56 protein-coding genes (2 of these 56 cut by a window edge) are annotated in these 57,671 nt (G+C 52.7%); 25 read left to right on the forward strand and 31 right to left on the reverse strand.

Annotation, left to right across the window (positions count from 1 at the left end):
• Both glmS and K3T83_RS57210 read left to right on the forward strand, forming a co-directional pair.
• Nucleotides 1-174, forward strand: partial view of a glutamine--fructose-6-phosphate transaminase (isomerizing) gene (glmS, locus tag K3T83_RS13425; RefSeq protein ID WP_220203476.1) — the 3' end only. Its footprint begins 1,716 nt before the window's first position; 174 of the gene's 1,890 nt are visible here — the last part of the coding sequence; the start codon falls outside the window, past its left edge; the stop codon is at nt 172-174.
• A 200-nt stretch (nt 175-374) separates the two neighbouring features.
• Nucleotides 375-503 (forward strand): hypothetical protein, encoded by a 129-nt coding sequence (locus tag K3T83_RS57210; protein WP_268963459.1) that lies wholly within the window; start codon nt 375-377, stop codon nt 501-503.
• 223 nt (nt 504-726) lie between these two features.
• Here the strand turns inward: K3T83_RS57210 and K3T83_RS13430 are convergent, their stop codons facing one another.
• From K3T83_RS13430 to K3T83_RS13440, 3 genes are all read right to left on the reverse strand, one after another.
• Complete coding sequence (locus tag K3T83_RS13430; RefSeq protein WP_220203477.1) at nt 727-1,032, reverse strand: hypothetical protein; 306 nt, start codon at nt 1,030-1,032, stop codon at nt 727-729.
• Between the two features lie 134 nt (nt 1,033-1,166).
• Complete coding sequence (locus K3T83_RS13435) at nt 1,167-1,982, reverse strand: alpha/beta fold hydrolase (RefSeq protein ID WP_220203478.1); 816 nt, start codon at nt 1,980-1,982, stop codon at nt 1,167-1,169.
• A 116-nt stretch (nt 1,983-2,098) separates the two neighbouring features.
• Nucleotides 2,099-2,557, reverse strand: a complete 459-nt coding sequence (locus K3T83_RS13440; protein ID WP_220203479.1) for an MGMT family protein — start codon at nt 2,555-2,557, stop codon at nt 2,099-2,101.
• A 330-nt stretch (nt 2,558-2,887) separates the two neighbouring features.
• Between K3T83_RS13440 and K3T83_RS13445 the strand changes: the two genes are divergently transcribed.
• Nucleotides 2,888-3,925, forward strand: a complete 1,038-nt coding sequence (locus K3T83_RS13445) for a KamA family radical SAM protein (protein ID WP_220203480.1) — start codon at nt 2,888-2,890, stop codon at nt 3,923-3,925.
• Between the two features lie 33 nt (nt 3,926-3,958).
• Here K3T83_RS13445 and K3T83_RS13450 read toward each other — a convergent pair whose 3' ends face one another.
• On the reverse strand, nt 3,959-7,543 hold the full coding sequence (locus tag K3T83_RS13450; RefSeq protein ID WP_220203481.1) for a WD40 domain-containing protein: 3,585 nt from the start codon (nt 7,541-7,543) through the stop codon (nt 3,959-3,961).
• A gap of 524 nt (nt 7,544-8,067) precedes the next feature.
• Here K3T83_RS13450 and K3T83_RS13455 point away from each other — a divergent pair.
• On the forward strand, nt 8,068-8,568 hold the full coding sequence (locus K3T83_RS13455) for a GNAT family N-acetyltransferase (protein ID WP_220203482.1): 501 nt from the start codon (nt 8,068-8,070) through the stop codon (nt 8,566-8,568).
• Between the two features lie 171 nt (nt 8,569-8,739).
• Nucleotides 8,740-9,705 (forward strand): aromatic ring-hydroxylating dioxygenase subunit alpha, encoded by a 966-nt coding sequence (locus K3T83_RS13460; protein ID WP_220203483.1) that lies wholly within the window; start codon nt 8,740-8,742, stop codon nt 9,703-9,705.
• A gap of 57 nt (nt 9,706-9,762) precedes the next feature.
• On the opposite strand, the gene K3T83_RS13465 is transcribed toward K3T83_RS13460, so the two are convergent.
• On the reverse strand, nt 9,763-10,119 hold the full coding sequence (locus tag K3T83_RS13465) for a winged helix-turn-helix transcriptional regulator (protein WP_220203484.1): 357 nt from the start codon (nt 10,117-10,119) through the stop codon (nt 9,763-9,765).
• 213 nt (nt 10,120-10,332) lie between these two features.
• On the opposite strand from K3T83_RS13465, the gene K3T83_RS13470 reads away from it, so the two are divergent.
• Nucleotides 10,333-11,130: an alpha/beta fold hydrolase gene (locus K3T83_RS13470; RefSeq protein ID WP_220203485.1), complete on the forward strand. Its 798-nt coding sequence runs from the start codon at nt 10,333-10,335 to the stop codon at nt 11,128-11,130.
• A gap of 95 nt (nt 11,131-11,225) precedes the next feature.
• Here the strand turns inward: K3T83_RS13470 and K3T83_RS13475 are convergent, their stop codons facing one another.
• The gene (locus K3T83_RS13475) at nt 11,226-14,876 is read right to left on the reverse strand and encodes a WD40 domain-containing protein (protein ID WP_308441681.1); all 3,651 of its coding nucleotides are present in this window, start codon (nt 14,874-14,876) and stop codon (nt 11,226-11,228) included.
• A gap of 246 nt (nt 14,877-15,122) precedes the next feature.
• Here K3T83_RS13475 and K3T83_RS13480 point away from each other — a divergent pair, with 246 nt between their 5' ends.
• Nucleotides 15,123-15,767 (forward strand): RNA polymerase sigma factor, encoded by a 645-nt coding sequence (locus K3T83_RS13480; RefSeq protein ID WP_220203487.1) that lies wholly within the window; start codon nt 15,123-15,125, stop codon nt 15,765-15,767.
• 82 nt (nt 15,768-15,849) lie between these two features.
• Nucleotides 15,850-17,169: a hypothetical protein gene (locus K3T83_RS13485; protein WP_220203488.1), complete on the forward strand. Its 1,320-nt coding sequence runs from the start codon at nt 15,850-15,852 to the stop codon at nt 17,167-17,169.
• 614 nt (nt 17,170-17,783) lie between these two features.
• Here the strand turns inward: K3T83_RS13485 and K3T83_RS13490 are convergent.
• Nucleotides 17,784-18,284, reverse strand: a complete 501-nt coding sequence (locus tag K3T83_RS13490; RefSeq protein WP_220203489.1) for a peroxiredoxin — start codon at nt 18,282-18,284, stop codon at nt 17,784-17,786.
• 148 nt (nt 18,285-18,432) lie between these two features.
• On the opposite strand from K3T83_RS13490, the gene K3T83_RS13495 reads away from it, so the two are divergent.
• The 3 genes from K3T83_RS13495 to K3T83_RS13505 are packed head-to-tail and all read left to right on the forward strand — an operon-like array spanning nt 18,433 to nt 19,420.
• Nucleotides 18,433-18,588 carry a hypothetical protein gene (locus K3T83_RS13495; protein ID WP_220203490.1) on the forward strand — a complete coding sequence of 52 codons (156 nt, stop codon included), beginning with the start codon at nt 18,433-18,435 and terminating at the stop codon, nt 18,586-18,588.
• Nucleotides 18,581-18,817: a hypothetical protein gene (locus tag K3T83_RS13500; RefSeq protein WP_220203491.1), complete on the forward strand. Its 237-nt coding sequence runs from the start codon at nt 18,581-18,583 to the stop codon at nt 18,815-18,817. The genes K3T83_RS13495 and K3T83_RS13500 overlap by 8 nt, the downstream gene beginning before the upstream one ends.
• Before the next feature lie 18 nt (nt 18,818-18,835).
• Complete coding sequence (locus tag K3T83_RS13505) at nt 18,836-19,420, forward strand: hypothetical protein (protein WP_220203492.1); 585 nt, start codon at nt 18,836-18,838, stop codon at nt 19,418-19,420.
• Between the two features lie 44 nt (nt 19,421-19,464).
• Here the strand turns inward: K3T83_RS13505 and K3T83_RS13510 are convergent, their stop codons facing one another.
• From K3T83_RS13510 to K3T83_RS13525, 4 genes are all read right to left on the reverse strand, one after another.
• Entirely contained in the window at nt 19,465-19,719 is a 255-nt protein-coding gene (locus K3T83_RS13510; protein WP_220203493.1) for a MerR family transcriptional regulator, read from the reverse strand.
• 114 nt (nt 19,720-19,833) lie between these two features.
• Nucleotides 19,834-20,757: an SDR family oxidoreductase gene (locus tag K3T83_RS13515; protein ID WP_220203494.1), complete on the reverse strand. Its 924-nt coding sequence runs from the start codon at nt 20,755-20,757 to the stop codon at nt 19,834-19,836.
• Nucleotides 20,758-20,902: 145 nt separating this feature from the next.
• A complete protein-coding gene (locus K3T83_RS13520; RefSeq protein WP_220203495.1) occupies nt 20,903-21,937 on the reverse strand; it encodes a YncE family protein in 1,035 nt (344 codons plus the stop codon).
• A 570-nt stretch (nt 21,938-22,507) separates the two neighbouring features.
• Nucleotides 22,508-23,155 carry a cytochrome P450 family protein gene (locus K3T83_RS13525; RefSeq protein WP_220203496.1) on the reverse strand — a complete coding sequence of 216 codons (648 nt, stop codon included), beginning with the start codon at nt 23,153-23,155 and terminating at the stop codon, nt 22,508-22,510.
• A gap of 133 nt (nt 23,156-23,288) precedes the next feature.
• On the opposite strand from K3T83_RS13525, the gene K3T83_RS13530 reads away from it, so the two are divergent.
• From K3T83_RS13530 to K3T83_RS13550, 5 genes are read left to right on the forward strand one after another with little or no spacing between them, the layout of a single operon-like run.
• Nucleotides 23,289-24,959, forward strand: a complete 1,671-nt coding sequence (locus K3T83_RS13530) for a TnsB C-terminal domain-containing protein (RefSeq protein ID WP_236064890.1) — start codon at nt 23,289-23,291, stop codon at nt 24,957-24,959.
• Nucleotides 24,935-25,549 carry a hypothetical protein gene (locus tag K3T83_RS13535; RefSeq protein ID WP_220203497.1) on the forward strand — a complete coding sequence of 205 codons (615 nt, stop codon included), beginning with the start codon at nt 24,935-24,937 and terminating at the stop codon, nt 25,547-25,549. The genes K3T83_RS13530 and K3T83_RS13535 overlap by 25 nt, the downstream gene beginning before the upstream one ends.
• A 19-nt stretch (nt 25,550-25,568) precedes the next feature.
• Nucleotides 25,569-27,200, forward strand: coding sequence for a TIGR01777 family oxidoreductase (locus K3T83_RS13540; RefSeq protein ID WP_220203498.1), 1,632 nt, complete (start codon nt 25,569-25,571; stop codon nt 27,198-27,200).
• Nucleotides 27,197-27,631: a hypothetical protein gene (locus tag K3T83_RS13545; RefSeq protein ID WP_220203499.1), complete on the forward strand. Its 435-nt coding sequence runs from the start codon at nt 27,197-27,199 to the stop codon at nt 27,629-27,631. Before K3T83_RS13540 ends, K3T83_RS13545 begins: the two co-directional genes overlap by 4 nt.
• Before the next feature lie 45 nt (nt 27,632-27,676).
• A complete protein-coding gene (locus K3T83_RS13550; protein WP_220203500.1) occupies nt 27,677-27,826 on the forward strand; it encodes a hypothetical protein in 150 nt (49 codons plus the stop codon).
• Nucleotides 27,827-27,897: 71 nt separating this feature from the next.
• Here the strand turns inward: K3T83_RS13550 and K3T83_RS13555 are convergent, their stop codons facing one another.
• Nucleotides 27,898-28,647 carry an SDR family oxidoreductase gene (locus K3T83_RS13555; protein WP_220203501.1) on the reverse strand — a complete coding sequence of 250 codons (750 nt, stop codon included), beginning with the start codon at nt 28,645-28,647 and terminating at the stop codon, nt 27,898-27,900.
• 67 nt (nt 28,648-28,714) lie between these two features.
• Complete coding sequence (locus tag K3T83_RS13560; RefSeq protein ID WP_220203502.1) at nt 28,715-29,968, reverse strand: MFS transporter; 1,254 nt, start codon at nt 29,966-29,968, stop codon at nt 28,715-28,717.
• A 372-nt stretch (nt 29,969-30,340) separates the two neighbouring features.
• On the opposite strand from K3T83_RS13560, the gene K3T83_RS13565 reads away from it, so the two are divergent.
• Complete coding sequence (locus K3T83_RS13565; RefSeq protein ID WP_220203503.1) at nt 30,341-30,595, forward strand: hypothetical protein; 255 nt, start codon at nt 30,341-30,343, stop codon at nt 30,593-30,595.
• 85 nt (nt 30,596-30,680) lie between these two features.
• Here the strand turns inward: K3T83_RS13565 and K3T83_RS13570 are convergent, their stop codons facing one another.
• Both K3T83_RS13570 and K3T83_RS13575 read right to left on the reverse strand, forming a co-directional pair.
• The gene (locus tag K3T83_RS13570; RefSeq protein ID WP_220203504.1) at nt 30,681-30,929 is read right to left on the reverse strand and encodes a hypothetical protein; all 249 of its coding nucleotides are present in this window, start codon (nt 30,927-30,929) and stop codon (nt 30,681-30,683) included.
• Between the two features lie 38 nt (nt 30,930-30,967).
• The gene (locus K3T83_RS13575) at nt 30,968-31,414 is read right to left on the reverse strand and encodes a MarR family winged helix-turn-helix transcriptional regulator (protein WP_220203505.1); all 447 of its coding nucleotides are present in this window, start codon (nt 31,412-31,414) and stop codon (nt 30,968-30,970) included.
• Between the two features lie 144 nt (nt 31,415-31,558).
• Here K3T83_RS13575 and K3T83_RS13580 point away from each other — a divergent pair, with 144 nt between their 5' ends.
• The 3 genes from K3T83_RS13580 to K3T83_RS13590 all read left to right on the forward strand — a co-directional run bounded on the left by K3T83_RS13580 (nt 31,559) and on the right by K3T83_RS13590 (nt 33,424).
• Nucleotides 31,559-31,924 (forward strand): VOC family protein, encoded by a 366-nt coding sequence (locus tag K3T83_RS13580; protein WP_220203506.1) that lies wholly within the window; start codon nt 31,559-31,561, stop codon nt 31,922-31,924.
• Nucleotides 31,925-32,087: 163 nt separating this feature from the next.
• Nucleotides 32,088-32,255 carry a hypothetical protein gene (locus tag K3T83_RS13585; RefSeq protein ID WP_220203507.1) on the forward strand — a complete coding sequence of 56 codons (168 nt, stop codon included), beginning with the start codon at nt 32,088-32,090 and terminating at the stop codon, nt 32,253-32,255.
• 245 nt (nt 32,256-32,500) lie between these two features.
• Entirely contained in the window at nt 32,501-33,424 is a 924-nt protein-coding gene (locus K3T83_RS13590) for an LLM class flavin-dependent oxidoreductase (RefSeq protein WP_220203508.1), read from the forward strand.
• A 742-nt stretch (nt 33,425-34,166) separates the two neighbouring features.
• Here the strand turns inward: K3T83_RS13590 and K3T83_RS13595 are convergent.
• The 4 genes from K3T83_RS13595 to K3T83_RS13610 form a co-directional block, all read right to left on the reverse strand.
• Nucleotides 34,167-35,507 (reverse strand): PLL family lectin, encoded by a 1,341-nt coding sequence (locus tag K3T83_RS13595; RefSeq protein ID WP_220203509.1) that lies wholly within the window; start codon nt 35,505-35,507, stop codon nt 34,167-34,169.
• 280 nt (nt 35,508-35,787) lie between these two features.
• A complete protein-coding gene (locus K3T83_RS56235; protein ID WP_236064891.1) occupies nt 35,788-36,108 on the reverse strand; it encodes a hypothetical protein in 321 nt (106 codons plus the stop codon).
• A gap of 45 nt (nt 36,109-36,153) precedes the next feature.
• Nucleotides 36,154-37,092, reverse strand: coding sequence for a TIGR01777 family oxidoreductase (locus K3T83_RS13605; protein ID WP_220203510.1), 939 nt, complete (start codon nt 37,090-37,092; stop codon nt 36,154-36,156).
• Nucleotides 37,083-38,105: a YndJ family protein gene (locus K3T83_RS13610; protein WP_220203511.1), complete on the reverse strand. Its 1,023-nt coding sequence runs from the start codon at nt 38,103-38,105 to the stop codon at nt 37,083-37,085. Before K3T83_RS13610 ends, K3T83_RS13605 begins: the two co-directional genes overlap by 10 nt.
• Before the next feature lie 185 nt (nt 38,106-38,290).
• Between K3T83_RS13610 and K3T83_RS13615 the strand changes: the two genes are divergently transcribed.
• The gene (locus K3T83_RS13615; protein WP_220203512.1) at nt 38,291-39,016 is read left to right on the forward strand and encodes a TetR/AcrR family transcriptional regulator; all 726 of its coding nucleotides are present in this window, start codon (nt 38,291-38,293) and stop codon (nt 39,014-39,016) included.
• 309 nt (nt 39,017-39,325) lie between these two features.
• Here the strand turns inward: K3T83_RS13615 and K3T83_RS13620 are convergent, their stop codons facing one another.
• The 4 genes from K3T83_RS13620 to K3T83_RS13635 form a co-directional block, all read right to left on the reverse strand.
• Nucleotides 39,326-40,735 carry a hypothetical protein gene (locus K3T83_RS13620; protein ID WP_220203513.1) on the reverse strand — a complete coding sequence of 470 codons (1,410 nt, stop codon included), beginning with the start codon at nt 40,733-40,735 and terminating at the stop codon, nt 39,326-39,328.
• A gap of 398 nt (nt 40,736-41,133) precedes the next feature.
• Nucleotides 41,134-41,919: a CoA-transferase subunit beta gene (locus K3T83_RS13625; protein ID WP_220203514.1), complete on the reverse strand. Its 786-nt coding sequence runs from the start codon at nt 41,917-41,919 to the stop codon at nt 41,134-41,136.
• An 18-nt stretch (nt 41,920-41,937) separates the two neighbouring features.
• A complete protein-coding gene (locus K3T83_RS13630; RefSeq protein ID WP_220203515.1) occupies nt 41,938-42,852 on the reverse strand; it encodes a CoA transferase subunit A in 915 nt (304 codons plus the stop codon).
• A 47-nt stretch (nt 42,853-42,899) separates the two neighbouring features.
• Nucleotides 42,900-43,733, reverse strand: a complete 834-nt coding sequence (locus tag K3T83_RS13635; RefSeq protein WP_220203516.1) for an AraC family transcriptional regulator — start codon at nt 43,731-43,733, stop codon at nt 42,900-42,902.
• A 194-nt stretch (nt 43,734-43,927) separates the two neighbouring features.
• On the opposite strand from K3T83_RS13635, the gene K3T83_RS13640 reads away from it, so the two are divergent.
• Both K3T83_RS13640 and K3T83_RS13645 read left to right on the forward strand, forming a co-directional pair.
• On the forward strand, nt 43,928-44,218 hold the full coding sequence (locus tag K3T83_RS13640; protein ID WP_220203517.1) for a hypothetical protein: 291 nt from the start codon (nt 43,928-43,930) through the stop codon (nt 44,216-44,218).
• On the forward strand, nt 44,211-45,002 hold the full coding sequence (locus K3T83_RS13645) for a phytanoyl-CoA dioxygenase family protein (protein ID WP_220203518.1): 792 nt from the start codon (nt 44,211-44,213) through the stop codon (nt 45,000-45,002). Before K3T83_RS13640 ends, K3T83_RS13645 begins: the two co-directional genes overlap by 8 nt.
• Before the next feature lie 59 nt (nt 45,003-45,061).
• Here the strand turns inward: K3T83_RS13645 and K3T83_RS13650 are convergent, their stop codons facing one another.
• The 5 genes from K3T83_RS13650 to K3T83_RS13670 all read right to left on the reverse strand — a co-directional run bounded on the left by K3T83_RS13650 (nt 45,062) and on the right by K3T83_RS13670 (nt 49,918).
• Nucleotides 45,062-45,697, reverse strand: coding sequence for a DUF4937 domain-containing protein (locus K3T83_RS13650; protein ID WP_220203519.1), 636 nt, complete (start codon nt 45,695-45,697; stop codon nt 45,062-45,064).
• Nucleotides 45,698-45,757: 60 nt separating this feature from the next.
• Nucleotides 45,758-46,744: an LLM class flavin-dependent oxidoreductase gene (locus K3T83_RS13655; protein ID WP_220203520.1), complete on the reverse strand. Its 987-nt coding sequence runs from the start codon at nt 46,742-46,744 to the stop codon at nt 45,758-45,760.
• Between the two features lie 24 nt (nt 46,745-46,768).
• Nucleotides 46,769-47,764: an NADP-dependent oxidoreductase gene (locus K3T83_RS13660; RefSeq protein ID WP_220203521.1), complete on the reverse strand. Its 996-nt coding sequence runs from the start codon at nt 47,762-47,764 to the stop codon at nt 46,769-46,771.
• Nucleotides 47,765-47,981: 217 nt separating this feature from the next.
• Nucleotides 47,982-48,932, reverse strand: a complete 951-nt coding sequence (locus K3T83_RS13665) for a threonine/serine dehydratase (RefSeq protein ID WP_220203522.1) — start codon at nt 48,930-48,932, stop codon at nt 47,982-47,984.
• Nucleotides 48,933-48,958: 26 nt separating this feature from the next.
• Complete coding sequence (locus K3T83_RS13670; RefSeq protein WP_220203523.1) at nt 48,959-49,918, reverse strand: NHL repeat-containing protein; 960 nt, start codon at nt 49,916-49,918, stop codon at nt 48,959-48,961.
• A gap of 106 nt (nt 49,919-50,024) precedes the next feature.
• On the opposite strand from K3T83_RS13670, the gene K3T83_RS13675 reads away from it, so the two are divergent.
• Entirely contained in the window at nt 50,025-51,530 is a 1,506-nt protein-coding gene (locus K3T83_RS13675) for an MFS transporter (RefSeq protein ID WP_220203524.1), read from the forward strand.
• Here the strand turns inward: K3T83_RS13675 and K3T83_RS13680 are convergent.
• Nucleotides 51,527-52,366 (reverse strand): XdhC family protein, encoded by an 840-nt coding sequence (locus tag K3T83_RS13680; protein WP_220203525.1) that lies wholly within the window; start codon nt 52,364-52,366, stop codon nt 51,527-51,529. The two genes, K3T83_RS13675 and K3T83_RS13680, sit on opposite strands and share 4 nt — an antisense overlap.
• A 452-nt stretch (nt 52,367-52,818) precedes the next feature.
• Between K3T83_RS13680 and K3T83_RS13685 the strand changes: the two genes are divergently transcribed.
• Nucleotides 52,819-54,972, forward strand: a complete 2,154-nt coding sequence (locus tag K3T83_RS13685; RefSeq protein ID WP_220203526.1) for an alpha-galactosidase — start codon at nt 52,819-52,821, stop codon at nt 54,970-54,972.
• Nucleotides 54,973-55,948: 976 nt separating this feature from the next.
• Here K3T83_RS13685 and K3T83_RS13690 read toward each other — a convergent pair.
• Both K3T83_RS13690 and K3T83_RS13695 read right to left on the reverse strand, forming a co-directional pair.
• Nucleotides 55,949-56,923 (reverse strand): aldo/keto reductase, encoded by a 975-nt coding sequence (locus K3T83_RS13690; protein WP_220203527.1) that lies wholly within the window; start codon nt 56,921-56,923, stop codon nt 55,949-55,951.
• A gap of 146 nt (nt 56,924-57,069) precedes the next feature.
• Nucleotides 57,070-57,671 carry the 3' portion of an AraC family transcriptional regulator gene (locus K3T83_RS13695; protein WP_220203528.1) on the reverse strand. The gene runs 160 nt beyond the window's last position, so only the last 602 of its 762 coding nucleotides appear in the window; its start codon lies off the right edge, out of view; the stop codon is at nt 57,070-57,072.

Genomic DNA, 57,671 nt, shown 5'->3' on the forward strand with positions numbered 1-57,671 from the left:
GAGAAGATCAAGCAGCATGCCGATCACGTCCTCTACGTGCCAGACACGCAGGAGATCCTCAGCCCGCTTCTGGCCTCTATTCCCCTGCAACTCTTCGCCTACTACGTAGCAGTTGCACGCGGTTGCAACGTAGACCAGCCGCGCAACCTGGCGAAATCTGTAACAGTGGAATAGATTACAAAACGAGTTTTCTCGCTTATATACATACATAATGCACATGTATTACTGGTCCTCTGAACTCGGTTCAGAGGACCACTTCTTTTTTCCCTCAGTTTGCTTCCTCATGGGGCTTGCAAATAAGCCGAAGTAATGTTACACTCGTAGTATAGATGTAATTACGATGCGCTTCACAAAATGCAGAAAGGAGATGCACAGTGAACAAAGACAGAACAACGCACAATATCATCTGGCTCGGCTGTGCATTGTCCGCCTCGGCCATACTCACCTCCCTCTATCCACGCTGTTGTGGTGAAGAGCAACCTTCGTTTAGTGATCATTTGTAGACGCTAACGAAACGGTATGCCAACGCGATAATCGAACCTCTTAGTGTATCCAGACTGTACGAAAACATGCATATTCATCGCATGCACGCATGTATTCAAACGACCGACGCTCTTTCTTGTAGCTGACCAGCATCATTGATGAGTACAACCTGTCATCATGATGATAGATAGGTTTTGTGTTTTTTTCACACTTTTTTTGTAACGCTTGTGACAGCCATTTTTCTTAAAAAGACAGAAAATTACCACATCGAAGCTCAAGAAAAAGAATAGCTATGTAGGCAAGTAGTGGTCCTTTCCAGCAATCAAGGAGGTGTTTCAAATGCAGATCTTCTTCTTCTTCTGTCTCTTTGCTATCGCTCTCATCTGTTTGATTCAGGGCCTCCGAAAGTCTTCTTTCACCCGCGCCCAGGATGCCAAACAGCACTGCGCGATCTGTGGATGGACAAGCGAAAAAGTCCAGCTTTGCCGCTTTGAACAGCACCACAAAACGATGGTCGCTCCATTGTGCTTTGATTGCACCATCAAACACGACGCTTTGCTCCTCCGAGCCAGCTCAGTTGATGGAGTTCACGTTGCTCACGCGTAGATAAAAACTCGTAGGTAGAAATAGCGATGGCCCTGTTTGCATGTCAACAGGGCCATCGCTATTTCACGGCTTAACAGCTAGCTCAAAAAGTCATTGACCACTTGCATAAAGGCATCAAACTTACTGCGATGCACGTTATGGGTCGCGCCATCAATCTGGACAGCGCGGCTCTGTGCCGGGAGAAATTGTTTTGCACGCTCCCAGGCGGCTTCATTGAGCGTTGTTCCCAGAGCAGCATCGGCCCGAACCAGGAGCGTGGGAGCAGTAATATCAGCAAGCAAGGGCAATATATCTCCGGCCTGTCCTGCATCAGCAAAGACGCCCAACACAGCTTCTCGCGTCACTTTTTGCAACGCATCGATCTTGCCCTCGATATCAGCTTCGGTCCAGCCTGGACTGGTCGCCGCTATCTCGACACATAACTCCTCGGCAGGTCGTCCAATATCTTTGGTGTAGTACTCAGGATGACCAAGACGGAAATTGCAGGCCGGATCTTCAAGGATCACACTGGAAAAAGTGGGAACAGGTGCCTGCGTCCAGGCTCCACTAGCCAGGACAATTGCCGTTGCCCCACCCCAGGAATGACCGACCAGAAGCGGATGCTGCAAATGCAACGCATCAATAAAAGCAAGCGCATCATCGGCGGTGTGACGCAAACTATATGTACCGGGCGCTGATTTGACACTATCGCCATGCCCGCGCATATCCAGCGCATAGATGCGGTAGCGATCTGCCAGACCCGGCCCAACGCGCACCCAGCTCAGAGCAGAACTCGTGATACCATGCAGCAATAATGCAGCAGGCAGATCAGTGCGTTCGGCTCCCCAACTCAAATAATGAAAGCGGCCAGTGGACAGATCGATGATATGAGAGGTTTCATTCAGCGTATCCATATCTCTTCCTTGTCGTGCTTCGGGGACAAACAATCTCTATTATGCCACAACCAGCAGCAGAGATAGTATTTGCCCCAAACACAATCAGAAGAAAGAGGCGATGACGTTTGTTGGTGCTACGATTTCAGAGGCGAGGCGGGATCATCTCGCAGGAGTCCCAGGACGCGCGGACTGATCTCATAGTGCAGCGTGCTTGCCCGCTCTAAGATGTTTTTTAGCTCCTCTTCGCTCAGGTCTTGCGAGGGATTCCAGCCATAGCGTTTGAGGTCAACCCGGCCATCCTCTGTAAAGGTGACGCCCTCGGCCTCTAACAACTGACGCATCCTGCCTTTTTGTCCAAAGGCCCAACTCCCCGATAGTTCACCCTTGCTGTTGATGACTCGCTGTGCTGGCACGTCCTGCGGCGTCTCATGCATGATCCAGCCAATCATACGCGCCCCACGTGGATAGCCAACGGCTTTCGCTATCCAACCATATGTGGTAACGCGGCCAACAGGACAGGCCTGCACCAATGCAAAAACTCGTGCTGAGAGCGCCGATGCCTCTTCAGTAGTAGGAGATGTGTCGTTATCCATTGCGTTTGCCTTCTCCTGTGTTGCAAAAAGAACAATAATTGATATGGTTCCTTATCTATGCCATTATAACCCACGTTGTCACGCGCTAAACAACGAAACTGTACACCTGTAATCTTTCATCACATTCCTACACATCCTTCTTGACAGAAAGTACTTCCTTCCTACTCTTTTGCTTTCACAAAACATTGCTCTATAATGGTACTGCACTACATTTCTCTTGTATAATTAAATAATCGTGTTCTTTATGCAAGAATGCAAATCAAATATACAGAGCGGAGAAGCCATTGCAGGCTTCGCGCTCGCTTGTTTTATTGTGGAGGGAGATTTGTCGTGGAGGTTGTGATAACCCCCCCAAAGACGCTGGCAATACTTGCTCAAAAAGCGGGAAAATCAGTTGACGAGTTGGTGAAAACGGTTGATACCTACCCCTTTGCTCTCACTCATTTTCTGCGCCAGCGCGTGGAAGAAGGAACATACTCATTGCCAGCATTGCGGCAATTTTTGCCCGATGCTCAAGAATTACAGGATGTGGCAGGGTTTAGCCCCGATCCAGCGGGAGAGAGCGGGAAGCATCCAATTCCTGCAATCTTGCAAGCATATGATAATCGACTGGTGATTCTTCTATCGTATCAATGTCTGGTCTATTGTCGTTTCTGTGTGAGAAAAGCGCTTGTTGGCATGCCCGAATATACCATTACGCACGAGCAAATTGAACAGGCTCTCGCTTTTGTAAGAACACATCCCGAAATCGAAGATGTTGTGCTCTCGGGCGGCGACCCGCTGGCCGTCCCTAATCGTCGCCTGCTCCCATTTTTGCGGCAACTGCTGGCAATCTCTCATGTTCGGGCAATTCGGATCGATAGCCGCGCGCTTTCAACGATGCCAAAGCGAATCGATGACGAACTGCTCGACGTGCTAAAAACAGATGATCGCTTCTGGTATCATGCGCATATGAACCACCCGGACGACCTGCATCATCCCGACGTGCTGGCGGCTGCCCGGCGGCTGCGCATGGCCGGAGTGCCAGTGCTGAATCAGAGCGTCATTCTGGCGGGAGTGAACGACGATCCTGCGGTCATGGCACGGCTGATGAGCGAATGCTACTACCATAAGATTCTTCCGTACAATCTCTACGTGCTGGATCGAGTGAAAGGAGGAGTCCACTTTGAGGTTGCAGAAGAGCGCATCGTAGAGATCTGCGAGACGCTCTCACACCTGCCGGGGCCGGCACAGCCAGTCCTCATTTTCGTTGATGGGGAGAGCCGCAAGCATCGAGCAGTCTATGATCCTGTTACCGATCTCCATGCTTTTCTAGGGGCGCGTAATGCTGCTCATAGACCGATGGAAAACGTTTCGGCACTGCGATAAACAGGAGGCAGGGTCACTCTCCAGTGATCCTGCTTAGTGTGGCAAATCAACGATCGACTGCTCAATGGCACCCAGCTCTTTGAGCATCGTTTTCTGTACATTCGTTAATCCGGTGACGCCGAGGATATTCATACCTTCATAGGGACGGGGGCCGCGCAACACGCGTAGATAGGCCAGGTTAGGCGCACTCCAGAGCTTGACGGTGCCATCATGCCCACCGCTTGCCACAATCGAGGTCTGCGGGCTGAAGGTCACATATTGCAGCCAGCTGCTATGGCCGGGTAAGATATTAAGGCATTCACCGGTATCAACTCTCCACACCCGAATCGTTTGATCCTCGCTCCCGCTCACCAGCAAATCACCCTCTTGATTAAAGATGGCAGACCAGACCCAGTGACGATGGCCCTGCAAGACCTGCACGCACTCACCAGTCTGCACGTCCCAGATGCGGATAGTGTGATCGCCGCTTCCGCTCGCTAGCAGCTTCCCATCGCTGCTAAATGCGACCGAATAGACGATATCGTGATGACCTTGCAAAACCTGAAGGCATTCCCCCGTCCGCACACTCCAGATCCGAACCATATGATCGTCGCTGCCACTTGCCAGCAACGCTCCATCGGGACAAAACGCTACAGAGCGCACCCAGTTATCATGTCCCTGCAAAACGCTGACCTGCTCGCCGCTCTCGACCTGCCAGAAGCGCACCGTATGATCGTCAATGCCCGTCGCCAGCAGCGTGCTGTCCGGGCTAAACGCTACCGAACGTACCCAGTTATCATGTCCCTGCAACGTCTTCACGCATATGCCTGTATGCACATTCCAGATGCGAATCGTGCGGTCGCTATCATCCTCACCAGCCAGCAGTCGCCCATCGGGACTGAACGCCAGAGAATAACGCCACGTGCTGTAGCCCTGAAATGTTCTCAGACATTGGCCGGTCTTCACCTGCCAGAGCCGAATAGCCCTATCGTCGCTCCCACTCGCCAGCAGTTCGCCATCCGCACTAAACGCAATCGAATACACGCGGTTGCTATAGCCCTGCAACGTCCTGACGCAGACGCCCCGACTCAGTTCCCACAATCGGCTTGTCTGATCTTCGCTAGCGCTATAGAGCCACTCGCCATCCCGACTCAGGACGATGGCCGTGATACCGCCCTGATGCCCCTGCAATGTTCGCAGGCAATCGGTGCTCTTCACCTGCCAGAGCCGAATGGTATGATCGCTACTACCGCTTATCAACAGTTCTCCATCAGAGCTTATAGCAAGCGTCTGGACACCACCAGTATGCCCCCAGAGCACATTACGGCACGTTCCAACGCGCGTTCCGTCGCTTATATCGGTATCCCATAACCTGACGCTCTGATCCTCGCTGCCACTTGCCAGTAAAGAGCCATCAGCATTGAATGCCAACGTATAGATCCTGCCCTCATGTCCCTGAAGCGTTTTCAGGCAGTCGCCAGTCTGCGCGTCCCAGAGGCAAATCGCCTGATCTTCACCGCCACTCGCCAGTAGCGTTCCATCCGGGCTAAATGTCAAGGTATAAATACGGCTCTCGTGCCCCTGGAGTATCCTGACACAACGACCCGTTGCCACGCTCCATAAACGAATCGTCTGATCGTCGCTCCCACTCGCCAGTAGCGTTCCATCTGGGCTAAATGCGACCGAGCGAATCCAATCCGTATGCGTGCTAAACACATCGAGCATCTCGCCGCTACTTACGCGCCATAGACGAACAGTTTTATCGTCGCTCCCACTCGCCAGTAGCTCACCATCGGGACTGAACGCAACGGAAGTTACCCAATCAGTATGCCCCTGACAGATTAAATAGGGTACTCCGCTAATAGCATGCCAGAGTCGAATTTCTCCATTTGCAGTTCCTGCTGCGAGAAGCTGGTTATCGCAGCTCAAAGCCAGCGAAAGGATACTGCCAAATGCGCCTGTAAAGACTGAATTTGTCAGGTCGGCATAGGCGAAATTGACGCCTGGCAACCGCACGCCCTGAAGATACGCCTGCCATACCGCCAGATGCGAGAAATCATAGCGCTGCATGTCGCTACCCAGTTGCAACAGCAGGTTAAGAATATTTGCAGCTGCATAGCCAGGAACGGGCATACGCCGCTCATGGAGTCCCGTCAGCATATTGGCGAGCTTCTGCTCGCTCAACTCCTTGCCCAGTGTGTTCAACAAATGCTCGGTCAGCGGTTTCAAAATCAACTGTACCTGACTGTTCCTGGCATACTCTTTCGATTGAGCCTTCATCAAGACGTGGCTTTCCAGTACCGTTAAATCTTCGGAATCGATGTCTTCACGCACACGAGCGATGAACTCCTCAATCACGAATTCCATAATGACGGGCAGGAGGTAACAACGCGCAGACGAAGCGGTAATCTCAATCAGGGAGCGGCGACGTAATGAGTCCAGCGCCTCCTGAAAAGTGCGCATCGAGACGGGAGGCACGATATTCTCGCGCAGGGCTGTCACTGCAACCGCGTCCTGCTCGATGGCGAGCCAGTACATGATTGCGCACTCAGATGTGGAAAGTCGGGAAAACTGCTGGCTGACGAGTTCGTAGATGCCGCCAAAAACCGGTGCGCCTTCCTTTAAGAATCGCGCGATATCGCCACCAAAGAGTTCGCGAATAGGGGCTGCAATTAATTTCAAGGCCAGCGGATTGCCTCCATAAAGCTGAACGAGATCCGACCACGCCTCCTCAGAACCGCGAAGATCCTCATCCTTGAGCATCTGTTGTCCATCGGCCTGCTCTATCCCGCCGAGATGCATCGAGCGAACAGGTGAGTTACGTCCCTCCAGCGGCAGCAGTTCTCCCGGTTTCTCTCGACTGGTCAGAATGAGGCAACTCTGATGTTCCGCTTCTCCAAGCCGCTGCAATAGTTGCCCGTAGCCTTTATAGCCCTCGCGGTACACTCCCACGCGATTGCTCTCCTGAAGCACCGACTCAAAGTTATCTAAGATCAACAAACAGCGATGTACGCGCAAATATTGGAGCAGGAGCGAAATCTGTTCCTCCTTGTTGTCGGGAATCGTGATGACCCGCTGACCGGAGACAAAGAGAATACATTTTTTGAGCAGGCTCTCTAGAGGAGGGAGCGCCTGTAAAGAACACCAGAAAACATAGTCAAAATGATGTTTTGAGCGTTTTGCCAGATGATTTGCCAGGCTGGTTTTGCCGACGCCGCCTATTCCTAGAATGGTCACGACCTTACAGCGATCATAGGCGATCCAGCGTTCTAAATGAGTTAATTCTTGCCTGCGTCCGTAAAAAGAGTATGCGTCGGGAGCCTCGCCCCAGTCTTCACGCAAAGGGCGTTTGTGGCTCTCATTGAGATGAGCAACTACATCTGCCTGTATTCCGATTTGCAACAATTGGGTTAGATGGCCCTGCTCCAATTCCAACACCTGCTCATATTTGCCCAGTAGCTCTTTCGATGGCCGCCCATTGCCGTTCTCAATTGCCGATAAATAGTTTTTTGTGTACGCAGTGCGCATTGCCATTGCCGTTAAGGAGATCCCCCTCTCCTGCCTGGCTCTCCTCATATGCACGCCCAGGGGTAACTCTTGCTTGTTACTGATATCGATGGCTTTATCTTTACGGCCCATAGCAATCACCTGCCCAAATTATAGAAAAAGAAACTACTATATCAACGGGCTTTTTCCGTCAGGAAGTTCCATTTACCTCCAGCCTTATACAATGTAACATTTTTCATTCCTAAATACAATATATTTTTCTCCTGCATAAAAATTATAACAAAACGATCAAGACATCCCACACAATGTCTTACAAAGCGCTTTATAAATGAGTATAGATGTATTATTTTCAAACTCAAGTATAGCTATTCTTTTCTATTTATCATATTGATTTTACAGTTCTTTCCACCTTGATATCAGCCATGCAAGGCGTTTTATGCAACGCTCTATTTTCTTAGAGTTTACATTTGCTATAACACAATAACAATCATAGCAAACATGTTTCTTACGAATCGGTGATACATGAGCGGTGCGGAAACGAGTGTATAAATGAAGAATGCAAAAAGTTGCATTTTTAGAAAAAGAAATATATTATTACACGAGGGGAATAATCTCACATATGGAATGATTTTGTTATTGCTTAGCAGGAGGTGGCCATGATTTTTCGCCGTTATACCCCGGCGGATCGTTCAACCTGTATTGCTATCCTGGACAGTAATATGCCACGCTTCTTTAGCAATCAGGATCGTACAGAGTTCCTGGCATTTCTCGATGCACCTGTAGGTATGTACAATGTATTGGAAGAGCAGCATGGACATATCATCGGCTGCGGAGGTATCGCCACCCGTTGCCAGGAGCGCGTCGGTGTTTTAACTTGGGGGATGATTCATGCTAGATATCATCGCCAGGGCTGGGGGCGTCTGCTCGCCTTCCTGCGCCTGCGTCAGCTTACCACCTACCCCACGATACAGAAAATCATCCTGAATACCAGCCAGGAAACGGTCGGCTTCTATGAGAAGCTTGGCTTCCATACGACCGATTTCGTGGCTAACTTTTACGGCGAGGGGTTGCACTGCTTCAAGATGGAACAACAGATCGGCGATGAATTTCAACAAAGACTCAAGGTGCTGGAAACCCAATTGAAGTATCCTATCTAAAAGATATCTCCATTGGGTTTCCAGGCGAGCTTATATGGCTTGTTCGGGGAATTGAGCACAGAGATAGAGACAACTAAGGAAGGAGCACTTGCACACAGCTTGCTTGCAAAGATACGCTATAGTTGTAGAAAGCAATGTGCATGTTCATTGAACTTATACGAAAGGATTATCATGCTCAATGACCCCGTTCTTTTAAACGATTGGCATGTCGTCGCTTATGCTCCCGATCTACAAGAGGGGAAGCCGATGGCGGTGCGACTTTTAGATGAAGATCTGGTGCTGTGGCGCGTGGGCGAACGCATTCACGCATGGCGCGACCTCTGTATTCATCGGGGAGCCAAACTCTCGCTCGGAAAAGTACAAAATCAGACGTTACGTTGCCCCTATCATGGCTGGACCTACAATGAGGAGGGGCAATGCATCCGCTTCCCGGCTCATCCTGAGCAGAAGCCCCCGGCCAGAGCATGCGCAAAAGTCTATCAGGCCCGCGAGCGCTACAACTGGATCTGGGTCTCGCCGGGCAATCCCGCTCACGATGTTCCAGCCTTCCCACAATGGGATGATGCAGACTTCCGTAAGATCCATTGCGGTCCCTATAAATTTAATGCAAGTGGACCACGCGCCGTCGAAAACTTTCTGGATGTGACGCACTTCCCATTCGTCCACCAGGGATTTCTCGGTGATCCAGCCTATCCTGAAATCAGCGATTATACTGCTGAGATCGGCGAAGACGGGGTAACGGCGAAAGATATCACCATCTGGCAACCAGACCCAGACGGTTCCGGTCAGGGCGCATGGACCACCTATACCTACAAGGTTATCCGCCCATTGACAGCTTACTTTGTGAAGTCTTCGGAAGGGCCGCGCTTCGCCATGTATTTTACGGCCACTCCGGTCTCTGAGTGCGAGACGATAGCCTGGACCTATGTGGCGATGGATTATGGAGATACGCCCGAAGAGCAGATTCGCGAATTTGAAGATGCCATTACCTGGCAGGATGTGCCAGTGGTGGAGTCACAACGACCTGAACTGTTGCCATTAGATTTGCAAGCCGAGCTACATCTACGCTCTGATCGCACCGCCGTAGCCTATCGCAAGTGGCTGCGGCAATTAGGTTTGACATTTGGCACGGCTTAATATAATTGTGCATTCGGCAAATGCTGTATATTGCCGAATGCACAATTAATCTGCGGTTTATCTTCTTTTGAGCGCCTCTATTTTACTATCCACATGCTTCTCTCCCCAATCTGCCATCAGAAGCAAGATTGGCTTCAGGCTCTCTCCACATTCTGTAAGCGAGTACTCAACCTTTGGCGGAACTTCCCTGTAGACCTCTCTGTGGATAACACCATCTTCTTCCAATTCACGAAGTTGAAGCGTGAGCATGCGCTTACTTGCTTGAGGAAGCAGGCGGCTTATTTCGCCAAAACGTCGTGGACCTGCCATAAGATAGGTCAGGATCAGCGTCTTCCATTTTCCACCGATCACGCCAACCGTCACTTCAGTCGGGCAACCGGGTTCCTCATAATGCTCAAAATCTCCTTTACGCATCTTCGCTCCTTCGCATGGTTATTTTTTTGTTACTATATCACATTAATGTCACTACTTGTTTCTTGAACTACCATGCGCTATGCTCTCTCCAGAGTCTCTCTCAAAGAGATGACAGGGTGAAGATGTAATAGCTAGCAGTATTGCATCTATACAACATACATTCAGAACGACTGGATTACCTTGTATTCAACAATCATGGAGGATATATAGCACATGCAAGATCGTTCTTTCTTTACTACTGGTGATGGATACCGCATTGCCTATCGCTTCGATGGATCAGCCAATAAACCAGTGCTGGTTCTCTCGAACTCAATTGCCACCACATTAAACATGTGGGATGGACAAATTCAGGATTTGTCGCAGCATTTTCGCGTCCTCCGCTACGACATGCGGGGTCATGGCGCTTCAGACGTTCCGGTTGGAGCTTATTCACTTGATAGACTTGGACGGGATGTAATCGAGATGCTCGACGCATCGGATATCGATCGGGTGCATTTTTGTGGATTATCGCTGGGTGGTTTCGTCGGCCAATGGCTGGGCGTCCATACTCCCGAAAGGATAGATCGACTGATTCTATCCAATACCTCATCATATCTGGGACCGGCAGAACAGTGGGATCGTCTGATAATCTCCGTGTTGCAAGCCAAAGACATGTCAGCAACGACCACCATGTTCCTCAATAACTGGTTTCCTCGCTACATGTTAGAGGAGGAGAATCCCACCATAGAGCCGTTTCGCGCCACATTACTTACTATGCAACCACAGGGGCTGGCTGGTTGCTATGCAGTGGTTCGCGACACGGATATGCGCCGAACCATAGCACTTATTCCTAATCCGACGCTGGTGATCGGCGGTCAGTACGATACCGTCACGCTCCCCAGCCACAGCGAATTGATCGCGGCGACAATACCTGGATCAAAACTGGTAATGCTGCCCGCAGTACACCTGTCAAATATAGAGTATTCCAACGATTTCCTGAATATGGTGCTCGACTTCCTGCTCTCAGAATAGAATATAAATTTGCGCATGCCATTAGAAAATTGAGGGCATAGTATGTAAGAAAGAGAACACAGTGGAATATCTCCACAATGTTCTCTTTCTCAATATTATGCTTCTACCGCTCCCAATGTGCGTAACATTGCTTTTTGAGCAGAGGAGAGTCCAGAGACGCTGGTAATATTCATCTGTTCATAGGGGCGCTCTCTGCGCAATGTGTTCACGCACCTGCCAGATGCTACATCCCAGAGCTTGATCGTGCCGTCATAGCTGCCGCTGGCGACCAGAGAGGCATCGGGGCGAAATGCGACCGAATAGATTCGCTTGCTATGCTCGTAACCAGCCCAGAGCAGTTGTTCGCTGGCCCAACGCCATAAACGCACGCTCTGATCATCGCCGCCACTCACCAGCATCTCTCCATCGGGGCTGAAAGCGACGGACCAGACCCAGTTGAAATGTCCGTGCAAAATATGCAGGCAACGCCCGCTGCTAACTTCCCAGAGACGAATCGTGCCATCATCGCTGCCGCTGGCAATGACGCTCCCATCGGGGCTGAAGGTTACTACTCGCACCCGTTTTTCATGCCCTTGAAGCAACTGAATGTACTCGCCGGTCTCGATGCTCCATATGCGCACGATCTGATCCTCGCCGCCACTCGCCGCCAGTTTGCCATCGGGACTGAAAGCAGCTGACCAGATGCGATTATGCTCCTGGTAGAACGTCCGCAAGCACAGACCGGTGTTGACCTGCCACAGTCGCACCGTCTGATCATCGCTCCCACTGAGTAATAGCGCTCCATCAGGGCTGAAGGCAACCGAACGCACCCAGTTGGTATGTCCGCCAAGCGTCCTCACCGCATAGCCGGTCGCTACATCCCACAGGCGGATCGTCTGATCGTCACTGCCGCTGGCAATCAAGTTCCCTGTAGGGCTGAAGGCGACGGTATAAATCCAGGTACTATGCCCCTGCAACGTCTTCAAACAATCGCCGTTCGCCACCTGCCAGAGTCGTACAGTGCGATCATCGCTCCCGCTGATCAACGTCTCCCCACCAGGACTGAAAGCCACTGAACGCACGCGGCTGCTATGCCCCTGCAAGGTTTTGAAGCACTGGCCATCCTCCACATTCCACATCCGAATCGTCTGATCATCGCCGCCGCTCACCAGTGCCGCATTCTCCATACTGGCCCCGCTGAAAGCAACCGACCAGACACGGTTGGTATGTCCACGCAACACTGACAGGCTTTCGCCGCTGTGTATGTCCCACAACCGCACACTATGGTCGTCACTCCCACTCGCCAGCAGATCACCGTCTGGACTGACCTTAACCGACCACACGCGCCCGGTATGCCCTTTCAGCACACGCAGGCACTCTCCACTCCGTATATCCCACACGCGTATCGTTTGATCGTCGCTCCCACTCACCAGTATCGGCTCTTCGGGACTAAAAGCAATCGAACAGACACGCCCGGTATGCCCCTGTAATGTATGCATACACGCACCCGTCCGCGCATTCCAGAGCTTGATTACCTGATCGCCACCGCCGCTGGCAATCAGATTCCCCTCTGGACTGATTGCGACCGACCAGACCCGGCTCGTATGTCCCTGCAACGTATCGATGCATTCGCCGCTTCGGAGATCCCACAGGCGCACAGTATGATCATCGCTTCCGCTCGCCGCCACTGTGCCATCAGGTCCGAAGACCACCGAGCGCACACGATTGGTATGACCATAAAATGTTTTGAGACACTGCGTGGTTCTGGTGTCCCAGAGCCGCACCAGTTGATCGTCGCTCCCACTGAGCGCCATATTCCCATCAGCGTTGACCGCCACCGAACGCACCCAATCAGTATGGCCCTGGCAGATACCAAGCGGCGCACCAGTCGGTGCATTCCATAATCTCACCTCACCGTTGGCAGTAGCCGCTGCGAGCAACTCACCATTAGCGCTGAGGGCAACAGAGAGAATGCTGCCGAACGTATCAGTGAAAATACAGTGTTCAAGTTGAGCATTGGCAAAATTGACCTGTGGCAGAGCAACATCCTGCAAATAGGCGTTCCAGACCGCGAGGTTGGAAAAATCGTAGCCGCGCAAATCTATCTTCGATTGCACCAGCAAATTGATGAGATTACCAGCGGCATATTCAGGGGTCAGAGGCCGCGTCTCGCGTAACACGGTGATCAGGTGCCTGAGTCTGGCCTCGCTTTCCAGCTTTCCAAGATGGCTCAAGAGTTGTCGTGCCACCGGCTCCAGAAAGAGGCGCACCTGATTATTTCTGATATGATCCTTCGCTTCCGCCTTAATCAAGGCATGATGAGCCAGCAAGACAAACTCGCCCACCTCGATTTCCCGGCAGACGCGCGCAACGAACTCGTCGGTAACATACTCCATGATGACCGGCTGCAACGTAAAGCGCGAACCACTGCTGTTCTCGATCATGGAACGTCGGCGCAACGAATCCAGCGAGTTGAGCAGAACGCGCTTGGGGAGGGGACGCACAATTTTCTCTTTGAGCAGATCGTTTAAAGAGATCGGCTCACAGGCCAGCGCTAACCAGTAGATAAGTTCCTGCTCTTGCGCTGAAAGGCGATGAAACTGTGCATCAATCAGATCGTAGATGTCGCCAACAACGGCCCCGCGCTCGGCCAGGAATTCGCCTATCTCGCCACCAAAAATCTCACGAATGGGCGACACGACCAGCATTAAAGCCAGAGGATTACCAGCATAGATCGAAATCAGATCTGCATATTCCTGCTCGGAACCATTCAGCCCCTTCTCCTGCAAAATCATGCTGCCCTCGGCCAGCCCGACTCCGCTTAAAGGGAACGTGACAACCTCTGATCCCACCATCTCTTCAATATTTTGCGGTAGCTCGCGGCTGGTCAGAACGAGGCTGCTTTGATGCGAACTCGCACCGATATAAGAGAAGAGCGAACCATACTCTTCATAGCCAGCACGATATGAACCGGCGCTCTGTTGACTTTGCAGGATTGTTTCGACATTATCGAAAATGAGGAGGCCGCGCCATTGCCGTAAATAGTCGCCAAGCATGGTGATCTGCTCATCGATATCCTTTGGCAAATCCACCTGCTCCTGCCCGGAAAGAAAGCGCAAACAATCGGACAGCAATTCTCTGAGAGGGGGAGCGTTTTGCAGGGTACGCCAGTAGACAAAATCAAAGGCATCTTTCACCCGCTCTTTTAAGACAGATGCAAGCATTGTTTTGCCAATACCGCCGATTCCCAGGACGGTCACGATGCGACAGTGATCCTCAACCAGCAACATCCGTAGCTGCGCAAGCTCCTGTGCGCGTCCATAAAAACTGCCAATGCGGGGAGCTTCGCTGATATATTCCTGAGTTTTATGACCTTGATCTTGACCCTGGCCCTGATCGCCCTCTTTTTTCTCATCATGTTGATCCTGTCGTGCCTGCTGATCTCCCACAGAGGGGGCGAATAGTGCCTGTGATGGCGAACGTTCAGGGGCAGTGATGGGAAGCAACGAATAGCGCCGTCCCAATACAACGCCGCCCTCCTGCTCAGCCACTAACACGCCAGACTCCAGTTCCAGCACCTGCTCGTAGGCCAGCACCAGTTCGCGCGAAGGACGCCCATAGCCATTCTCAACCGTCGATAAACGCCCCTTTGTATACCCGATAGTCTTTGCCATATCTGAGAGAGTAATGCCCTTTTGCATGCGAGCGATCCTCATCCTGGCCCCAATCGTGTTTTCTTGAGAAACTATTTTCTCTTTACGCCCCATTGTTTTCACCTCCAGCCCCAGTATACACTAAAAAGGTGCAAAACAACATAGTGTTTACAGAACAAAACAAAATCAGCGCCAAAATACTTGCAAGAATGCCAGGCTCCATGTTATTATTGTTTTACTAGAGAACAAAACAAAAAAGTTTTCTCGAAAAACAATTTAAATCGAATGGGGATGATACACAGACGACATTGTTCGAGGGGGAAACAATGTTCCGAATAATTCAGGGAGGAACTCTTGGCTATGCTTACCCAGGTCATTGCTTCTGTTCAGCCTGATGCCGAAGCGTTTCTATCGGAATATGATGTCTATATTCATACGCAGGCGCGCAAACAGATGCTCAACGCCCGTAGACTTGTCCACGCTGATGTCCTTGATATGGAAGTTGATGAGCTTGCCCAGAAGACACGCATCAAACTCTGGCAGGCGTGGCAGAAGCAATACATTACTAACCCAAAAGCCTATATCAGTCGCATCGCCCATAACGAGTTTATCTCAATGATACGTCAACACCGGCCTACCGACCCGCTCACATTAGATGACGACGGCGAGGTCTATCAGGGCAATGTCATGTACGCTTTTAGTCAGGAAAGTCTGGACCCGGCTGAGGAGGTGGAGCAGGCCGATACAGGTCGGTACTACTTACATGAGGCAATGGAGGAAATCGTAGCATTGCCGCAGCGTCAGCAACGAGCAATGCTCTGCTCACTCAAAGAGAATATCGATGATCTTCATACATTTATACATGAGTGCAGGACACGCGATATTGACGCAGAGACGCTTCAGAGGCCAATGCACGGGGAAGAATTGCAGGCAATGCGCTCCTCAACAACGATTGCCAGAAAAAAGCTGCGTATCAAGCTCAGTCTCTGTACAATGGTCTCGTAAATAGAAGCCTTATCTATTGACATGCAGATGACAAGATGATAAGCTTGCACTCAAATTTCGTATGCCAGGGCGCAAAAAGTAGATGAAGAATACCAGTGCGTATGATAGCTTGCACACAGATAGATACAAATCAGTGGTGCAAAGACGTGACTTGCAGACTCTCTATACAGAGGCATCGCAAGCAAGCAAACAAGGCGTGTTACAAGGTCTCGGACCCTTAGAACACGTCTTTACTCTTTTTTTAGAACATGAACAACGTCTCGATCCCCTCTCAACGGACGAGTTGCTCGCACTTTTTGATCGGTGTAGCGATCCTGAAAAAAGCGCATATGAGCTACGAGACGTGCTGCATCAGCTTGCTCCGGGCAATGGTCGCATCGGGCACCAGCAAGTCAGTATCCTCACCAATCATTTGAGGCAACGTGTCGCTACTTTCTTGCGACAAAACCACTATCCCTTTCAACAACTGCTTCCACACGATCATGTCTTCGGCAGCGGAGGAGATTTCTGCAAGACGATCCATGCCAGCACAGCCGCCGCAATTCTGGCCGCTCCTTTTATCAAAATCTGCAAAACGGGAACCACCAATGTAACAAGCTATCACGGTAGCGCTCAGGCGATGCTTGAATTTGGCTACGCCACTCGTACGCTCTCAGTCACTCAACTCAACAGCGAATTGGAGCAATTTGGCTTTGCCTTTCTCCCACTCTCAGCACTCGGCTTTCCCTATTCTCAGGCGCTTAAAGAGGCGCGAGGCATGCTGTGGGACGAGGCCAGAGAGCAACTAGTGAGCCGTTGTGCCATCGGTGCCCCCGATTGGCAAGCAACCATGCAAAATACAGCGATTCCGATGGATATCTTTAAAATCGTCTCGCCCAACGCTCAGGTACTCCATCCTCAGCATCATACAACTGGCGTCTGCCACGCCCATATGTTGCCCTACGTCCTCTCTCTCTACCTGCATCTAAACAGCCAGGGCTTCATTGTGTATAGCTACGACGGCATCGACGAATTCGCCACTGCATCTAGCAACCTTGACCCGCACAACCACAACAACCTGCTGATCTGGGTCCGAGCCAATGATATCGTCATCACAGAATGCTCGCCCGAAGATCTGGGATTTCCACGCGCTCCGTTGAGTGCTATTGCCGAAGAGGAAGATTTGAGTGCGACCAATGACGAATTAAAGCAAATCATTACCGGGCACATGCGCGGGGCCAAACGAGATTTCCTGGTTGCCAATGCCGCGCTGCTCCTGGTTGCGGCAGAGTATGCGCCCGTCGCCCACACAGATCCCATAGAGCAGATCCGCATGGCAGCTCGCCTGATCGAAGCGAAGATCGACTCCGGGCAGGCTGGCGAGAACTTTTATCACTTGCTAGAGGCGCATAATCATAGATGAGGGGTGGCGTCACCCACCCCTTCACTGCAATGCTTGCAGGGTACCTGGCGCATCTTTTTATCAGCACCATCACGTTCACAAGACAGCCTATCTCTGTGTCTTCAAGCGGCAGGATGATGAGCAACAGATCCTCTATTGTTGTGTCACAGCCGAGGATCTCTTCGCCCTCTTGTCTTTCGTCGAAACCTTTGCTTGAGAAGGTGGAGGGTGTCTCATAGCTTGCTCGTAGAGCATAGACGAGAGTATTTGGGTTGGAGAAGGTCGAAGGAATCTTATGGCTCGCCCTTTTTCCCACAGGAGCATCAGGCGTAAAATGGGAAAGTATGCCATATGGTGGATAACATTGTGGAAAAGTATTCCAGGATGTTGATAAGTTGGATACGTCTCTCGCCCCCCACTCTGACAAGCGAGAGGATGGAGACAGTCCACAAGACCAGAAGGCAGGCCGAAACGCAGGGATGAGGTGTGTCCAGCGCAAACAGCGTCTTGTTTTGCCTCATCTGGTCTCGTGATCTCTTCTCCCGTCCCTTTCGCCTCGTCACCTTTCACCCTGGGACAAAGCCATCAGCAAGAGGGCCAGCTCGTTTCAACAAACAAGCGGTGCAAATAGCGATTTACTCTCTGGAAGCAGACGACGACAACTCTAAGGCTTCGATGGTCTCCAGAACCTCTTGGGCGTGTCCACCGGGTTTGACGTTTCGCCAGATTTTGCGCACGATCCCCTCTTGATCAATGAGGAAGGTTTCCCGGTTGAGGCCAAGCATCCCAAAGAGACCTTTCTTCACACCATACAGCCTGGCAACCGTCGCCTCGGTATCTGCCAGCAAAGGAAAAGGCAACTCGTACCTGTCGGCGAAGTGCTGATGCGAAGGGAGATCATCTGCACTCACCCCTAAGACCACCACGCCTCGTTTTTGCATCTCCTGGTTGGCATCGCGGAAGGAACACGCTTCCTTCACGCACCCAGCCGTTTCGTCTTTTGGATAAAAATACACCACCACCGTCTTCCCGCGTAATGCACTTAACTGCACATGACCATCGTGGACGATCAGCTCACTCCCGATGGCTGGGAGTGAGAAATCAGGGGCCGGGTGTGCTTCTTGGACATCGCTCATGACGTATGTACCTCTTTTCAAAACAGTGGTTACAAAAAAATGTTCAGCCGATCTGAACGTTTTGACTGTATCACAGACAAAGTGCTCTGGCAACACAAAGGCGCTCTTGTCAGCGGGAGCCGATCAAGCCATCACGTAGATACCAGTAATGAAGACTCGCAAACGCTGGATGCTTCTTCCACTCTACCTGATCAGCCAGCAAGAGCGCGTGGAGTCTCTGCTTCAGAGCGGCTCCTGGGGCTGTCAACACGCCATGTTGATGATGATGAGACTGAGACGGAAGGCAAGGACGTTCGATGAGTGAACAGCGTCAGGAAGAGGACCAGGCACTCTGGGAAGAGATTCCTGAGCCACCACAAGAAGCCGTGACCTTTGATTACAGCACTCTTAATGAAGAGACACGTGCCTTTGTGCGACAGAAAACGGAGGAAACCCATCTCTATCTCAAGCGCACAACGGAGGCGATTGTTCAGATTGGACACAATTTGCTCGCCGTCCAGCACCGTCTGGGGCACGGACGGTTCATGACCTAGCTCCAGGTCGAGTTTGCGATGAAATATCACACGGCCCATAACTGTATGCTCGTCGCTTCGCGCTTCGGCGACAAATTTAGAAATTTTCAAAATTTCCCCACCTCCGTCTTGTATCTGCTTGCCCAACCTTCCATCTCTGAGAGCATTATCGCCCAGGTAGAAACTGGGCACCTGGCTCCCACGTTGGGAGCGATCAAGGCCGCGAAACAGGCTGAACATGCGGCCAACGTGCAAGCCAAGCAGCAGGCACAGAGCGATGCCCCAGATGAGCAAGAACAGTCCCAAGAGCGTACACTACATCACCAGCACGAGCCTGATGTGCCTCCTCAGCGCGAGACCCCATCTTTGATGCAACAAGCAGAACCAAGAACCATCATCAAAGAGGCGATGCCCAAAGCAACCGAAGTCGAGCTAGCCGCGCTTCGAGAGCAGATCCGCAGGCTCTCCCAGGAGCGGGATGCTCTTTCCAGGCAAGCCGTGGAGCAGGCCCGGCACGCTCAGGCAGCCGCTTTGCAAGAGGACAAGAGGCCCACAGCTCACACGAGCGTTCTGTGGCAACGCAGAACACAGGAGACGTTGCAGATCCTTTTGAAGTGCCGGTAATAAACCATACTCTCATGATAAGAACTCTCCTTACTGGAAACTATTTACAATTCTTTGGCGATCTCTTTGTTCTGAGCAGCAATCTGCTTCGCCGCCTCCATATCGTTGCTCATTCGTGCATCCCAATAAGTAACTTTTCCATGCAGATACCGTTGCCGCGCTTTGAGCCTGCAAATCTGCTCCTCGACCTCTTCGGCGTGAGCCTGAAACAGAACCTTCTGTTCCGCAGCCACTTCATCGCCACGTTCGCGTTGCCGCAGGTATGTTCGCATAACTTCGAGCGAGAGGCGCTTACACACAGGTAGGAAAGCGCCTCCACGGCCGCTGCTGTCTCGGCTCCTTCAACCTGCCAAGACGGCTTTCACGGCTGCGCCGCGAATCTACGGAGTTTTGTAATTTACAGCTTCATCTCATTACCCTTTCATTTCGTGAGGCGTAAAGTAATGTTCGTTCTTCAGATCATCTTTAAGATTGGGGTGAGCAGGTATCCAGTTGAGGAGTTTCTGGGTTATTTGACTTGAAGTTGGATTGTCCACTGACACAAAGAATGCCAGGTGACCGAAATGCTTCTTCGCATCATCCGGCGAAATCCCTTTAACGGGGAGATTCAGTCTGTTTCCTATCATCTCGGCAATATGTTTAAAGGCGATGCCCCGATCATGAACAGCATGCAAGCGTGAACCAGCAGGTGCACTCTCCACAGCCAGGCGAAAGAGCCTGGCGGCATCCAACTCATGAACGGCAGGCCAGCGATTTAAGCCATCTCCGATGTAAGCTGAGAAGCCTTTGTCGCGAGCGATACGAATCAAGGTAGGGATGAAACCAACCGCATTATCTAATGGCCCATGAACCGTTGGAGCCAGCCGAACAACGGACGAACGCACATTTTTAGCCGCTAATCCAATGATAAAATTTTCAGAATCTATGCGCGATCCAGATGGGAGCGTGTCAGTTTCTGTGGTGATCTGTCCTGGGTTTGCCGCTCCATAGAGTAAGATACCGTTCACGCCAACCAATGGCTTGTGAGTATCCTCTAGCGCCTTTGCTAGAGCGCTCAGGGCTTTCATGTCGGCCTCGGCAGCCCCAATCATATTGCCGCTAAAAAGCAGATCGTGTTTAAAAGCCAGGTGAATGACGCCATCAGCCTCGTGAGCGCCAGTGGTCAAGTGTTCCAGATCATCAAGTGAGCCACGATACACCTCCGCCCCAGCCTTCACGAGCAGATCAGCCGCTTTGTCTGAACGTGCCAACCCGATGACTGTATGACCAGCACCAAGTAATTCAGAGACGACGACTGTGCCAACATGACCGGAAGCCCCGGTAAGAAAAATCTTCATAGTCAACTCCTTACGTTTCATTATGATCTTTGTATTACCTGAAAACAGCAGACTTGAGCACCTCTTCGCATCACATTCAGAAACGGGTTGGTGCGCGCTCTGCGACTGCCACATCTGCTCTTGTTGAAACGCTCTTGCTGGTAGCTTAGACGACGTAGCAGATGTTGCCGATGCCAAGTTCGACCTCAAGGGAGTCTATCACGGTCATGCTCTCAGTATCTATGACCAAGTTGGCAACAAAGAGCCGCTTCCCATCGGGCGTGAGTTCTAGAAATCCACCAATCGTCGAAAGCTCGATCGGGGCCGATTCCTGATGCGTCTGCAGATCGATAGAGGTGACCGATCCTTGCGCGTGCTGGACCACCCGGAGCAGCCGCATGCAATCGCGGGCGGTAGCAGATCCCTCGGACCGACGACGCTTGTAGGCAGCAAAAACTCCCTGCGCCCGCAAGCGTTCAAACCCGCGTACGTGTGACACAAAGAGTCGTTTCCCATCTGGTGACATGAGCAAGCGATCTGACCATTCGCTGTGCCGAATCTGATCAACACAGGTGTCGCTGGTTGGGTCAATCACATGGATGAGAGGCTCTTTGTCGTCACAGAGATAGACCAGTCCGGTGCCCGGTTGGACCACAATCTGCTCGGAGCCATGGGGAAGGGGAATCTTGTCAACGAGTTCGCGACGTTCGGTATCGATCACCGAGATATATGGAGTCTCTTTATTGGCTGTATAGATCTTCTTGCCATGCTCAAGCAAAACAAGCCAGTGGGGGCCAGGTGCCTCTGTTGGAATAGCGTCCAGAACCACATGGGTCTGTTCATCCATCACCAGCACACACCCCCCTCGGGACTCGCAGGTGATGTAGAGCAGCCCACGTTGCTCGTCCAGGGCCAGGCCATGCGGACCAAAATCGGGAGAGAGATCAATCACCTCTGCGATCTTGCGCTGCTCCAGGTCGAGCACAATCAGTTCATGCCCTTTGCCTACATCGAACCCATACCAGCCTGCCCGATAGGCGATGGAGATATAGGCGCGGGTCTTATCAGCGGTGAGACAAATCTCGTGTGGCTGAGGGAGGGTTTTGATGGTTGCCAGTACATCATAGGTCTCGCCATCAAAGAACTGCACCTGTGCAGTATGTGGATTTGTCGTCAGGATGAAAGGGCGTCTGTTCGTCATAGGATGTCTTCCTTCTTGCGAATGAACGCTCCATGATCCGGGAAAAAGGCAACAAAAAAGCCAGACGCGCATCTTCTACGGATCGATGGAGACCATCGTAGAGTTGTAAGATGCCGGGTCTGACGTTCGGGCTCACGGCCAACCTCTTCAGGGAAACCTGGAGGCTGACAAAGTTATTTCTAACTGCGGTTCAGTATAGCATGCAGCTTCTCTTTTGTCAAGGCGAAAAATTAAGAGGGCAGGGCTTTCCAGTTCTCCGCTCAAAGGGGTGCAGGGGTCTCCCTGCCGGGGTCTGGGGTGTCCCAGTTTCCTTCCCTCCTTCGCGCGCCGCCTGCGGCGGCGCGCAAAAGAGAAGAAAAAAGGTTTTTGCGGGGACACCCCGCACCCCGGCAAAGGGCGGCCGCCCTCTGCACTCCCGCTAGATGGGAGAATTGGAAAGCCCTGATTAAGAGGGAATCTATCATGGTATGTTAAGTTTCTCAGAGATAAACTCATCTTCCACCGGCACTAAGCTCTTCCAGTTCTAAAAGGAGACATGAGCCTACTTTTCATTGCTTAGCGTAGGTATTGTCAACTTGCGAGTGGGAACATCAGTGTATAAAAAAATGAGGGCCTTTCCTCTCGCCTCAAGCCCTCCTGGAACCCTTTCATACCGACGCTCCCCCTGTCTCTTTCCGCCTGTATAGCCGGGGGGGATGAACTCCCCTCAGCTTCCTTAGCACTTGTTCCCTCAAAAAACGAAGCACCTTCTGATGCCATCCTCTCAGACCTGTTCTTTGAGGGCTTTTTGAGGCGCTTCTTGAGGGCCTGAGCCAGGGCTCTAGAGATTTCATCAAGTGGGAGAGCTGATGAAGCATTCCTTCCTGACCATTGCGCAACTTCGGAAGAAGACTGATTGATCAGCGTATCAGTCCATTCCTTCACCTGTTGCGAGTTGTCCGGTGGCAGGCCAAGGAGATCCGCGATCACCAGAATGGGAAATGGCACGGCAAAATCCGCCACCATATCCATGACGCCCCGCACCAGCGCAGCTTCGAGCAGTTCACACGCAATGCGTTGGATACGAGGAGTCTGCTGCAGGATAGTGCGTGCCGAGAAAGCAGGTGTGATTAGTGAGCGAAGCTGGCGGTGTCGCGGCGGGTCGAGAGCGATAATGCTGAATGGTCCTCCGTTCGATGGCTCAGAAGAGAAGGTTTGATAGTCATTATCGCGCGGCATGTTTCTTTCCCTGTGCCAAAATACGTGGCAGAGGCGCCAGGAAATACATCCAAAGTGTCGCAATTTTGATCCATCTCAGGTATACTTCGCTTGAGGTGGAGAGTTCCTCACGGATGCACACGGTTCACACAGATTGGAGAATCATCATGAAGATGACGGACGACGCTTTCCACGTGTGGTGTCAACATCTCCAGCCCTGCACTTTTCGCTCCCCAGTGCACCGCTGGCCTGGAATGGGCGGCTCTGGTGGATGGAGCGGGTTGAGGAGAAAGAAGTGCAGCTCCGGCCAGAAATCGGGGAGTCTCTCGTGCTGACGCTCGCTGAGTTTGAGCGACTGAAAGGAGAAAGTGCTCTCTGGATGGTGGGAGCAGCTACACCCTCACCGATGACCCCAGCAGTGCGCCAGATTCTCCTGCATGCTAGCCCAAGAGTGCACCGGGTAGCAAACGCCCGGATGATCCAGATGTTGGCCTACGCGCGGGGAGAACCAACGACAGCTTCGCGGCGTTCAGTCCAACGCTGGTGGAGAGCGTACCAACAGGCCAAAGTGGAGCGCGAGTGCGGCTTTCTGGGCTTGCTTGACCGAGTGGCCGCGCGAGGGAACCGCACGGAACGGATCGAACCTGCTTCTCTCCAGCTCTTAGAAACAGCTCTCCAAGCTCATTACGCCGCGCCTCAAAGCAAAAGCGCCACCGCCGTCTACCGGCTCTACCGCGAGCAGTGCGCAAAGCAGGGTCTTCCTCCCGTGAGTGAGCGCACCTTTTACCGGGTGCGCGCCCAGTTCGCGACTAACGAAGTGGAAGCCAAGCGTCGTGGCCGTCGTGCTGCCTACACCTCCCAGCCATTTTCCTGGATAGACCAGACCGCGCCCCGCCATGGGGAACGCCCGTTCGCCCTGGCCCATCTGGACCATACCAAGCTCGACATTATCCTGGTATCCTCGCTCACTGGCAAACCGCTGGACAGGCCCTACGCGACGTTTCTCACCGACGCCTACAGTCGTCGGATTCTGGCCTGCTATCTGACCTATGATCCTCCCAGTTATCGCTCGGTGATGATGGCGCTACGGATCTGTGTCCAGCACCATCAGCGTCTCCCGCAGGAATGTCTGGTAGATCGTGATCCCGAATTCGGGAGCGTGTATTTTGAGACCTTGCTCACGTGGTACGGCGTTACGAAAAAAGAGCGCCCACCTGCCCAACCACGAGTGGGTTCGGTTGTTGAGCGGCTCTTTGGAACCACAACAACCCAGTTCTTGCATCAGTTGCTCGGAAACACCCAGGCAAGTCGACATCCTCGCCAGATGACGCGGGAGATTGATCCCAGGCGTTTAGCCGTCTGGACGCTGGAACGGTTCTCCGCTCGACTGCCGGAGTACGTTTACGAGGTCTACGACCAGCTGGACCACCCGGCGCTCTCGCAAAGTCCGCGCGAAGCGTTTGCCCAGGGAATGGCGCTCGCGGGGATGCGTCTGCACCGATTGATCCCATACTCTGAAGAGTTCCCCATCCTGACTTGCCCAACCACGCGCACTGGTCATGCCAAGCTGGATGCGAGCCGCGGTATTGTGGTGAATGGGCTACGGTACTGGAATCCGCTGATGCGTGGCGCCTCGGACACAGGCCGCCCTGTTCCGGTGCGCTATGAGCCCTTTAATATGGGCCTGGTGTATGCCTTTGTCGATGGACAATGGTTGACCTGTACTGCTGATACCTTTCTCCTGGTCCAGGGACGCTCCGAACGAGAATGGGAGCTGATCCTCTCTGAATGGCGCGAACCATGCCTCATCCAGCGAGACGACTGAGTTTGGAGATGGAAGCGCGGGCAGGGGAACGCCGTGTTGCGCTCCACGACAGCGAGAGTGCCAAACAGTTCCAGGCACTGTTGAAGAAGACCCCAAAGGCGGCACACGGGAATATGGGGTCACCGTCTGGAAGTTTCCCTGGCGCGCTGGAAACCGAACATCTGAGCACAAGCGTAGAGTCCGACGACGCCCCTTTTCCCCTGCCGCAAGTTACACCGAAACCGACGAACCGTCGTGTTGGCCAACGTGCCTCTGAGCATGATCCTGTCGGAGAGGAGGGGGCCACGGTGGAGCTGAGAAGCATCAGTTGCTCGTTCACAGAAGTCATTCCAGTGACCCTGACTCAGATGGAAGCAGTAGGGATCTTCTGCTTTGAATGTCCTGTTTGTCTCGCAGTTCGGGATCTTCACCCAAAGGAAAGAGCCGTCGTGAAATTTCGTTCACACCCCAGGCGCACGACCAGTACCCCAAATTGTGGAAAACGTTGGGTCAGGCGAGAAGGGGTCTGGAAACCTACTGGCGAACAAGGGGTATCCATAGAATCAAAAACAGCAGAAGCGTTTTTGCAAAAAGAAAGGAAGAGCGAGTGATTCAAGAAACAGAAGTTGCGTGCGAAAGACGGAACAGGCGGTGGTCATGCAGGTGATTGTTGCTGGCGGGTCTGGTTTTATCGGACGCCATTTGATCCCAGTGCTCTTGGCACACGGCCATACGGTAACGGTGCTCACCCGCGCCCAGATGCCGAGCCAGAGAACATCTGAGGGTTTGCTGCGATACGTCCACTGGAATCCAGGTGCTCCGGAGCACGGGGCGGGACGCGCCACAGCTTCAGTGCTCTCTGGTGCTGATGCGATCATCAATCTTGCTGGCGCCAATATTGGAAGCCGACGGTGGACCCATGCACGCAAAGCCCATCTTCTGAACAGCCGAGTATGTGCAACCGAAACACTGATCCGCGCCATCAGACTCATCGAGGAGGGCTGTCGCCCGCGGATACTGGTGAACGCCTCAGGGATCGACTTCTATGGCGACCGCGGGGATGAAGTGCTGACGGAAGAGAGCACGCCTGGGGCCTCGTTTCTCGCGCGGGTGTGTGAGCGTTGGGAGCAGGCAGCCCTGGAGGCTCAACCCCTCGGTGTGCGCGTTGTCCTCATGCGTACATCGGTCGTCCTAGCTAAGGATGCGCTGACCTTGCATCTGCTGGCTTGGCCCTTCCGTCTGTTTCTGGGCGGCCCCCTTGGAGATGGACAGCAGTGGTTTCCCTGGATTCACATCGATGACATCGTGGGTCTCTACATCTGGGCCCTCTCCACGGCGGAAGTCGCAGGCCCGGTGAACGCAGTGGCCCCAGATGTGCGGACGCAAGCGGACACGGCCCACGCCTTGGGAGCAGTGCTTTCGCGCCCGAACCTTCTCCGGACACCGGGGGGATTTCTGCGTCTGGCCATGGGAGAGCAAGCGGACCTCTTATTGCATGGCCATCGAGCGGCACCGACTGTCGCATTGGCACACAGCTATCCTTTCCGCTTTCCAAAACTGGAGTCGGCGCTGCGCGCCTGTCTCAAGCTGAAGTCGAGCCAAGGGACGACACATGATGGCACGTACTCCCCCTTTTTTCCGGTGCTTGCAAGAGTACGTGACGACCTCCCAGAGGTGCTGCGTGATCAGTATTTGGTGCGGCCTACTGACCCCTATCGGGTGGTCTTTGAGGGCAGCATGGACCAGATCTGGCACCGGCCGTTCTGGTTGTGGCCAGTGTTGCGCGTGTGCGCCTGCTTCGATATCCTGTTCCCCGAGCAGGGCAAAGACATCGGTGCCTCGATGATGGTAGAGGGACAATACGACGAGCGAGGAGGTGGGGCGCAAACCTGGAATCGTACCTTTCAGTTCCGTCACCCACGGCACTTCAATGCGACGATGCGCTTTGATCTGCGCCAGGCCCGCGTCGTCGAGCACATGGCCCCCTTGGGTCTGCTGGAGGTCGTCTGGAACGTGCGCTATGAGAAGCCCTCCACCATCCACATTGAGACGGAAGGCATCCGCGTTGGGATGGGTCGGTTCCGGGTGACGCTTCCGCGCTGGGCTAGTGTGGACGTCCGAGTCAGAGAGACGGCACTTGTGAATCGGAGCGAGACCATCGCCGTTGATCTGCGGGTCCAGCAGCCGTGGTTGGGCGAGATTTTTGGCTATACGGGACAGTTCCGCGTCCACCGTGAGCAGAAGGAGGAGAGAGGAGCATGAACCAGGATCACATCAAGAGAAGACTCTTGCGGCTCCGGCCGTGGTTGGCAGCGGCAGCCATCTACAACCTGCTATGGGGCTCGTTCACCGTGCTCTTCCCAGAGGCGCTGTTCCGTGTGCTGCGCATGCCACCGCCTTCCTATCTGCCACTCTGGCAAGTCGTGGGCATGTTTGTGCTCGTTTATGCTCCCGCCTACGGATGGGCAGCACGGCGTCCGAGTGCGCATGGGCACGTGATTCTTGTGGGAATGCTAGGCAAAATCCTGGGGCCTATTGGCTTTCTCTGGGCACTGGTGTCTAGCCAGTTGCCCCTGCGTTTTGGAGTGGTCATTCTGACGAATGACCTCGTGTGGTGGCCAGCGTTTCTGTGCTACCTCCAAGCAGTAGCATACCTCCACGGGGGATGGAGAGCGTTTCTCCTCGGGGACTAATTGCTCCCGGAGAAGAGCACGTGTTCAACACGATGGCGTCCCAGTGTGCCAATATATCTGCAGAGAAACATCGCCGCTCTGGAAGCGCACCATCACAGTCGGCAACGACTGGAAGACGGATTGAGCGGTGAGCCTGGTCCTGCCGCCGGGCAAGGCTTCCAGGGTGCTGCATCTGTTGCACCCCAAGCTCTTTGAGAATTGGAAAGCCCTTGCTTCGCATCAGGGCTTTCCAATTCTCGTTACTCTCAATGTCTCATCGTCAATGGTCAGACTTGCGCCATTCCGCCGTCAACTGACAATTCGATACCGGTAATAAAGCTGCTCTCGTCCGAGGCCAGGAATGAGACCGCCTTGGCGACCTCGTCGGGATCGCCACGTCGCCCCAAGGGGATATAGTTTTTGATAAACTGCTTCTGTTGCTCACGTTGCACTTCATCGAAAGGAGCGTTTAAGAATGCCTCTGTGTTAATCGGGCCGGGAGTGATAACGTTGACACGAATATGACGATCTCGCAAGTCCATTGTCCAGCCACGTGCAAACGAACGGATAGCAGCTTTGCTGGCCGCGTAGACACTATTGCCCGGAACCCCTTTCACCGCAGCAATCGAGGAATTCAGAATAACCGAGCTTCCATCCCTTAAAAGCGGGAGTCCCTTCTGGACACTGAAGAGGAGACCTTTCACGTTGATCGAAAAAATGTGTTCGAAATAGGCTTCGGTAATCTCTCCCAGAGGGACCATCCCTTCGACGCCAGCATTGGCAAAGAGGATATCAAAGCGCCCGTGGTGCTGCTCTACTGTCGCATAGAGACGATCCAGGTCTTCGAGATGGGAGACATCGCCCCGAACCCCCGTCACATTCTTGCCGAGAAGCCTGACCGCCGCATCAAGTTCGCTCTGACGACGGCCAGTGATATAGACAAAAGCACCCTCAGAGACGAAGCGCCGCGCTGTAGCAAATCCAATGCCTGCACTTCCCCCGGTAATGATGGCAACTTTCTCTTCAAATCTGTTCATAATCTATCCTCCAACATATCTTTCTCGATATTCACAAATCATGGAAGCAACCTGTACAACCTGTTTTCTACGCTTGATTTTGTTCATGCTGTCTCTGGAGAAGCGGAAGAGCGATCCAGAGGCAGAGGATAGCGAGGAGAGTGATGAACGCAGATGCGACATAGGCCTGAAAAGGTCCCCAGACGGTGTACACGAAACCGCCAACGAGCGGTCCGACAATCCAGCCAAGCGATTGCAACGATTGCGTTGCTCCACTCATACGACCTTGTTCGTCGCGTCCAACCATTTGGGAGAGGAGCCCGCGCACAGCGTTTTCAACCAGGCTCCCCGAGCCTGCGAAGAGGATGATACCAACAATCAGGAGAAGAGGCACGGCAAACAGCGCAATGGAACCAAGCACAAAGTAGCTGCTGACGACAAGTACCAGGGCTATGAGAGCAAGCCGGATGCTTCCCAGCTTTGTGAGGAACCAGCCGACCAGTACTCCCTGGAAAAGAATGTTTACCACGCCAACCAGAGTAATAACGAGACCAACCTGTGTTGCATTGAAGCCAAGACTGTCTTTCGTCAAGACCGCGATCGTGGTCTGCAACATGCTCACTGGAAGCTCATAGAAGAACCAGGCCAGCAAGAGCCAGCGTATGTTGGCCCAACGCAATGTGGACGCCAATTGTTTCAAGGGGTTGAGTTCGCTCACCGCAATAGAGGGAATGCGATGCTCTTTGCGCAAACTCTCTGGCAGCAAGAAGTACCCCGCGACGAGCGTCAGGAGGAGAAGACCAGCGGCAGCAAGAAATGGGGCGCGATAGTTGACAGTGGCCAGCAATCCACCAAACGCGGGGCCAATGAGAGAACCGACACCTGCTGCGACACCTAGCCTGCCGAAGTACTTGCCACGATCCTTTGGTTCTGTGATGTCAGCGACATAGCTGAACAAGACGCTGATGTCGCCACCCGTCAGACCATCGATGATGCGCCCGAGAAAGAGCAACCAGAGCGCACCACCAAGGCCCAGGATGAGATAGCCGATCGCGGAACCAAGCAGGCAGATGAAGAGAATGGGTCGACGCCCAAAACGATCGGAAAGCATGCCCAAAGCTGGCGCGGCGAGCAACTGGCAGAGACCATAGGCGGCGGTAAGCCATCCCACGATGGCTGCGAGATTATTGGAATGAGCCAGGAATTGTAACGTGAGAAAGGGAACAAGAGGGACAATGATTGTCAGGCCCATGGTGTTCAGGAGTGTGATAATGAGAAGGAGCACGAACGAGGTGCGCTTTACAGATGTGTTCGAGGTCGTAGGAGTTACTAACGTGTTCATAGAGAAGCCCTACCTTTGCAAAAAAAGTTTATCCTACTACTTCCAGACAAAGTAGTAGCATGAACCTTTTCAAACAAGTTCGAGCTGTCTCACGCGATGATACGCTGCACACCTGTTTACGAAGAGTACGCAAGGAGAAGAAGAGAGCGCATCTCTGCTCTTCATCCTCGTTGTGTGCCGCATGCAGCACACACACCTTCGCACAATGGGCAAGAATGCTAACGGTAGATGTTCGTCAACATTTCATCCTTGCTTCATCGATATATTTACCGTTTGCTTTTTGAAAAGTTATGATGATAATATCACAAGACATTTCTGTCTGTCAAGCGTTGTTTCTTCTGCTCAGGGCTTTCCAGTTCTCCGCTCAAAGGGGTGCAGGGTCTCCCTGCCGGGGTCTGGGGTGTCCCCAGTTTCCTTCCCTCCTTCGCGCGCCGCCTGCGGCGGCGCGCAAAAGAGAAGAAAAAAGGTTTTTTGCGGGGACACCCCGCACCCCGGCAAAGGGCTGCCGCCCTCTGCACTCCCGCTAGATGGGAGAATTGGAAAGCCCTGTCTTCTGCTCCAGGGCGTTTAAAAGCCTCGGTTGGCCAATGGTATTTCGGGCAGGAGACGATCATTCCTGCCGTTTAAATGGCACATCACATCATATACCGGACTATGGTTGGGCAAAATCGACCGTTCTCGTGCCCGTTTTGCTATTGGCCAACAGAGGCTTTCAAAGTCCGAGAGCGATCATTCCCCTCTCCATCAACAAGAAAACAGCCAGATGAGGCTGGGCATCAAAGAGACGCATCTGATCAGGCACCCGCTTGACGCCGAGCAGATCCATCAGGGCAAGCGCTGCATTGTTGAGCGTAGCCAGCACAAGAGGCCTCCGATGAAAGCGGCGCTGCCAGTCTCTCCAGAATACTGGATGAGAGGCTGGTGGAGACGAAGATCTTTCCGGTGCAGGTGGCGACCCCATAGAAAGCGCTTGAGTTGTGGGAACGGAGGAACTTATTGTTAGGGCAGCGCACCTGTTTCCGTACCATCCTTTTCGAGTGCATCAGCACAAGCCTGAAGCGCCACTGTGAGTTGGAGCCATTGATCGTGAGAGATCGATGCCATCATACGCTCCTCAATTGCTCTCACTCTACGATGACCTTCTTGCAGGAGGGTTTCTGCCTGAGGGGTTAAATACGCTTGCAAGACTCGGCCATGTTCGGGATGGGGACGGCGCACGAGGAGGCCGGCCTCTTCCAGATTAGTCACAATCGTGTTCATGGTTTGTGGCGTGACAAAGCAGCGTCGAGCCAGGCTCGCGCCCGATAATCCCGCGTGCTCATGGAGGGCGCTGAGAGCCGAGTACTGTGGTGTCGTCAGGCCAATTTCTCGCAAAGTCGAATCCATGCGGGTACGCAGAGCATACTGCGCTCGCTTTAACTGATAGCCCATATCTTGTTCAATCATCTGCTCCTCACTTTCTTATCACCAAATACCATTGACATAATATCAGAGTTCTGATATAATATCAGTATACTGATATTATATCAGAAGAGCAAGAAAAAAGTGAGCGTACGGCTTGTGCTTCTGAAACAAGGAGAAAGAAAAGATATGGCTCGTATTCTGGGCCCCGGCTTTATTGCTCTGCAAGTACGTGATTTGCAAGCCTCTCGTCGTTTTTATACTGAGCACCTGGGACTACGTGAGGCTCCAGCAAGTCCGCCGAACGCAATTGTTTTTGCAACCTCGCCCACACCTTTTGCTATTCGTGAACCACTTGTCAATCTGGATGAGGTGACTCAACTAGGTTGGGGAGTCTCTCTCTGGCTGGCTTGTGACGATGCGGAAGCCTTACATGCTGCACTGGAAGCCAGCGGCACGCGTATCGCGCAACCTCTTTTTGATGGTCCCTTTGGTCAAACCTTCTCATTTATTGATCCAGATGGCTATCTGATTACCGTTAATGGTGAAAAATGAAACTGTTGATCCTTGAGGCATTTGACCCCTATTCCCTGGGGAGTTCTTGAGGGTTTTGCCCCTACCGCTTATGAAAGCGAGCTGACACGTCACATTTCGCGTAAGATGATACATAATGTTGATCATACTATCACCAAGTGACGATACGAAGGAGAAGGTTAAGATGGGTCAGACGGTACTGGTAACTGGCAGCAACAGTGGTTTTGGACGTCTGGTCAGTGAGACGCTGGCGCGGCAAGGCTACACAGTGTTTGCCGGAATGCGTGGACTGAACGGGAAGAATGCAAGAAGTGCTGCGGAGATACGCAATATCCTTTTTACTTGTAATTAGTCAGATGTTCACCTATCGAAAAGAGGGACAAAAATCGCCGGGCTGGCTGGCAATGTGAGGGTGATGAGCATCATGATTTCGCCGAGTATTAGGCGAAGACCACAGGCAAAATCCCGGTTGTTGTGCTGACACGCAAGGCGTAAATACCACTCGATTTGCCAGTTCATTTGACGGTAGACTCTGTAGTAATGTGCAACCGGGTTGATGAAATGGTCTTGATGAGACGACAGAAAAGAAAGGATCCTATGACACAGATTCAATTTGGTTTTAATCCCATGGCTATCGGCAACTTAGGTCCTTCACGGCAAGAGTATCTCAATTATCTCCGTGCCGCGCTTGACACGATTGTAGGACATTTTGATGGAGTCTGGCTACCTGATCACGTTCAGTTTGGTACAGCTCCAATCCTAGAAGATTGGACGATGTTGACCTATCTCGCGGGAATGCGCCCCGAATTACGCTATGGACATCTCGTGCTCTGCCAGCTCTTTCGCAATCCTGCTCTGCTAGCGAAGATGGCAGCTACGTTTCAATATATGAGCCAGGGTCATTTTATTCTGGGCATCGGCGCTGGCTGGGCCGAGGAAGAGGCGAGAGCTTATAACCTTCCCTTCCCGCCGGCTGGGCAGCGAGTCAGCGAGCTGGAAGAGCAGTTGCAGATCATCAAGGCATTGTGGCGTGAAGAGAGTGTCACTTTTGAGGGCAAGTATCACCAGGTACACAACGCGAAGTGCCTGCCCCGTCCTGAGCCGCTTCCTCCCATACTCATTGCGGGCTTTCAGCCGCGTATGCTGCGCCTCGTTGTTCGCTATGCTGATTGGTGGAATACAACAGCTACGACCTTAGAGAAGGCCAGAGAGCAGGTGAAGGCTCTGGATGCCGCCTGCGAAGAGATGGGGCGTGACCCAAAGACACTGCGCCGCACCTTAATGGTGAATTGCTATTGTGCTCCAACAGAGCAAAAGTTGGACGAAACTCTGGCAAAGCAGCAAGGGCCTGTTGGCCTGCATATTACAGGAACCCCTGCACAGGTTGTAGAGCAGCTACAACCGTGCATTGAAATAGGCTTCGATTATTATATCATCGTAGCCAGGGACTTTCCGCGAGCGCTTACCACGCTAGAGCTATTAGCTCACGAAGTGCTACCTGTACTGAATAAAGCGCACTGATGTATTTCCCCGTAGTAGAAATAAGTTGGAGACCATTCAAAAACAGGTGCTCGTTCTACCGTTTTTGAATGGTCTCCAAAATGTGCCAATTTACAACATGTTCATGGAAAAAGCAAGATGGAGAGTCGCTTCTCAAACAGTTAATGATTAAGCTGCTCACTCTTCGCGCCGATTGCTCACTCGTCACCTCAAAACCTGCTCACGTGTCGTCACCTTATTTACCACCTGATCATAGGATGTATGCTCTGAAAATGGCCTGGCATTTTAGATGGTTCTTCGCCATCATTCTTGCCGGCGGATACTGCGCTTCTGTCTGCACAGGGCTGCTTGGCTTCATCTTCACCCAAAACTCTTCTTACCTCATGCTTGCTTCTGCCCCATTGGTCTTGCCCCCTGTGGTCATCAATCCCTACTTCCAATGAAATAAGTGAGTGATCCACTGGAGGGTTCTCTCTGTCCTTGGGAAGGTCAGTCACTATACATCGGGCACTGTCGTCGGGAGATCTGCAAGCCATCTCTGCATGTGTTCGTGAAGCTGATCGTCTCTCCACTTATACCATGCCTGTACCCATTCCGTCTCCCATTTGGTGTAAGGTATTCTTAAATTGTTGGAATGGGCCTTTTCCATTCAAGGCGAGGACAAGCCTTTCCGCTATCCGCTTGCTTTGTAGCATGGTCTGCCGACGGCTTCGTTAGCAGGAATACTCATGCCCATGAAGAACGTTGCACTTATTCAGGATCTTCATGTGGCGAACATGAACTGGGCCTCTCCCGACTGGCTGCTCGTCGCGGCGACGGCACGGACCGGCCCTGGAATGGTCACCTGCGAGTTGACATCTCCCAGCCCACTCCAGGACCCATCGGATCGCTGTAGGGTGTGCCAGAGGTGCCCATCGGCGGTGGTGAACATGAACTCCCCTCCCGACTGGCTGCTTGCCGCCGCGACAGCACTTACTGACGCTGGAATGGCAAGCTGAGCAGTGATATCATCCAGCCCACTCCAGGACCCATCTGCGTGCCGGATAGTATGCCAGAGATGTCCATCGGCGGTGGCAAACATGAACTGGGCCTCTCCCGATTGACTGCTCGTCGCGGTGATGGCACGGACCGGCCCTGGAATGGTCACCTGCGAGTTGACATCTCCCAGCCCACTCCAGGACCCATCTACGTGCCGGATGCTATGCCAGAGATGTCCATCGGCGGTGGCAAACATGAACTGGGCCTCTCCCGATTGACTGCTCGTCGCGGCGATGGCACGGACCGGCCCTGGAACAGCAAGCTGAGCAGTGATATCATCCAGCCCGCTCCAGGACCCATTAGCTTGTCGTATAGTATGCCAGAGATGCCCATCGGCGGTGGCGAACATGTATTGCGTCTCTCCCGGCTGGCTATTTGTTGCGGCGATGACACGGACCGGTCCAGAAATGGCAAGCTGAGCGCTGACATCATCCAGCACCTGCCAGGACCCATCTGCGTGCCGGATGCTATGCCAGAGATGTCCATCAGCGGTGGCGAACATGAACTGGGCCTCTCCCGATTGACTGCTCGTCGCGGCGATGGCACGGACCGGCCCTGGAATGGTCACCTGCGAGTTGACATCTCCTAGCCCACTCCAGGGCCCATCTGCGTGCCGGATAGTATGCCAGAGGTGCCCGTCTTCGCCCTGATACGCCACGGCTGTTGATCGAGGGGTCACCGTCGGCACGGTGCTATGACCTGTTGAGCGAAGGTGCGCTCCTGGTTTGAGGATCAGCAAAGCACCAGCGGCGCTACTCAGTAGGAGTACCACGGCTATGCCACTCACAAGACCTTTGAGCAGGCCAGGAGAGATGCGGCGCTGGCGGGGATTGGTGGGTGGTGGTGCCAGGGGTGCGTAGGGATTCTGCGTCCCTCCTTCAGCAGGCTGTGACCCATAGGAGGTTGATGGTCGAGAATGGTAAGGATCAAAGGGTGAGGAGACGGCAGCAACCGTCGTATGCTCCGACTCCCCAGCCTCACCACTACCCCTGGGGGTCAGTCGACCACATTTTAAACAGAAGAGAGCTTCTTCGGAAAGGTTGGTATCACAGAAAAGACAATACATACATGGTTCTCCTGATCGTGTTCTTTTGATAACCCCTCATAATCCTCATTGCTACACATGCTCTTGTTTGCATAGAGCATAAAGAATGTTAAGAAGAATGACAATCTTTCCAGGACTTTCAGGTCAATACTCCAGTTTCTCAGGGAGGGCCCTCGATTTCATGCAATAATGGTGAAATACATCTTTTATTTACGATGATCGGGAAGCATAGGGCTTATGCAATTTTGACAAATCGCTCAGTTTTTGATTTAACAGCGGCGTGCTCAAAGATTGAGCCATATTAACTCTTCCTTTCGCGAGTGAGAAGATAGCCACAATGTTGGAACCACCCCTGCGCATCCTGAGCGGTGATAATGAGTAATGCCTGGCCAATGGCTTTTTCCAGCGCTTCTCTGGTTCTAGCTCCCGCTCGTCGTAGGGCCGTTCGGTGGGCGACCAGGAATCGCTTTGGGCCGTACATGTCTTTCTTCACGTCGTTGTTTGAGATAGCACTTGATAGTCGCGAGAGAAACGCCGAAGAGCTGCGCAACCTCGGCTCGGGACAGCCCAAGTCCACTACTCGCAGTATTCGTTCTAGCAAATCCTCTGAGTATGCTTTCATGGTGGAGCCTCTCTCCTTACTTGTGCGTACGGATAGGATAGAACATTATGGTTTCTCGACCGGAGAACTGTTATGCTCTGGCAACAGATCGCGAAGCGCCTGCTCCAGTTGGGGATACTCGAACTGGAAAGTCGCTTCCGTCAAACGTTCAGGCACAAGATGCTGGCTGTCTAGCATCACTGTGGCAAGTTCTCCTAACAGTGAGTGGAGCACAAACGCTGGCAACGGGAAGAGTGAAGGCCGCTTGAGAACACGTCGTACCGTCCAAAGAAAGGCTCGGTTGGACATAGCTTCTGGCGCACAGAGATTGAAAGGACCGGAGAGCATACGCTGTTCCAGGAGAAACTGGATGGCACGGGCCGCATCCACGCGATGAATCCAGGGAATCCACTGTCTCCCGTTGCCTATCTGGTAACCCAGCAGGTGAGCAAATTGCAACAGCGGAGGAAAGGCTCCAGCGTTTGTATCGAGCACGAGCCCTGTTCGTATGAGACAGCGCCTGGTTGAAGCCTGAGCGGTCGATGCCTCCCACTCCTGACACACCTTCGCACGAAAGCCCTGGCCAGGGAGGCTGGTTTCTGTGAGGAGTTCCTGCCCGCGATCTCCATAGTACCCGGAAGCTGAGGCTTGCACCAACACCTCTGGCGGCCCATAGCGCTCCATCGCTTGCATGACGGCCTGTCCGGCATTCAAACGGCTCTCCAGGATACGTGCTCGATACGCCCGCGTCCAGCGCCAATGGGCTGGAGTCGCACCCGCCAGATTCACAATGGCACTCTCGCCAGTGATGAACTTTCCCCATCCCTGAGCAGATCTCGCATCCCAGCCAACGGTTTGGATGCCTGGCAACCCCTGGTGGGAAAACATCTGAGCCGCCCGCTCTGGATGTCGGCTCAGGACGATGATCTCATATTCCTGCAGGGCCAGGTGGTGCACAAGGGTGCATCCAATCAGTCCGGTGCCACCAGCAATGATTACGCGCATTCCTCACCTCTCACCTTTCCTTGTGCTGTCTTGATGCGCCAGCCAAGTAATCCGCAGAAGCCAAAGACCAGGGCATTCTCCAGCCCATGAATCGCGATCATTTGAGGAATCGTGATGGTCCATACTCCTGTTGCTCCTCCCAGCGTATATGCTCCAGCAAACAGCATGGTGAAAAAGACGGTCGTATACGAGAGTATCAAGAGCACTTGTGCAAACCGTGAAGTGGTCGTGGGCACCACAAAATGGAGACCCAGCAGCGAGATCAGGATCAGGCTTAGGGCCAACAGATCGGCGGGAGCAGTATCCAGGAAGTGTAGGCTGGTGACTTGCGCAATGGTGAGTCCCGCAGCTACCAAAAGAGGATCAATCAGGACGCCCAGCGCCGCGATGCGATAGGCAGTCCGAAAAATTCCGTGCTGCGTTGTCCGAGTGGTGTGGATAGATTGGCCGGTCAGCCCTGTGATGATCAGCGCCGCCAGAGCAATAAAGTGGAAATGGACCGCTGTGAGCAGGTCGGTATGCACGCCGAACCCAAGTGGCTGAAGACCCCAACGCGCCAGCACCATCCACGTACTGCCAATGGGCAGATAGAGCCACGCCACGGCCAGACAGAGATCAGCGAGTGACGTACGCTGTTGGCGAAGCATCTGGCAAAGCCGGACCAGGCCGATCAGTGCGAGCAATCCGGTAAACAAGAACCACACAACGGCAAACGTCGCAGCAAGCAGCCCCGTATCGAGAAAAAAGGCTACTCCTCCCAGCAATGACGCCAATGGCTGGAGAAACAGCACCAGAGCAGAAAGCTGAGACAAGAAGTGGTCCTCTTTCGGACGCAAAACCAGTGGAACAGCTAACGGGGTGATGACAAACAGCGCCAGCAAAAGGACAACCTGGAGATCGTTCAGCACCAGCCAACCGAATAAACTGGCAAGCGCAACCACCCCCCAGATGCATCCCCCAAGCACGAGGCTGACATGGTTCCATCTGGCCAAATCATGTATCTGCAAAGACATAAGTAGCTCCATCTCTTGTTGTAACCAGGCACAGCACGCTCATCGCACCGATGACATCCCTGGTTGTCTGTGGATGTTGAAAAGTGAACGTTGTTCACTTGCTATTACTCTACCAGATGCGTTATGCTGGAGTCAAGAGTGCTTGTGCTTCTGTGTACAGGCAGAGCCATTTGGAGGAGAGCAGCATGGAATCGTCTGAGACGCGTGAGACGCGCCAGCTCACGCAGAAAGCGCTTGCGACGCGACAGCGTATTATGGATACGGCCTGGCATCTGTTCGCAACGAAAGGCTATGATCAGACCACAATGCGAGATATTGCGGCAATCTCCGAGTGTTCCCTGGGACTTACCTATCGCTACTTTGCCAGTAAAGAGGATCTGGTCCTGGAACTCTATCGATGGTTGGTGGTCCAATTAGAAGAACTCGTTCCCTCGCTCCCTGTGACATCCATCACCGACCGTTTTCACCAGCTTATGCACATGTTGTTGGAAATCATGGCACCGCATCGTCTGACCCTGGTGGCCTTATCTGGGGCTGCCTTGAATCCTCTCTCGCGGGCCGGGGTCTTTGGTACAGAAGGAGCGGAGGTCCGCCGCCGGGCACGAGCAAGCTATCATGTCCTCGTCGCCGGGGCCAGGGATGCTCCCCGCGCTTCACAGGTGGACGACCTGGCCACGTTGCTTTATGGAGTGCAACTCGCTCTGGTGCTGTTCTGGTTACAAGATCTCAGTACTGAGACACACCAAACCAAGGAACTCTTACAGTTCATTCATGAGCTGCTGGGACGTCTTCGACCACTCTTGCAGGTTCCCTGGATAACGCAACGTATTGCCCGGTTTGTTCAGATCGTCGGCCCGCTCCTAGGGCAAGGGGAACAGTCAGTACCGACGAGGGGACGTGATGTCACGTAGAAAGAGGTAGGCGGATATGTTCGGGAAATGCCTCTGCACGAGATTGGAGACGAGAGGCAATTCCTTGTCAGGTGGCCAAGCGAGGCGTTCAAGAACATTTGATAGCTCAATCTTTGAGCACGCCGCTGTAGTTCCTTTTTGCACACACATATAGCTACTGCCGTTTTGAAAGGGGCAATAGCAGTGAAATGATATGAATACAGTATATGCTTTTCGACGCTCTCAACACAACCAGATAGGAGATCCTTGAGTGATCTCCTATCCAGTCCCAGACAGTAATCCCCTCACTGAATACTTGTATTTACATCATTAACGCGTTACACCGCTGCTTGGGGTACTTGTTGCGCCAGCACATGCTTTGATGGGAGAGACGATCCCCAACGAATTAAAGCACCGCTGCCGACCATTGACTGTGATAAGCACGGCGATTGCTACATCATCCCCTGTTTTCACAGTTGCAACAAGAGGCTGCAAATGGAACATTTTCATGCAGTTCAAGCCTTCTCCCAACGGATTGACAAACGTGTTGACGTAACGCTGAGCCATAAATGTGAATAGCGTATTGCCAACGGCAGCGTCAGGTGTTGCCCCTCGACCCAGTAGTGGCGCATTAATAGCCAGGCGAGGAGGAGCAACCTGCATCAGATTGATACAATATGGCCTCGGGCTTGCATCCCCAAGCGTCTGCGCCACTGGCTGATCAACGCCGACTCGAAAGAGATTCAACTTCGTCAGGTTGGGGACGAAGGTGTTATTTTTCATGACCAGCACCATCGGATCATTGAAAGGTATAAGCGCGACCGGGGCGGGCTGACGGACCGCCGCCTGCAATTCGTTGAGTGGCAACGCCGTCGTGAGATGACCTGGATCGGCCAGATCGGGTCTCATCCAGGGAGTACAGCCTAGCGTCGCATCCACAGAGATTAGCAGACGATTGTCACTCGGATTGGTCAACACCGTCGCATTTCGAAGAGCCACTCTGTTGGCAACGGTGTTCTGTGCCAGGCGTCCATTGGGCGCGATGAGGTACGAGGTGGTCACATTATCGCTCTGGTCCTGATCAACAATGAAGAAACTGCGCGTCGTAGGACAGATCAAACCCTTGCGATCTCTCCCTAATGCAGGGGGAACAATATTGCCAACTTTGATCCCTTGATGTGCTGCTGCGAAGAAACGAACCGCATTGCAATAGGCAAATTGCCCAAAGGGAGAACCGGGGATACCGTTGACGCAGTTACTCTGTGCCAGGGTGTTTGCTTGCTCTCCCTGAAGGGTGAGTACCGCGCCATTGAAGCCAAACCAGATACCAACTACCGATCCTGTCGGGATGAACGGTATCACAGGCCTGGCTGCCGGGCGCGTCCTCTGGTCAATGACGAGCGGATCGTAGACGGCAAGAAAGCCAGTCTTAGGATTGACCACCGCAGCTTGCACAAAGGCCGATTGCATCGGATTGGCCTGAAGGCATGGTCCATCGGCCGGATTCGTTGCCTTTAAAATATAAGGCGTTGCCAAACCTGCTGCAGAGAGCGGGTTGCGGGGAACGATCAAAGTACAATTCATATTGACCGTTGCTGGATGTGCATGAACCCGCGTCGGCGTATCTATTAGCATAGATACAAGCATAACAGCGAGGAATATTCCTCCTAGTGCGAGTGACAAACCATGCCGCCATCGGCGCGATGGATCAACGAGCGGCACGCCATTGGATTTGAACATACAATTCTTTCCTTTCCTACAAACAAAAGCAAACTCAAAGATAGATCAACGGGCGCTGTCGCTGGAAGACAACAGCAATACACGCTGTCCTAACGACGGTATGTACTGCTACAATCTTCTGAAGTGAACAGTGGAAATATCTGGGGTATCGCACGAGGTGCATGAAAGCCCCTCTCTTCCCTATTCATCTTTCTCAATCGTCACTTTTCTAGATTTTTTTAAGTCGCAGTTCAAGGAGCGACAACATCTTGTACGCCATATATGCATAAAGTTGAATCAATCAATATATACATCGTGGAACATCTCACACTACCAGATCATGGAGAAGCCATTGGATCGAGAGATCTGATCCCTCGATCCAAATTTCAGGGATGGTCAGAGCCAGGTTGTTTCCATCTCTAGCCAGTCCACACACCCTGGGGATCACATTCGCGTATCAAACGCAGTTCCTCGGCGGTAGGCGGCACGGTCTCGGCACAACTGGGAGTGACACGCAACGGCCAACCTGTCTGCTCCTGAACCTGCTCAATACTACTGCCAGGATGATACGATTGCAGCAGCGCCTCGCCAGTTGCTGGATCAAAGGTGAAGACGGCCAATGTGGTTATCAGAGCGGCAGGACCACCGCGTGGCAGGCCAACTCGTTGTCGCCAGGCTGTACCAGCTGGCCCCCGTTCGTCGGGATAGCCATAGCCAGGACTGGTGATGAAATCGACGCGCTCACGCAAACGATGGCGCTCGTGGGGCATGATAATAGCAAGGCGCTGCGATAACGACGCGATATCTGCCCCTCCACCGCTACCAGGCAGGCGCACTTTCGTATTGTTTTGTTGCCAGTTCCCGATCTGTGAAGTATTCAAGTTGCCATAGCGATCAATTTCGGCACCACCAATAAAGCCCAGTTCGATCTCGCCAGCCGCCATCAGCCCCAGCACATTCACCGTCCGATTCGCCCACAGCGCTCCCTCGATATTAGGGGCATCGCCCATTGTGTAGAGCAGCCCGGTCGCCGGCGTATCGCGCACCACGCCCAACTCAAATAAGCCAGTACAGTTGGGAGCATGGGTACGCTTCGCGAGGGCAAAGGCAAGCAACGGTAAGCGCATCCCGACAAAGACCTTCTCGCCATCGCGAATCTGTCGGGCTGCACAGACAACCATCAGTTCTCTTGCAGTATAGCTCATCTACACTCTCCTCCTGACTCAGTAGCCGTAATCGACCGAGGCCGCGTATCGATGTTCTTTCACTCCCAGGCTATGCAGATGCTCCTCGCCCAACTTCTCGCTATACACCCGACGATCCGGCACATTCAGCACCCACTCTTCTAGCCAGGATTGAAAACCTTCCAGGCTCCGCGTTCGGACGTGATAATCGTGGAAAGCGGCGTGGTCGCGATTGTAATAGCCCTGCACAATGGATGGATGCGCGCCCCAGGGTTCATGGACAACGGAGCGCACCTTGAAGGATGGTCCAACCACCCGGTTGGGATCGCTGAGGATGATCTCGCGCGATACAATCTCTTCCGCCACAATCAACACCTCGCGGGCCGCCAGCATCGCCTCTTCAGTAATGCCAAGACTGCCCCAGACGTGCGCATTACCATCCTCATCACAGCGTTGCACATGAATAATGGCAACATCAGGCTTGAGAGCAGGCACCAGCAGGAGCGGCGTTCCATCGAGAGGAGATTGTTCTTGCCGAAACGTGGGGTTCTGCTGCGGCAAAGAACTACCAAGCAGTGAGCGCGTGGGGATATAAGGTGCTCCCAGGCTGGCAGCAAGCAGGGCAAGACCAATGCTGAAATTACTATGTTCCTCAACAACAATGGGATGAGGTATACCCTTCTCCACAGCACGACGATAACAATGGCCCAGCCCTTCGCTGACGTTGCCAACCCAGGCAGCTTCCACCTTCTCAACGCAGCCCGCGCCGATCAACTGATCGAAGAGGATATCGGAAATAGGCCCGATCAACGTGAGGTCACGCCGACGCTGACGGATAATTTCATGTCCCGCAGCAAAGGGAATAAATGGCTCCAGAGCCAGCCCCAACGCAACAGAGGCTCCATCTGGCACATAACGGGCGATAGCTTCCCGCATCGTCATTAGCTTACTCACACAGGTTTCTCCATTGAAATTAGACGACCAGCACAAAGTACAACGGATTATAGTGCTCGTGCGCCTTTGCGATACGCAACCGGAGAGACACCAGTATGCTGGGCAAAGACGCGCGAAAAATAAAAACGATTGCCAAATCCTGTTCGTTCGGCAATCTGGGAAATGCTGTCATCGGTGAACAGCAGGAGCCGCTCGGCCATCTTGACGCGCTGCCCCTGGATGTATTGTCCTGGCGTCTGACCCACACACTCACGAAAGCGGCGAATAAAATAGTCTTCGTTCATATGGCAGAGCTGGGCCAGTGCGCTCACCACCAGGCGTACAGCAAGATTTTCTTCAATATAACGCACAGCAGGCAAGACCGGCTCAAGGGCGACGGCAAGCTGCAACCCTCGCTGAAGCTGCTCTGCTGGCACGCTTTGGAGATAGAGAGCCAACCCCTCATACAACAGCGCCTTGATGCGAAATTGCAACACAAGATTATTCTCTCGTGGTCCCGTCTCCACTTCATGCATAAGCGCCCACGCCTCCCCTTCAAGCTCTGGCCTGCGCGGTAAGCAAATGGGCATATCAAACATCTCGCGAAACGCCATAAATTGTAGTGGCAACCCGATTACATCGAAATGCACATAGAGATGCCCCACCTCACAGGTCACATGGGTATTGAAGCGCACACCAGCCGGGATCACATACAGGCGTCCTTTTTCCAGAGGATACGAGCTGTCCGCTCCCTCTACCAGCGCGCCATCACGGTTGTTCATGTAGAGACGCCAGAAGCTGCTCTGAATGTTCTGAAACCTCCAGCGTGGAGGCTGAATCGTGACAAAGCGCGTGGTCACGAGTTGGATATGGACGTTCTCCAACATTGCGGTCTGAGTCAAAGATCATCCCACCATTCTATCAGCAAACAGGTCGGAATCGGATACAACCCTTTCGGATTTCAGTATACCATTCTCCACCGTCGTCAGGTATTCTTGAGCATAGAAACGAGAAGCGTACAACAACTATAAAGTTTATTGTTACGCAAATGGTGACTTTGAAGTATCAACGGTTGATAGCACACGAGGAGGTCAAGATGAGCAAGACTCGCCAGCAAATATTGATTTTGAATCTGGCAACTCCTAATCTGGAATCGCAGACGGTGGCCTGGGCTATCTACGATGGCGCAGCACCAGTTGATGCATTGCAGATGAACACGGGAGATTCCAACGATCCGCCCTACGAATCGGTCCTGGCTGCGATGCGCGATGGCTGGAACGTTATTCAGTTGCCAGCACTGCCCTACTACATGCCTGGACATGAACATGAAAGCGGACATCTTCCCTACGAATATACTCTGGAAAGAAAGGTGACAATCGATGAGTAATGTGGAAAGACATCATTTGCTGACCGCGCAACAGATGGCTCGTTTCGTCACTGATGGCTTCCTGATGCTTGAAGAACTGGTGCCACAAAAATACAACGAAGCTGCTTACGCTGCTGAAGTGGCATGGGATGGTGCGGGCTACAATTTCTGGCATCAGAACGAGAGTATCCAGGCAGTATTTGAGTTGCCGCAGGTCAAAGGTGCCATCCAGAGCTTTGTCGGCACCCATCCTATCTACGACCATTCCTTCCTGCATATCGTCAAGGGCGGCAATCTCAAAGCCCAGGACTGGCACGCCGATTCGATTATCGACACGCGCCCCTATGCCTTCGACGTGCAGGCGTTCTACTTCTCGCACGACGCGCCACCAGAGACCGGCCCGACCCTTGTGTTGCCTGGTTCTCACTTGCGCAAGGTGAATACCTTTAGCATTGGTCGCTACAAAAATATTGTTGGGCAGCGGCAACTGAGCGCAAAGGCTGGCACGATTGTCTTTATGCATCACGGCATCTGGCATTGCGCCCAACCAAACTTCACTAACAAAACGCGCTACGTCTTCAAAGTGCGTCTACGTCCTGGACAGGAACAGCGCGGCCTCTTCAATACCGACGACTACGATAGCCCGGAGGTCGCCGCTATCTTCAAGAAAGGCTACCAGCGCTGGCAAGGCAACGAGGCTCGTCTGGATCATGTCGAACGTGCCAAACTGTGGCGCTACGTGACCGGCGATAATCGGGTCGATGTCTCCTTTGAAGGTGCGCTCACCCGCATGTCCATCGCTTGATAAAAAAAGAAGTTGCCCAATAACGCGATGAATGTTGGGCAACTTCTTTTTTATCCCTTCTATATCACCTGCCAACTTTTTTCCAATTGCATAACCCACCCTTCGATATGCTGAATAGATTGTGGAAGCTGCGCTCTTTCTCGTAACAAAGGGAAAGCAGTTTGCAGATATGCCTGATGAGCTTGCGCATCATCCCAAAGAGACGCAACCAGATAACGTGATGGATCTTCTATCGCCTGAGCGCAGACACCACCCAGCATTCCACCCGCCTCTGCCATACCAGGATTCCAGATCATCCTCTGATTTTGCTCAAACGTCTGTCTTTGTTCTGGAAAAACATGAGAATCTGTCACCCTGAGAATGCTCCCTTGCGATAGTGCGGAGAGAAAATCCACTGCTGACCCTGGGATAGCGAGAATACCTTTGAATAAGGTAACGGCAATTGACAGATACGTTTGCCTCTGATCGCTACGCCGATATACATCATCATGTATATGCTGCATAAAGTGTTGATAAGCCGTCTCATCCTGCCAGCACGATAAAATGCCAGCCTGGAAAGGATTCTTGCTATTCCATCCTCCGACCTGCCCAAGAAAGCCTGGCAGACCCTTCAGCGCGGCCCATTGCTCCTGAGCTGTACTGAAAGCTGTCTGCATCTCTTTTGTTGTGGAACAAACAATCCACTTGAGAAGCATAGAGAACTACTCTCCTCCCTAATCCTGTTATCTTTTTTGTAGATCACAATCGCTGTAAGGCTAAAGTTGCCCGATCAATTGTATCAGACGGGTTTGAGAGATGGGATCGGTCCTGGGAATAGGCATCACAACTAGTTCATCCAAACCTTGATCTAGAAGTTCGCGCAGGCGCGCGGCAATGGTGGCCTCGTCGCCAGAGACGACCATGTTGTCGATAAACTCGTCCGACCATGACCCGTCAGAGGCCACAGGGAAGCCCGCATCAGCAAACATGCGCGCATAGAATGACAGCCGACCGAAGAAGCGCCCCGAATCAAACTCAGTGCGAACCAGCGCGCGCACCGTCTGACGATCCTGACCAAAGACGACCGGAATATGTGCCATCAGTGGAGGAACCAGACGCCCCTTCTCCTCTGCACCTGCGCGCATAGCTGGCAACGCATCTTGGAGCAGATAAGGAACGGGACACAGCCATGTCAGCGCCCCATCAGCAAGCTCACCCGCCAGACGAAACGCTCCCTGACGCAAGGCAGAGGTCAGAATCGGCGTACGTGGAAGCCGGGGCAGTCTCGTCTTCACTGTATAGAAGCGGCCATGATAATCAACGTTGTCTTCTCCGAGTATTGCGCGCAACACCGTCACATATTCGCGCAAATGCTCTAAAGGTGCGCCTATAGGAATACCGAAAATTCCCTCGATAACCGGGCGCTGGCTCGGTCCAATCCCCACCAGCACTCGTCCAGGGGCAAGATCGTGCAGCGTTAATAACTGCTGTGCCAGGGCTAGGGGATGGCGCGGATAGGTTGGAATAATGGCCGTCCCCATACGCACATTGCTGGTCAGAGCCGCCGCCGCCGCAAAGATCGTCAAAGCATCTGGCTCTGGCGTGCCCTGCGTCACCCAGACCTGTTGCACCCCGGCCTTCTCCGCAGCAACAATTGTCGAGACTATAGCACTGGCATCCGTCCCAAACACCATAAGGCCGATCCGCTCTCTAGTTGTCCGTTGAGCAGGTGTATTTGTAATACTTCTCTCATTCAATTGCATCTATCAATCTCCTGTGTATTGTTGCTATGGAACCAGAACGATCTTTCCGTGCAGTCCACCAGCAGCAAGCAATTGATGTGCTTCGCTTGCTCGTTCCAGTGGAAACACATCCGTTACACGCGTAATAAGCTGACCTGCCGCAAGCAAATTGACAAGCGAGGCCAGTTGGGTTACATCTGATCTGACCAGAATAGAAGAGGCTGTGATGCTCCGCTGTGGCACAAATGGTCCGCTCGGTATCTTCCATTCGGGAGAAGCTGTGCCAGCACGCCCCCCACTGCGTAACGCAGCATCGGGAATCACTGTGGCATAGCGGCCACCATCGCGCACCGCTGTCAGCGTACCCTGTATTGCCGCGCCGCCAACCAAATCCAGGGCCGCGTCCACTCCCGCAGGAATAACCTGATGCACTTGCTCTGCCAGGTCTTTTTGTCGATCAAGCGCGATATGCACGCCCAATGAACGAGCAAGCTCAGCATCTTTTTCATGAACCGCACCCAACACAATAATATGTTGCCGGGCGGCGAGTTGCACAGCAAAGTTGCCAACTGCTCCAAGAGGGCCGTTGATGAGCAGCATTTCTCCCGGGACGAGCGAGAGCTTTTCCAGGGCTTGAAGCGCCGTCAATCCTGCTAACGGGAGGCTGGCCGCGGTCGTCAACTCGACGCCATCAGGCACAATGGCAACATATTTTGCTGGCAACACGATATATTCGGCGTAGGTGCCAATCTGGGTGATCCCCTGCGGCGAAAGGGCAATCACTTTATCGCCAGCGCGTACATGGGTGACGCCCTCGCCAACGGCATTAACATGTCCTGCAACATCCCAACCAAGCACCATCGGAAAGCGCGCCTGCTCATGCGCAATAATTTTTCCGGCACGAACCCCAAGATCAACTGGATTGACCGCAGCAGCCGCAACCCGGATTCTGACCTGCCCTGGCGCTGGATCTTGTATGGGAATATCAACAACATGTAAGGTTTCCGGTCCACCAAACTGATCTATTACAACAGCTCGCATAGCTCTTCTCCGTAATGGTATCTGCAATAAACATATTCTCTATGCTCCCAGTGTAATATTGCCCTGTTATCAAGTCAAGGAAACATTTTTGATCTCACCGATCAATTTTATTGATAATAAAAATAGAGGGAGAACACTTTTCAGTCCTCCCTCGTAGAAAATAGGTTATTTTGCCAGATAGCCGCCATCGACGGCGAAGGCCAGATCTACGACGATCTTAATACAATACGGTTCGCAGCGTCTCCAGGCCCACATTCGCGCCACATAGCACAATCACAACGTTTTTATCGCGGAAACGCTGTGCGTTTTTCAGCAGAGCAGCCAGCGGCACGCCAGCCGCACCCTCGATTAGCATATGATGGGTCTGCATGCAAAGGCGCATAGCCTGACAAATCTCTTCTTCTGAAACCAGGATGTAGTCATCGACCAGTTGTTGACAGAGAGGAAACGTGATTGCATCCTGCTCGACACCTCCTGCTGTGCCATCGGAGAGCGTCGGTAGTGACTCCAATTCTAGAATGCGACCCGCCTGTACCGATTTCGCCATCACCGCCGAATTTTCAGGGGAACAACCAATTATTTCAACATGTGGGAAAATAGTTTTGAGATATGACGCAATCCCAGAAATCATGCCACCACCACCCAGCGCGGCCAGCACCACATCAACCAACCCTTGCGCTTGCTGGCTAATCTCCACACCGATAGTTCCTTGCCCGGCAATTACATGCAGATCGTTATAGGGAGAGATATAGACCATATCGTGTTCCGCCGCATAAGCGCGTGCATGCTCTTCGGCAACCACACAATCCGTTCCCCAGAAATGGACAGGCACGTCATACGCTCGAATCGCCTCGACTTTGGCGGATGAAGTTCCTTCATTCGTAAAGATCATCCCTGGAATATGCAGGGTATGCAACCCGAAGGCGACCGCGATACCATGATTGCCCGAAGAGGCCGTCACAACGCCTTTCTCCCTCTGCTCAGGAGTAAGTGAGAGCAGGGCATTCATCGCGCCCCGTACTTTGAACGAGCCGGTATGCTGGAAGTTTTCCAGTTTCAGCCAGACCGGACCGCCCGTTAGCCTGCTCAATGGCAACGAATGCTCAAGAGGAGTGGTGCGAATATACGGCCGAATACGCTGTTCAGCCTGCTCAATCTTCTGTATCATACTCATCAATTTTCCCTTGTTTATAGTTAACAGGTGGAATGGGCGCATAGCTCCAAAATCAGGTTTGCGTAATCATCCGAAACAAAGATATTGTCGTGCCCATCAATCGCTAATCCCTGCGGCTCAATTAAGCCGTTGCTTACCAGTGTCTCACGTTTACTGGTTGTCAGATTCATGCGAATCAAGGCATGAACCGAGGGTTGCAGGTCGGTCACAAGGACATTCCCATGCGTATCTAGCGCCACATCATCGAGCATGCCGAAGCGTCCAATGCTCGTCTTCGTTTTGTTGGGGGCAATGCGCCAGAGATCGCCTCCACACTCATCGGCCACGTAGATATTGCCCTGAGCATCAACCGCCGCGCCAACTGGCCGCACAATGCCAGATGCCAGCAGCGTGAGTGTTTTTCCATCTAGACTCAGGCGATAGACCTCTCCAGTTGGGCTGTCCGGAATGATCAGCGTATTATTGGTGGAATCAAAAGCGATCCCATCTACACCATCTTTACACTTTTGCGTACTTGGAGTACCGGGCAGTTGACGCAACACGGTAGATGAGGTACTCTGGGGTGCAAACAAGAGGATACGGTTTGTGCGCTGCTCTGCAACGATCATCGTGCCGTCGCTCAATACTACAATACCTTCTGGTCCTGCAATGCCTCGCAACAATACCGTAACCGAGCCATTCGCATTGACTCGGCTGATTGTTCCGGCATAGAAATCACTGAAAAGCAAGCGCCCGTCTCGATCAAACGCCAGATCGTCGGGGCGGCCCACGCCCTGTAATACCATATGAAAAGTATACCTTTTTGGAGCGACCGTCGTTGGAGTGGGAGTCGGCGTTGGGGATGGAGTCGGTGAAGGGAGCGGCTTTGTATTGATGGGCGTTGCGGTTGCCTGTGAAACAGGTGTGGGAGCACCACTACAGGACAGCAGCAGGAAACAGCAGAGCATAGTACAAATGACACTGGTACGACGTTTATACATGGTGTATCCTCCCTGCGATGGGCAGAATATTTGCCTTCTTGATACACTATAGTATGACATAGAATAATACAAAATGAAGCGGGATAACCGGAAAGGATTGGGTCATATGGCAACGATGGGACAGGAGGAGGTCTCGGAGCGCCAGCCGGTACAGTATCTCTCAAAACTCCACTGGACACAAATTCTGGCGATCAGTATTTTCTGGTTCGCGCTCAATTTTCACTGGGCCGCGCTGGGAACGATTATTCTGCCCAGCCAGGTTTTCAAGATGGTTGGCGAACTGCATAAGGGCGAGGCGCTGGCCTTTGTGCTGGTGCCTGGAGCCTTTGTCGCCCTTTTCTCTAATCCGCTGTTTGGCCTCTTGAGCGACCGCACGCGCGGCAAACTTGCCCTCTGGGGCCGTCGCCGACCATATATATTGATTGGAACGCTGGTCAATATTGCCGCGCTCATCTGGATGGCGATGGCACCGAATATCTTCTGGCTGGCCTGCGCGTATCTGCTGGTCCAGTTTTCCAGCAACGCAGCTCAAGCTCCCTTTCACGCACTGCTTCCCGACATCGTGCCGGTCGAGCAGCGCGGCCTGGCCTCTGGCGTGATGGGCCTGCTGCAAATCGGCGGCACCATCGGTGGGGTCATTATTGCTGGCAATTTTATCGATGCGACGAAACCGCCGCTACTCTACCAGCAAGGGTTGTGGCTGACCTATGCGATTATTATTGCGGTTCTCGTCGCGCTCATGTTGATCACGGTCATCACTATACGCGAACGTTCCACCCTTTCGGCACAACTACTAGCGCAAGAGCAAGCAACCGAAGCCACAGTAACAAAACGCGTCTGGCTTTCACGCTCGACACTGCTGACCATTGCAGGAACAATTGTAGCGCTTGGATTGACCTGGGGAGCGATGTATCTCTGGAATGTTGCGCATCTGGCAGGCATTGCGATCTCGACCGATGTACAGCAAGTTGTGCTTGAAGTTGTAGCAACGGTGGGGTTGCTGCGTATGTTCGACTTCAATCCTCGTCGCACTCCCGATTTCGCCTGGGTGCTGCTTACACGCATGGTCATGATGATGGGCATCTACACGATCCAGACTTTTTTGCAGTACTATATGAAAGATGTTGTTGGTGTGGCCCATCCAGAAGCGGAGACAACCAACTTTATCATCCTGGTCTCGCTCACCAGCCTGATCAGCGCATTTGCAGCTGGATGGCTATCGGATCGCTTCGGGCGCAAGCGAATGGTCTACATCTCTGGCGGCTTCATGGCCCTGGTCGGACTCATCTTCATTCTCACCCACTCTTTACCAATCGTCCTGGCGGCAGGAGCGATCTTTGGGCTGGGCTATGGAGCCTATCAGAGCGTAGACTGGGCGCTGGTCGCCGACACGTTGCCTTCGCACCAACACTATGCACGAGATATGGGGGTCTGGAACATCTCGATGGCGATTCCACAAATCATCGCCCCCGTCCTCGGCGGCCCACTCATCGATTACTTCACGCGCAATGGACAGAGCGTGTACGGCTTCCAGCTGATCTTTGCGATGGCGATTGTCTACTGCCTGATCGGGACGGTGACGGTACGCTATATTCGTGGAGTCACGCGCTAACTATTAGCTGGCACCGCTTCTTCTTCAAGCAAATTGCGAAGAGTGTTCAGCGGAGCCCCCGTTCCGTGTTTACGCAGCATCACAATTTCGGCGGCAATGCTCAGAGCAATCTCGTCGGGCGTCTCCGCTCCCAGATCCAGGCCGATAGGTGCATGCACCTGGGCCAGACGTTCCGCCGAAATTCCCTCTTTGAGCAGATCTTTAAAGATATGTTTTACTTTACTGGGGCTGCCGATCATACCAACATAGCCTGCGCGCGTCTCCAGTGCCGCCTGCAACGCATCTTTATCGAGATGATGGCCGCGCGTGACGATCACGATCCAGCTCGATTCGTCCGGCTCCAACTCCTGAATTGTCTGGGGAATATCGCCGAAGGTAAGCTGGACATTTTTGCCAAAGCTCTGCGGGTCTGCCAGATCGCGGCGATCATCGACTGCAATTATCCGAAAATCGAGGTTGCTTGCCAGACGTGCCAATGCTTGCGCAACATAGCCTGCACCAGCAAGAATCAGACGCGGCTCTGCACGCAATACTTCAAAAAATATCTCTAATGTAGCCCCACAACTACCAACAGCCTCGCCCTGATCGGCATCCAGATGCACATGCGTCATGTACGATTTTCCTTCATGAATCGCATTCAGCGCTTCCTGCGCTACCTTGCCATCGGTGCGCGGACCACCCAGGCTGCCATAGGTACTGCTATCGGCACGCACCAGGATTTTGCTCCCCACGCCGCAGGGGGCCGATCCCATAGTTTTTACGACGGTCGCAACGACGATTCTCTCACCTCGTTGTAATGCCGCTTGAATCTCGTTGTACATAGCTGTGGTATTCATATTCAATTACCTCTGTGCCTATATACTACTCATTCATTGAGTAATCCATAATGCTATATTACAACAGAAGGAAGCATCCATAATATTCCAAAATCCATATTTATTGTTTCTTTTTTTTTCGACTTGACAGCCAGCAAGCAGAGATCGTATAGCTACAGAAGAGCACTTATGAAATTTTCTTTTCAAAAGTGGTAAGGTATGAGTCATCCCAGAGTTTCATAGCATGAGAAAACGCCTGGACCGTTCTGCTCGCAGCTTTGCTGCTCGTTGGTTGTTGGAGTGTGGTGGGTGGCGTAGGATGGGCCGGGCCCATCCTACGCCACCCACCACACTCCAACAACCGCGAAGCGCCGAAGGCGCTGAGCTGTCAGTCAGGATGCAAAAGCACCTTGAGCCGCAGCAAAACAATTCGGGATGACTCATAACCCACCTAGCAGGAAGTAGTAACAGTTATGTCTTACACACCTCTCTCTACTGGCATTCATGCCGATCCGACCCGCCGCCACTGGGCGCTGGTGACAGCACAAAGCACTTATGCTTTTGGCGTGACCGATAATGGCTTGCTTATGCATCTTTATTGGGGGCCACGCCTGGTCTCTCTTGCAGATCTGCCACCAGCCGAACTCAAACCGGAGCGCTCATCGCAAGAACCGGCACTCGCTAAAGCAACAGAAGAATATCCTCCTTTCGGCGGCCTGCGCTATGGAGAAACGGCAGCAAAAGTCACGTTTGCTGATGGGACACGGGAGCTTGATCTACGTTTTGCGACGGCTGAAATAACGGTACGCGACGATTTGCCAGCAATCCTTGTGACACTACAAGATGCCGCCTATCCTTTAACGGTACAGCTTTGCTACAAAGTGGATGGGGAGAATGATCTGGTTATCCGCTCGGCTACCTTCACATCAGAAGCGAACGAGACGATACGGATCGAGCGCGCATTCTCCGCCGTCTGGCATCTGCCGCGCCAGTATGCGCCGCGCACCCTCACCACACTTGCAGGACAATGGCTTGGCGAGACCCGTTTGCAGCAGCGATCCCTGGTCGCGGGAACAGCTCTGATCGAATCGCGCCGAGGCATCACCGGAGCAACGGCCAATCCCTGGTTTGCCATCGAAAGCACATCTGAAACCGCCACCGAAATATACTTTGGCGCGCTGGCATGGAGTGGCAACTGGGTGATTCGCGCTACAACCGATGTCACCGGGGCAACTGCTGTTGCAGGCGGCATTCACGAGCATGATTTTAGCTGGCTTTTGCAGAGTGGAGAGAGCTTTACCACTCCTGAGTTCGTGGCTGGCTTCGCGCAGGATGGCTTGAATGGAACGAGACGCCGCCTCCATCGCTATACCCGCGAACAGGTGTTACCAAAGCCACAGGCGCTCCAGCCGCGACCGGTCCTCTACAATTCGTGGGAAGCAACCTTTTTCGATGTGACCGAAGAGGGGCAACGCAAGCTGGCGGAACGGGCCGCGCGATTGGGTGTGGAGTTATTTGTTGTAGACGATGGCTGGTTTCCGGCACGAGTCAACGATCATGCCGGGCTGGGCGATTGGCGGCCCGATCCCGTTAAATTCCCACGTGGCCTGAAACCGCTGTCGGAGTATGTGAAGAGCCTGGACATGCAATTCGGGCTGTGGGTCGAGCCAGAAATGGTCAATGCCGATAGCGACCTCTATCGTGCGCATCCCGACTGGATCTATCACTTCCCGACACGACCACGCAGCGAGGCACGCAACCAGCTTGTACTCAACATGGCGCGTGCCGACGTGCAGGCATATCTCATTGAGGTGCTGGATAAGCTCGTCGCTGAAAATGGTATCGACTTCTTGAAGTGGGATATGAATCGCCCAATCAGCGAACCGGGCTGGTCGGATGAGATAGAGCGTGGAGGAGAAGCGCGCGAGATCTGGGTACGTCATGCTCTAGGCGTGTATGCAGTGATGGATGCTTTACGCGCCAACCACCCGGATCTGATCATCGAATCCTGTTCCAGCGGTGGAAGCCGGGCAGATCTGGGCATTCTGCGTCGTACCGATCAGATCTGGACCAGCGACAATACCAATCCCGAAGCGCGGCTCTTCATTCAGGAGGGTTTCTCGCTGGTCTTCCCGGCGCGTGTCATGGTCGCCTGGGTCACGGACCAGGGGCGCGGACTCCTCCCGGTGGCCTATCGCTGTCATGTCTCTATGCTCGGCACGCTTGGCATCGGCGGTAACCTACTGCATTGGAACGACGAAGAGATGAACGAGGTGGCGGACTGGATCACTATCTATAAAGAGATTCGCCCGCTTGTCCAGGATGGCGACCAGTACTGGCTGCTCTCACCGCACGCAACTCATGGGGAGGTTGCGGCCGTAGAATACGTGACGACTGAAGAGTCGGTCGTCTTTGCCTTCCGACGCGCCGACCTCTTCGGCGAGCCATTGCCCCGGTTGCGCTTGCTAAAGCTACAACCAGAGGCAAGCTATCGCGTTGAAATCCTGGGGCAAAACGACAGCGTAAGCTACCAAGCCAGTGGAGCGGAACTGATGGGTTATGGCTTATCGCTCCCATTCAAGCGCGGCCCCTTTGCAAGCTGTATCGTGCGATTGAGAAAGCAATAGCTTAAACATTTTGTGAAGTGAAGAAAGCTCGTAGCCTTCTTCACTTCACAAATGAATCTGGTAAATGATATTCAACAGGCTTATTTGTGAAACAAGCATTACAGCATTTCCACAGAAAATACCTACTCTATCCACCAACTCTGTGACAAACAATATTCACTTCAGGAAACACTTTGCAAACCCGATAACCACGATGAGCGTTCCGATCTTGAAGGCCGCTTTATAGTATTTACATATATTATATATAAAAATACAATGATTATTACAATATATTCACTGACTGAAAATTCCTTATTTTTTCTAGACACATGTAATTAAAAATGTTATCATGTTTTTACTGATTGTTAAGTTAATACAAAGTCGTGGAGGTTGAATTGAAAAAACTACGAATTTTGGGAGTAATCTTTGGGATTACAATAATGATTTTGGTGGGGCTACTGTTCCCTACATTCTCTACTTCTGCTAGCGCCCATGCAATAGCAAATTATCCCCCAAGAGTTGTCCAAGTTCGAGGTGACTATCTAGGCGTCAACCGCGATCGTCGTGGATGCAGCTATACAGTTCATTTTACACTTCCTCGCCAAATGATCTTCAATCGCAACTTTCAAGTACAAGGCCCCAACCATCCGTTCTTACTCTGGGCGCGAGGAGGTCAGGCAGTAGCATCGTATCAGTATGATAATCGTTGCTTCCCTGATCGCCAACATCGTGCCTGGCAATTTGTTCTAGTCGGCTACTAAGCGACAAAGAACGGTAGATAAGCTGTTTGTCCTATCTGTTCTTTTTTCGCCAGCAGCGCCTATTAGCATGGTCCGAAAACAAACGAACAGGTGCTTAAAACAATTTGTCCATGTGCTTTAACCATTCCGGTCCAAAGCACATGGACAAAACTATTATAAAGGGGAAGATATAGCTTTTAACCTGTCCGTCAGGTTTTCTCTATGCAGAAACGTTGATGCTTGCAGAAGCAGAACATTTACCAGGCATATGCTTCTGGGGCAGCACCACCAGGACCAGGAAAGATGCGATCCAGTTGTTGCAAGTTTTCAGGAGTCAGCGAGATCTCCAGCGTGCGCAAGGTATCGTCAAGCTGTTTGATCGTTCTTGGACCAATAATCGGAGCCGTCACCACAGGATTTGCCAGCAGCCACGCCAGCGCCACGTTTGCAGGCTCCTCACCCAGTTCGGCACAGAATTTCTCATAGGCTTCTAACTGGGGTCGCTTCTTCTCGATAGTCTCCTGCAAGTTAGATTGAGTGCGGCGTCCCTGATCTAGCTTGCGCAGAACGCCACCAAGCAAACCACCGCCCAGAGGACTCCAGGGAATAACGCCCAGGCCATATGCCTCACATGCGGGCAAGACTTCAAGCTCAACAGTGCGTGCAGTGAGATTGTAGAGGCTTTGTTCGGAGACAAGGCCAAGAAAATTGCGGCGCAGAGCAATCTCATTAGCCCGTACGATATGCCAGGCCGCGAAATTGCTGCTGCCTACATAGATGATCTTGCCCTCACGCACCAGCTGCTCCATCGCCTGCCAGATCTCCTCCCAGGGAGTCTCACGAGCAACATGATGCATCTGATAAATATCGATATGATCGGTTTGCAAACGACGCAGGCTAGCTTCACACGAGCGACGAATATTCACGGCAGACAGACGCGAATGATTCGGCCACTGGCTGTCCACAAAGCCATAGACTTTCGTTGCCAGCACCACTTTATCGCGGCGTCCGCCACCTTGTGCAAACCAGCGACCAATAATCTCTTCGGTGCGACCTCTATGTTCTGGGCCACCATAACCGTTGGCGGTATCAAAGTAATTGATACCAAGCTCGAGAGCGCGATCCATAATGGCGAAGCTATCGGCCTCGCTGGTTTGCGGTCCAAAGTTCATCGTACCCAGGCACAAACGGCTGACTTGCAGCCCGGTACGTCCTAGATGAGTATACTGCATTGAAATACTACTACTTTCTAGCAAATAAACACCAACAACGAGCGCGTGCCCCCCCTCCACTCTACGAAGCATTATAACAAGAGAAGGCAGTAAACGTATTCCCATGAAAGAATGGAGCTTCTAGAAACTTTCATAGAGAAGCTTAATCACTCTTGAGAGCGCCCACGCCATGCAGAAGGGGAGAGGCCATAGTGTTTGCGAAAGGTTGAAGAGAAATGAGCCAGATCAAAGAAGCCCATTTGCAGGGCGATCTCCTGCATCGTGAGGTCTGTTGTCGTTAAGAGGTGCTGTGCCTGGTTCAAGCGTAGTTCTAATAAATAGTGTTTGGGAGACATACCGAAGGCTTCACGAAAGCGGCGGCGCAGCGTCACCTCCGAAAGCGAAAAATGACGGGCCACATCAGCAATCGTCAAAGCCTGCTGCATATGATCCTGCATATACAATGCCACCTCGTACATCTCTACCCAGGCCGAGTCTTGCCTCTCCTCTAGCAAGGACAAAATAAAGGCTTCCAGATATGCGCGCTGCAAACGGACCTGCTGAGGTGTTGCCTCGTCGCTGAGAGCAGTGAAGCGAGCAAATAACGCTTCGTACTCTATAAACTGTAGCTCCGTTAAGTTTATCAAGCGTGGCTTACAACCGGGTAAGAGGCGATCTGTGAGTGCTTGTGGGAAACGGAGGATATGCAGAACAGCCAATTTTGCTTCTCCAATAGAGCACCAGCCATGCAACACATGAGAAGGGATCG

The sequence above is a fragment of the Reticulibacter mediterranei genome (assembly GCF_016587455.1).

Excerpts from the sequence above, each read along its gene's own strand:
- K3T83_RS56235 (WP_236064891.1), bottom strand. The coding sequence starts at position 36,108 with ATGAAAGCATACTCAGAGGATTTGCTAGAACGAATACTGCGAGTAGTG.
- K3T83_RS13450 (WP_220203481.1), bottom strand. The coding sequence starts at position 7,543 with ATGGGCCGTAAAGATAAAGCCATCGATATCAGTAACAAGCAAGAGTTA.
- K3T83_RS13645 (WP_220203518.1), top strand. The coding sequence starts at position 44,211 with ATGAGTAATGTGGAAAGACATCATTTGCTGACCGCGCAACAGATGGCT.
- K3T83_RS13555 (WP_220203501.1), bottom strand. The coding sequence starts at position 28,647 with ATGAACAGATTTGAAGAGAAAGTTGCCATCATTACCGGGGGAAGTGCA.
- K3T83_RS13620 (WP_220203513.1), bottom strand. The coding sequence starts at position 40,735 with ATGTTCAAATCCAATGGCGTGCCGCTCGTTGATCCATCGCGCCGATGG.
- K3T83_RS13525 (WP_220203496.1), bottom strand. The coding sequence starts at position 23,155 with ATGCCGCGCGATAATGACTATCAAACCTTCTCTTCTGAGCCATCGAAC.
- K3T83_RS13570 (WP_220203504.1), bottom strand. The coding sequence starts at position 30,929 with ATGGGGTCGCCACCTGCACCGGAAAGATCTTCGTCTCCACCAGCCTCT.
- K3T83_RS13460 (WP_220203483.1), top strand. The coding sequence starts at position 8,740 with ATGCTCAATGACCCCGTTCTTTTAAACGATTGGCATGTCGTCGCTTAT.
- K3T83_RS13655 (WP_220203520.1), bottom strand. The coding sequence starts at position 46,744 with ATGCAATTGAATGAGAGAAGTATTACAAATACACCTGCTCAACGGACA.
- K3T83_RS13515 (WP_220203494.1), bottom strand. The coding sequence starts at position 20,757 with ATGAAGATTTTTCTTACCGGGGCTTCCGGTCATGTTGGCACAGTCGTC.
- K3T83_RS13480 (WP_220203487.1), top strand. The coding sequence starts at position 15,123 with ATGCTTACCCAGGTCATTGCTTCTGTTCAGCCTGATGCCGAAGCGTTT.
- K3T83_RS13595 (WP_220203509.1), bottom strand. The coding sequence starts at position 35,507 with ATGTATTGTCTTTTCTGTGATACCAACCTTTCCGAAGAAGCTCTCTTC.
- K3T83_RS13680 (WP_220203525.1), bottom strand. The coding sequence starts at position 52,366 with ATGAATACCACAGCTATGTACAACGAGATTCAAGCGGCATTACAACGA.
- K3T83_RS13545 (WP_220203499.1), top strand. The coding sequence starts at position 27,197 with ATGAACCAGGATCACATCAAGAGAAGACTCTTGCGGCTCCGGCCGTGG.
- K3T83_RS13605 (WP_220203510.1), bottom strand. The coding sequence starts at position 37,092 with ATGCGCGTAATCATTGCTGGTGGCACCGGACTGATTGGATGCACCCTT.
- K3T83_RS13670 (WP_220203523.1), bottom strand. The coding sequence starts at position 49,918 with ATGTATAAACGTCGTACCAGTGTCATTTGTACTATGCTCTGCTGTTTC.
- K3T83_RS13580 (WP_220203506.1), top strand. The coding sequence starts at position 31,559 with ATGGCTCGTATTCTGGGCCCCGGCTTTATTGCTCTGCAAGTACGTGAT.
- K3T83_RS13665 (WP_220203522.1), bottom strand. The coding sequence starts at position 48,932 with ATGATACAGAAGATTGAGCAGGCTGAACAGCGTATTCGGCCGTATATT.
- K3T83_RS13675 (WP_220203524.1), top strand. The coding sequence starts at position 50,025 with ATGGCAACGATGGGACAGGAGGAGGTCTCGGAGCGCCAGCCGGTACAG.
- K3T83_RS13575 (WP_220203505.1), bottom strand. The coding sequence starts at position 31,414 with ATGATTGAACAAGATATGGGCTATCAGTTAAAGCGAGCGCAGTATGCT.
- K3T83_RS13490 (WP_220203489.1), bottom strand. The coding sequence starts at position 18,284 with ATGAGCGATGTCCAAGAAGCACACCCGGCCCCTGATTTCTCACTCCCA.
- K3T83_RS13435 (WP_220203478.1), bottom strand. The coding sequence starts at position 1,982 with ATGGATACGCTGAATGAAACCTCTCATATCATCGATCTGTCCACTGGC.
- K3T83_RS13640 (WP_220203517.1), top strand. The coding sequence starts at position 43,928 with ATGAGCAAGACTCGCCAGCAAATATTGATTTTGAATCTGGCAACTCCT.
- K3T83_RS13520 (WP_220203495.1), bottom strand. The coding sequence starts at position 21,937 with ATGACGAACAGACGCCCTTTCATCCTGACGACAAATCCACATACTGCA.
- K3T83_RS13615 (WP_220203512.1), top strand. The coding sequence starts at position 38,291 with ATGGAATCGTCTGAGACGCGTGAGACGCGCCAGCTCACGCAGAAAGCG.
- K3T83_RS13610 (WP_220203511.1), bottom strand. The coding sequence starts at position 38,105 with ATGTCTTTGCAGATACATGATTTGGCCAGATGGAACCATGTCAGCCTC.
- K3T83_RS13500 (WP_220203491.1), top strand. The coding sequence starts at position 18,581 with ATGAGTGAACAGCGTCAGGAAGAGGACCAGGCACTCTGGGAAGAGATT.
- K3T83_RS13440 (WP_220203479.1), bottom strand. The coding sequence starts at position 2,557 with ATGGATAACGACACATCTCCTACTACTGAAGAGGCATCGGCGCTCTCA.
- K3T83_RS13465 (WP_220203484.1), bottom strand. The coding sequence starts at position 10,119 with ATGCGTAAAGGAGATTTTGAGCATTATGAGGAACCCGGTTGCCCGACT.
- K3T83_RS13585 (WP_220203507.1), top strand. The coding sequence starts at position 32,088 with ATGGGTCAGACGGTACTGGTAACTGGCAGCAACAGTGGTTTTGGACGT.
- K3T83_RS13485 (WP_220203488.1), top strand. The coding sequence starts at position 15,850 with ATGAAGAATACCAGTGCGTATGATAGCTTGCACACAGATAGATACAAA.
- K3T83_RS13650 (WP_220203519.1), bottom strand. The coding sequence starts at position 45,697 with ATGCTTCTCAAGTGGATTGTTTGTTCCACAACAAAAGAGATGCAGACA.
- K3T83_RS13590 (WP_220203508.1), top strand. The coding sequence starts at position 32,501 with ATGACACAGATTCAATTTGGTTTTAATCCCATGGCTATCGGCAACTTA.
- K3T83_RS13660 (WP_220203521.1), bottom strand. The coding sequence starts at position 47,764 with ATGCGAGCTGTTGTAATAGATCAGTTTGGTGGACCGGAAACCTTACAT.
- K3T83_RS13535 (WP_220203497.1), top strand. The coding sequence starts at position 24,935 with ATGCCTCATCCAGCGAGACGACTGAGTTTGGAGATGGAAGCGCGGGCA.
- K3T83_RS13690 (WP_220203527.1), bottom strand. The coding sequence starts at position 56,923 with ATGCAGTATACTCATCTAGGACGTACCGGGCTGCAAGTCAGCCGTTTG.
- K3T83_RS13505 (WP_220203492.1), top strand. The coding sequence starts at position 18,836 with ATGAAATATCACACGGCCCATAACTGTATGCTCGTCGCTTCGCGCTTC.
- K3T83_RS13625 (WP_220203514.1), bottom strand. The coding sequence starts at position 41,919 with ATGAGCTATACTGCAAGAGAACTGATGGTTGTCTGTGCAGCCCGACAG.
- K3T83_RS13470 (WP_220203485.1), top strand. The coding sequence starts at position 10,333 with ATGCAAGATCGTTCTTTCTTTACTACTGGTGATGGATACCGCATTGCC.
- K3T83_RS13475 (WP_308441681.1), bottom strand. The coding sequence starts at position 14,876 with ATGGGGCGTAAAGAGAAAATAGTTTCTCAAGAAAACACGATTGGGGCC.
- K3T83_RS13455 (WP_220203482.1), top strand. The coding sequence starts at position 8,068 with ATGATTTTTCGCCGTTATACCCCGGCGGATCGTTCAACCTGTATTGCT.
- K3T83_RS13495 (WP_220203490.1), top strand. The coding sequence starts at position 18,433 with ATGAAGACTCGCAAACGCTGGATGCTTCTTCCACTCTACCTGATCAGC.
- K3T83_RS13685 (WP_220203526.1), top strand. The coding sequence starts at position 52,819 with ATGTCTTACACACCTCTCTCTACTGGCATTCATGCCGATCCGACCCGC.
- K3T83_RS13560 (WP_220203502.1), bottom strand. The coding sequence starts at position 29,968 with ATGAACACGTTAGTAACTCCTACGACCTCGAACACATCTGTAAAGCGC.